This is a genomic window from Klebsiella sp. WOUb02, from assembly GCF_050058015.1.
Classification (GTDB): Bacteria; Pseudomonadota; Gammaproteobacteria; order Enterobacterales; family Enterobacteriaceae; genus Klebsiella.
Map to the genome: position 1 here is coordinate 2,939,242 of NZ_CP170110.1, position 56,166 is coordinate 2,995,407.

Consider the following 56,166-nt stretch of genomic DNA (forward strand, 5'->3'; position numbering starts at 1 on the left):
TGGGCGAGAGTTTCTATTTGCCAGGCGCGGGGCAAATCAGCCGCGTTGAGGGTAGAAATCGTGTTCATGTGCGCAGATTTGTTGCCAGAGCGCCATACGGGCAGGCGCGCTGGTCTGGAGTTCATCAAAAGCGGGCGAGGTTACCTGGGCGCCCGCCAGCAGCAATGGTGCGTCGGTGCCTAACCGCCAGCTGTTGCAGCGGCTATTCTGCGGCAGCATAGCTACGCGGTCTGGCGTCAGCTGCAGCACCTGATCCGGCGTTAGCGCCAGCGCGCGCAGAACGTCGCCGATTAGCGGTTCGCTGAGCGACGGCGGATTTTCCGCCACCATCACCAGACGAATATGCCCGGCAAGTGAGATAGCGATTTCGCCCTGCAACGCCCCGGGGCGACGCAGCGACCACTGGGTAATGCCCAGCTGCTGTAATTGCCAGTCTCGTCGGGATGTCATAGCGAAACACTCCTGTTAATCAAGCGCGCAATATAGCAAATCCGTCGTATTTGCGCCAACAAACTCCGCCCCCGTCGGCGGCAGAATACGGCGATGCTCGCAGGGACAGCCAACAAAGAGGCAGCGCTAAGGATAACGTGTATAATCGGCGCCAGTCTTAATGAAGGAGTGTTTCATGTCTGCTTTTACCCCGGCAAGTGAAGTCTTGCTGCGCCACAGTGATGATTTCGAGTCCGCCCGCGTTCTGTTTGCCGGTGATCTGCAGGATGACCTGCCCGCACGTCTGGAGACCGCCGCCAGCCGCGTCCACACCCAGCAGTTTCACCACTGGCAGGTACTGAGCCGCCAGATGGGCGAGAGCGCCAGCTTTGGCCTGGTGGCGCAGGCCAGCGACGTCGCCGATTGCGATACGCTGATTTACTACTGGCCGAAGAACAAGCCGGAAGCCCAGTTCCAGCTGATGAACCTGCTTTCGCTGCTGCCGGCCGGTATCGATATTTTCGTGGTCGGTGAAAACCGCAGCGGCGTGCGCAGCGCCGAGCAGATGCTGGCCGACTACGCGCCGCTGACCAAAGTTGACAGCGCCCGCCGCTGTGGGCTGTATCACGGTCGCCTGGAAAAACAGCCAACCTTCGACCCCGAGCTGTACTGGGGCGAATATCCGCTCGACAACCTGACGATTAAAACCCTGCCGGGCGTTTTCAGCCGCGACGGGCTGGACGTCGGTAGCCAGCTGCTGCTCTCAACGCTGACGCCGCATACCAAGGGCAAAGTGCTCGACGTCGGCTGCGGCGCGGGCGTGCTGGCGACCGTTCTGGCAAGCCACTCGCCGAAGGTGCGCTTAACCCTCTGTGACGTCAGCGCGCCGGCGGTAGAGGCCAGCCGCGCGACCCTCGCCGCCAACGGCATCGAAGGTGAAGTCTTAGCCAGCAACGTCTTCTCCGAAGTTAACGGCCGCTTTGACATGATCATCTCTAACCCGCCGTTCCATGACGGCCTGCAGACCAGCCAGGAAGCGGCGCAAACTCTGATTCGCGGCGCGGTACGCCACCTCGGCAGCGGCGGCGAGCTACGCATTGTCGCTAACGCCTTCCTGCCTTATCCGGACGTGCTTGACGAAGTCTTCGGCTTCCACGAAGTCCTCGCTCAGACCGGGCGCTTTAAGGTCTACCGCACCGTGATGACCCGCCAGGCGAAGAAATAGTCTCCGCGACCGTCCGGCGACAAGACGCACGTCGCCGGCCTTTCGCGCTTCCCGACGCGTATTTTTGCAACAATCAATTCCGCCGGCACAATTAACTATTGACGAATAGCTGAAAACCACTAGAATGCGCCTCCGTGGTAACGATACTTTCATAGTGTCGATGGTATGCGAAGGTGGCGGAATTGGTAGACGCGCTAGCTTCAGGTGTTAGTGTCCTTAGGATGTGGGGGTTCGAGTCCCCCCCCTCGCACCATAAACCACGCAGATATCGCTCGCACTGTGCGAAGGTGGCGGAATTGGTAGACGCGCTAGCTTCAGGTGTTAGTGTCCTTAGGATGTGGGGGTTCGAGTCCCCCCCTCGCACCAACGAGGCGATATCGAAATTAAGAATACTGTGCGAAGGTGGCGGAATTGGTAGACGCGCTAGCTTCAGGTGTTAGTGTCCTTAGGATGTGGGGGTTCGAGTCCCCCCCCTCGCACCACTATTCTTACCCTCCTCTGAATTACCCCATCAGCCTTAAATTCAACGTCATCAGCATAATACCGCTAACCAACGCCAGGCATGACGGCAGCAAAACGAAATGACGCAGCTGTCGGTGCCAGATCATCACGGCAGACATCAGCAGTCCCAGGGTGACCAATCCGCGCCAGGCTTCCAGCGACAAATCAGCAAACCCGAGAGCAGCAATGACTGCGCCAGGAAGCAGTACGCCCCATCCGCTGCCTAAAGTCCGCTGCAACATGTTTCTACCTCTCACAACGATAATGATAACCAATATCATATGATAGCTTTTATCATTTGTCATGTTAACCAGAGCGGATACTTTATTCTTTACGTTCGCGGTAATGACATACATTCATGAAGGTGATAAATTAAGCGCGAAACGTTTATATATTAAAACATTTGATTATTTCGCAAAAACCTTATATTGCGCATTGCTTTTTATCGTTCATTTTTTGGCAGCCATCATTTTGAAATTTAACGACTAATAATGATATCCCCATATGACTGCACAATCCTGGCAAGCTCATTACGAAAAAAAAATATCAGTATTCCTTACGGCTTTTTTTAGTCCTTAATTTGATTTCAGCCCTCTTATCCATGGCCAGCCCGCTGTTTGCCGTCGTGGGCTTTACCCTGCCCTGCATCCTGATTTTCGCCGGCAGCGCCGGTTTATTGCTATGGCACTGGAGATTCGCCCGGCGTAGAATAAACATTTCCTTTATTTCTCTGATATTTGGCCTGCTATGGGCGTGGCACGTTAGCGAAAAGTCATTAATGATGCCGCCGCCGCATTTTAACTTTCTGGCCATCGCCCTGTTAAGCGTGCTGTTTATTGGCGCAATCGCTTTTTCCAATAATATCATTGCCTTTACCCTGCACTCCTTCCCTACTTTTGCAGCCTGCCTGATCCTTGCGGAAGGCGAGCAGTGGCTGCGCATGCTCTACTGCTTTGTGCTGCCCATTGTGGGCATCACAATACAAAACCTGATTCAGAAACACAGCGATACCTTTACCCAAGGCCTGATGGATAAGCTGTTGAAGGAGCGTAATACGCTGAATGACCTGAGCATGCTCGACCCGCTTACCGGACTGTACAATCGCCGCGGTTTGCAAAATCGGCTGGATACGCTGCTGGCCCTGGATGGCAATAGCCATCACGTGCTGCTGCTGGATATCGATCACTTTAAAGCCTACAACGATCACTACGGGCATATGATGGGCGATCAGGCGCTGATTCAGGTGTCCGCCGCGATCCGTAACGCCGTTCGTTCACGCGATATTGTGGCCCGCTTCGGTGGGGAGGAGTTTATGGTACTGCTGACCAACAGCACGGCGGAAACCGCTCAGCAGGCGGCAGAACGGATCCGCCAGCGGGTCTATGATTTGAAAATCGCCCATATGTTTAATGAGAGCGTCGCCACCAACGTCACCATCAGCATCGGGATGACGCCGCTGATCGATGCCGATATCGACGGTGCCCTGAAGCGGGCCGACAGCGCGCTCTACGAAGCGAAAAACCTCGGCCGTAATATTATTCTCGCCAGCTAATCCCCTCCCCGCGCCGCCAGGGAAGCGCAGCGCGGACAAAGATCTTGCCATCCTCTACGCAAGCAACTAGTATCAGAAATCATTATCATTTAGATTTATATTTGACAATCTGATGGCTTACCGTTCAATTCCATTCAGCAACGACATTATCTGGCAGGCGCCGTTTCAGCCGGCCGGGCATGCGCTGGCGGATGCCATACGAGAAAAAATCACCGCCTTGCGCCCGCATCTGCTGGATTTTCTCCGCCTGGATGAAGAGGCCCCGCCCTGCGCGCTGACGCTTGCCGAGTGGTCATCGCCGGTTACCCTGAACTCCCTGCTGGCTACCTACTCCAATCATATCTATCGCAATCAGCCAACCCGGCCGCGCGAGCAAAAACCGCTGCTCTCGCTGTGGGCGCAATGGTATATCGGCCTGCTGGTACCGCCGCTGATGCTGGCCCTGTTAAGCGAAGAGCAAACCATCAGCCTGGCGCCGGAACATTTCCGCGTCGAGTTTCATGAAACCGGCCGGGCGGCCTGTTTTTGGATCGACGTCCACTCCGCTGCCGCCGGCAGCGCGCAGTCGCCGCAGCGGCGGATAGAAACGCTGGTCAATGACGCTCTGCAGCCGGTCATTCAGGCGCTGGAATCGACCGGCGATATTAACGCGAAGCTTATCTGGAGCAATACCGGCTATTTGATTAACTGGTATCTGGGTGAGATGAAAACGCTGCTGGGAGAGGAACAGGTGGCGGCTCTGCGCCAGCACTGCTTCTTTGAAAAGCAGTTTGCCGATGGCCGGGATAACCCGCTATGGCGTACGGTCGTTATGCGTGAAGGCGCGCTGGTGCGGCGTACCTGCTGCCAGCGCTATCGCCTGCCTGATGTTCAGCAGTGCGGAGACTGTACGCTAAAATAATCCGCTTTTTGACGCGGGCGGCATTAGCGCCGCCCGCCCGTTTTTATGCCGTTTGCTGGCTCTCTTCAGATACGCGCTGGGCCTCTTCCGCCTCCTGCTCTAAAAGCTGTTTCTCATATACCTTGAAGAACGGGAAATAGATGATGGCTGAAACGCAGGCCAGAAGAATCACCAGTACCGCCGCCCGGAAATCCCAGCCCAGCGCCCATGCTGCGCCAATCGGCGCCGGCGCCGTCCAGGGAACAACCGAGATAACCCGGCCAATTAAATCCAGCTTCATGGCCGCCCAGGCGAGCACGGCGTTCACCATCGGTGACAGCAGGAACGGAATAAAGAATACCGGGTTCATAACGATTGGCGTGCCGAAAATAACCGGCTCGTTAATGTTAAACAGGCTCGGCACCACGCTCAGACGACCAATAGACCGCAGATGGGCCGAGCGGCTGCGCAGATAGCAGATAACCAGTCCCATCGTGGCGCCAGACCCGCCGATCACAATGAAGAACGTCCAGAACGCCTCCATAAAGATGTGCGGTAACGGCGCGCCTTGCGCCAGAGCCTGCTGGTTCATGCCCAGGTTGGTCAGCCAGAACATCTGCAGCATGCCGGAGACGATTGCTGCCCCGTGGATCCCTGCGAACCACAGCAGATGGCCAATCAGTACCGCCAGTAAAATTGCCGGCAGTGAATCCGCGGCGGAAACCAGCGGCTTAAAGACGGACATAATGGCCTGCGGAATAAGCATGTCAAACTGATGCTGAATAAACAGGCTGAGCGGATAGAGCGTCACCACCACCACCAGCACCGGGATCAGCAGGTCAAACGAATTTTTAATCATCGGTGGAACCTGATCCGGCAGGCGGATCCCGATGTTATGCGCCTTCAGAAAGCGCATCATCTCAACGCAATAGATCGCTACCAGGATCGCGGTAAAGATCCCCGTCCCGCCCATGCTATCCACCGGTAAAGTCCCGTTAGTTTTCGGCGCCGCCACCAGCAGGAACGCCATAATTGACAGCATGCTGCACATAAAGGGATCGAGCTGATGGGATTTTACGTAATGCTTGCCGAGGTTATAAGAAATCGCGGCGCAGATGTAGATAGACATGATGCCCATCGTCATATCGAACGGCGTCAGAATTCGCCCTTCAAACTCTTTTGCTAAATCCAGCCAGGTGCGCGCAAAACCCCAGGTGGTATCCGGGGAAAACGGCGGATAGGCAAAAACCAGAAGAAATGAACCGACGATCATAAACGGCATGGCCGAGATAAAGCCGTCACGGATAGCCATAACGTGGCGCTGCGACGAGATTCGCCCGGCGACAGGGCTAATATAATTTTCTACAAAGCGGAATATCAGATTAAACGCAGCATGGTTAGCAGACATAGCAGCCCTCCTGACAGGCTATAGAAACAGGCCCAACAACGATTATCCTGCCGTTGTGATGAAACATGTTCTGTGAGCGAAAAAACACATTAGCCATTCGCCCAGCTATACTGCTCAAGTCAGTACGATTCATACACGGCTCTTTGTTATAAGTGACGCAGGGAAGTTACCCATTCAGTATTCATCTGACCGACCGTAACCGCAACCGGTTACAGTAACCGGTTGCGGTGATTGTGAAGAAGATCCAGAAATTAGAAAAATTCTCGATTATCAGCCGGCAATATTTACACTCCGCCAGGCTTATGCCAGATTTAAACGGGCATTAATCAGGAGATCCTAATGAGTCTGCAGTCCGTACGGCAGTTTTTTGCCGAACACGCCCCCGATATCGAAATCATCGAGCTCACGCAAAGTACCGCCACCGTGGCTCTCGCCGCCGCGGCGCATCGCGTTGAGCCGGGACAAATCGCCAGAACCCTGTCGTTAAAGGTCAAAGACCGGGTGATACTCGTCGTCTCTCGTGGCGACGTGCGCCTGGATAATAAAAAGCTGAAGGAAGCGTTTGGGGCGAAGGCCCGCATGCTGAGCAGCGATGAGGTCGTCACGCTAACCGGGCATCCCGTTGGTGGCGTATGCCCTTTCGGCCTGGAAAACCCGCTGACGGTCTATTGCGATATTTCACTGAAGCAGTATCAGGAAGTCCTGCCCGCGGCCGGCGCCATCCACAGCGCGGTGCGCATTTCTCCTGAGCGGATGGCCCAGCTCACCGGCGCCACCTGGGTTGACGTTTGTCTGTAAAAATCTGCAGCAGGGTTAGCCGAGACACTCCTCCGCCGCGTCTTCGTTAAGGGCCGATAAATGCATCAGGATATCGGCCGCGCTCAGCAGGCCGATATCTGAACTGACGCCGAGCTTAGTCATGGCGTTAAATTTATGAGCGCGGATGGTTTTGATATTACGATCCAGCCGGGCCGCTATTTCTGGTAAGGAATAGCCGCAGGTCATATAGCGAAGAATTTGCTGTTCCGTTGGGCTCAGAATTTGGCAGCCGAAGCCCGGCCCCGGGCTAATTAGCGGCGCCTCCGCCAGCAGCGACTGGTTAACCAGCTCAATCAGCTGCTCCTGCAGCCGTATATGGCAGATCGATTTATTCAGCACGCCGTGCAGGCTGGACGGCGTCAGCTGTCTGACTAAGCGCGCTTCAGCGCTATCATGAGCTAAAACGATGCGCCGTATTTCAGGAGTGGCGCAGGCGATTTCATGAAGTAAAAGCAGGCTCTCCATGCGGAACAGGCGATTGCTGAAGAGTGAAAAAATAACGGCAATAGCTTTTTGGGACCGCAGCATCCGGCGCAGCGATTGGGTATCTTTAAAAAACCGCACAATATAGTTACCCGCTCCCGCGCTGGTTAATATATGACGCAGCGCCAGCTCGGTCAGCATGCATTTTTCTACGACAGCGACATATCGCGGTGAGTTGTTTCTTTCCATTGCTTTTGTTCTCCAAAAGCGGCGTAGATATTCAGCTCCTTCATTCCCTGAGCGCTATTAATCCAGGCGTACATTTCCGCATTGCTGCGCAAAGAGAGGCGGCGCATAGCGCTATTTTTCTGCGCGCTAATCGTTTTATTGCTCTTTTTCAACAGCGCGGCAATTTGGTTAATTCCCCAGCCTTTCGCCAGCAAACGTAAAACTTTACGTTCGGATAGCGTCAGAAAAATCGCCGTTGGCCGAATCTCTTCGCTATTTCCTAACGCGGAGGATACTAGCGTCTGGCTGACACTCTCCCGCGCCGTATCGTCCGCGCGAATAACCTCAACCAGGTGTTTTACCGGCTCATGGCTGGAAACGAGCGTGCTTTGCGTACAGACTAGGCTGTGTCCCGTAATCACCTGAGCTATAGTAACTGTCTGTTTCCACAACATATTAAACTATGGCTCGCTACGACATTCCCGATGAAGCATGGACTATCATCCAACCCTTTCTGCCAGCAGCGTCTGCCTCTCCACAGGCCGGGCGTCCGTGGGCGAAGCATCGTATGATCATCAACGGCATGTTCTGGGTGCTGTGTTCAGGTGCACCATGGCGTGATTTACCTGAACGGTACGGCCCATGGAAGACCGTTTATAACCGCTTTAACCGATGGTCAAAATCGGGTGTGATTAACATTATTTTCAACAAGTTACTTTCAGCTCTGGATGCACATGGCCTCGTGGACTGGTCGGCCACTGCACTGGATGGCAGCAATATCCGGGCGCTGAAATGTGCTGCCGGTGCGCAAAAAAACAACCCGATATCACCGGAGATAATGGGCTGGGTCGCTCTCGCGGTGGTTTTGGCACCAAAATTCATCTGGCGACAGACGGAAGTGGTCTGCCGTTAAACATCGTACTGAGTCCCGGTCAGGCTCACGAAAGCCAGTTTGCACAACGTCTTCTGGACGGTATCGGTGTTCAGCGCCAGAACGGAAGTATCAAGCGCCGTGGTCATGCAGTACTGGCTGATAAAGCCTACTCCGGACATGCGTTACGTAACGAACTGAAAAGAAGAGGGATAAAAGTTGTCATCCCGCGTAAATCCAATGAAAAAATGGCCACAGATGGTCGTTCACCACTCGATCGTGAAGCCTACCGCAATCGCAATGTTGTTGAGAGGTGCTTTGGTCGCCTGAAAGAATACCGCCGCATTGCCACACGTTACGACAAAACGGCGAGGAATTATCTGGCGATGGTGAAACTGTGTTGCATCCTATTGTTTTACAAGAGGTTATGTAATTAAGGGACACAGCCTAATATCTCCATGGCGTGGAGATAGCAGGAATGACCAATCATATAGACCCAGTGAATGTCGCTATATTGGGTCATCAATGAGTGATAGCTCTCACACACCTCGCGGGGCTGATGGATTTCGCCCGATAAATCCGCGACCACCAGCGCCGCCTGCCGCAGCTGAAGAAGAGTCAGCTCTTCCAGAGAGCCGCAGGCGCCGAAGGCATATTCGGGGAGGTGCTCCCCGGCAATCGCCTTCAGTCCGCGCTGCATAACCGGTGTTTTACTGATAATAATGCCGTATTTACCCTGTCCCGGTAACATAAACCCTCCGCTTCCCATCGAAGACTCGCGCCTTTAACAATAAAGATGAATAACCCTGCGGTCTTTATATTACCGCGCCAGATAAATCTTTATTGGTCTGGCGAGGAATTGAGTCTGACCTTGCCAACCATCAACGCTAGCACAGGCAATAACGCTCAATAAGTTAGAAAAATTTAAAATCAAAATTAGGGGAAATGATTTATCACGGGAGAGAATAACGCTATTTCATTTGATGCTATTTCTGAATACCTTTGGCGACACGTCGTGAAAGCCATCGCAGCCGGCAATGAAATCGCCGCTGAGGCGGTACGTTTCCCCCGCCGCAGAGCTCCGCCAGGGCGACCGGGCCCCGCAGCCCCTCACACAAAAACTCAACGCCGTGATACATCAGCCCTTCCGCGTCCATCCGCTGCGCCACGGCCGCTTCGCGGAGCAGATCGACGGTGCCGCTTTCGCGGATACCTGCCCGGATCCGCCTGAGGACGTATTCAGGCGTCTGCTGTTCGAGGCAATAACGGCGGCAAGAACTGCACTTTTCGACAGTTTTATAAAATGTGCTGCGGTACAAAACTTATCTATCCGTCCGGGAAGCGGCTTTTTTCATATTGTTTGACCCGCCCCCCTCAGTTAAAGCGGGAGTTCAGGTTAAAGTAGCGACGGACACTACGGCATCGGGCGTTACTGACGGCAGGTATTTATGCAAGCAGATCGGGCAGTTCAGCGCACAATTACGCGATTGTGCATTCAGTGTGGTCTTTTCTTACTGCAACACGGGGCGGAAAGCGCGCTGGTTGAGGAGCTTTCTACTCGCCTGGGGCGGGCGTTAGGCATGGACAGCGTGGAAAGCGCCATTTCATCGAATGCGATTGTCCTCACCACCATCAAAGACGGCGAATGCCTGACCTCCACGCGCAAGAATATCGATCGCGGCATTAATATGCACGTGGTGACCGAAGTGCAGCATATAGTGATCCTAACCGAGCATAAGCTGCTGGATTATAAAGATGTGGAAAAGCGCTTCACCCAGATAAAACCGCTGCGCTACCCGCGCTGGATGCTGGTGCTGATGGTTGGGCTCTCCTGCGCCTGCTTTTGCAAATTAAACAACGGCGGCTGGGACGGCGCGCTGGTCACCTTCTGCGCCAGCACCATCGCAATGTATATCCGCCAGCTGCTGACTCACCGCTCAATGCATCCGCAGATCAACTTCTGCATTACCGCCTTTGTCGCCACCACCATCTCCGGGCTGATGCTACGTTTACCGGCATTTTCCAGCACGCCCACCGTGGCGATGGCCGCCAGCGTGCTGCTGCTGGTACCCGGTTTTCCGCTGATCAACGCCGTGGCGGATATGTTCAAAGGGCATATCAATACCGGCCTTGCGCGCTGGGCGCTGGCCAGCCTGCTGACCCTTGCCACCTGCATTGGCGTGGTGATGGCGATGACCATGTGGGGGCTGCGCGGATGGGCATAATCACGTATCTGTTTGCGCTGGTTCAGGACATGGCGCTGGCGGCTATCCCTGCCGTTGGCTTCGCGATGGTATTTAACGTCCCGCAGCGGGCGCTGCGCTGGTGCGCGCTGCTGGGCGCCATTGGCCATGGTTCACGGATGCTGATGATGACAGCGGGCTTTAATATCGAGTGGGCCACCTTCCTTGCCGCCCTGCTGATTGGCAGTATCGGCATTCAGTGGTCCCGCTGGTACCTGGCCCACCCGAAGATCTTTACCGTTGCCGCGGTGATCCCGATGTTCCCCGGCATCTCCGCCTATACGGCGATGATCTCGGCGGTAAAAATCAGTCATTTTGGTTATTCTGAAGAGATGATGATTATGCTGTTAAGCAACTTTTTAAAGGCATCTTCTATCGTGGGTGCGCTCTCTATCGGCCTTTCTATTCCTGGCCTGTGGCTGTACCGCAAACGTCCGCGGGTATAGCGAGCCGCGCCGCCGGGATCGGTCAGTCGCTCCATCCCGGCCGGGCGCTGTGCTACTATGTGTGCTATTCCCCCACTCTATCGTTGTTCAGAGTTGAGATAGTGTTATGTCTTCGCGAATTTTAACTACCGATTTTAGCGGCCTGGATGATTTCCTTCAGGATCCTACGGCCATTCTCGCAAAATCGGCCAGCGGTGCCGTTGCCGTTTTTGCCAACAACGCTCCCGCCTTCTATGCGCTGACGCCGGAACGCCTGGCCCAGCTGCTTGAACTGGAGAGTAAGCTGGCGCGCCCCGGCAGCGATATCGCGCTTGATACGCAGTTCTTTGACGAGCCGGCCGCCGCGCCGGCCGCGATCCCTATGGGGAAATTCGCCATGTACGCCGACTGGCAGCCGGACGCGGATTTTCAGCGCCTCGCGGCGCTGTGGGGTATCGCCCTGAGCCAGCCGGTGACGCCGGAAGAGCTGGCGGCATTCGTTGCCTACTGGCAGGCGGAAGGCAAAGTTTTTCATCACGTACAGTGGCAGCAGAAGCTGGCGCGTAGCTTGCAAATCGGGCGCGCTGGCAGCGGCGGCCAGCCACGTCGTGATGTGAATACGCTCAGCGAGCCGGATAACCATATTCCACGAGGGTTCAGAGGATGAGCATGAAAAACGTTGGCGAGCTGATGAAGCGCCTGCAAAAGATGATGCCTGCGCATATCGAACCGGCGTTTAAAACCGGTGAAGAGCTGCTGGCGTGGCAGAAAGAGCAGGGCAAGCTGCGCTCTGAGGCCCTTGAGCGGGAGAACCGGGCGATGAAAATGCAGCGCACGTTTAACCGCTCCGGCATCCGCCCGCTGCATCAGAACTGCTCGTTTGAGAACTACCGGGTTGAGTGCGAGGGCCAGATGAACGCGCTGTCCAGAGCCCGCCAGTACGTTGAAGAGTTCGACGGCAACATCGCCAGCTTTATCTTTTCCGGCAAGCCCGGCACCGGTAAAAACCACCTCGCTGCCGCCATTTGCAACGAGCTGCTGCTGCGCGGTAAATCGGTGCTGATCATTACCGTCGCCGACATTATGTCGGCAATGAAGGACACCTTCGGCAACCGGGAGATCAGCGAAGAGCAGCTGCTGAACGATCTCAGCCGGGTCGATCTGCTGGTGATCGATGAGATCGGCATGCAAACCGAATCGCGCTATGAAAAGGTGATCATCAATCAGATCGTCGATCGCCGTTCCTCATCAAAGCGCCCGACAGGCATGTTAACTAACAGCAACATGGACGAGATGAACAAGCTGCTCGGCGAACGCGTGATGGACCGCATGCGCCTCGGCAATAGCCTGTGGGTGATTTTCAACTGGGATAGCTATCGTCACCGGGTCACCGGCAAAGAGTATTAAGACATTTCCGAGCTCTGGCGGGGTTATACTGCGCAAATACTTCCGTAACCACGATGAGTAAACCTATGAAATCTGCACACTCCTTGTTCCGTACTCTGATGATTGCCGGCGCCTTTTTCGCAGCCGGCGCACAGGCCGCCTCCTGGCAGGACTCCCTCTCCAGCGCCGCCAGCGAGCTCAGCGGCAGCAGCCAGAGCGGTTCGCAGCAAAGCGGCGCGCTGTCGCTCTCCTCGCTGACCGGCCTGCTGAACGGCGGGAGCCAGTCGCTAACCTCCAGCAGCATGAATAACGCCGCCGGCATTATGTCGTACTGCGCGAAACAGAAGCTCGCCTCGGTAACCAATACCGAAAACATCAAAAACCAGGTTCTGGATAAGCTCGGCCTCGGCACCGCGGAAAAACAGAAAGAGGATACCGGCTATCTTGAAGGCCTGCAGGGCCTGCTGAACAGCAACAACGGCCAGCAGCTGAACCTGAGCACCCTCGGCAGCAGCCCGCTGGCGGAAAAAGTGAAAACCAAAGCCTGCGATCTGGTCCTCAAGCAGGGCGCGAAATTCCTCTCCTGATCCCCTCCCCCGATGCCGCGTTTGGCGCCTTAGCGTAGCCAACGCGGCCGCAACGCCGTTTTTTAACATTGATGGTCTCATTTTTCCCCGCCGGGAAGGATGAGACGTCGATCAAAAATGGCGACTAATAAACCAATTCTGAACCACAGCACACTTTAATGACTCTACAATTGCAGCAATATGGCGCTGCCATTACAGTGTACCGTGGAAACCGATCCATTCTGCCAGCGGTCAGCTGGCGCTAATGAGGGTAAGCTGTGTCAGAGTTGTTATCCATCGCCCTGTTTTTCACCTCGGTGGTGATTTATGCCTTAAAAGCCGGCCGCAATACCTGGTGGTTTGCCGCTACGCTGACGGTGCTGGGCCTGTTTGTGGTCCTCAACATCACCCTCTACGCCAGCGATTATTTCACCGGCGACGGCATTAATGACGCGGTGCTTTATACCCTGACCAACAGCCTGACCGGCGCGGGCGTCGGCAAATATATTCTTCCCGGCGCCGGAATTATCGTGGCGCTGGTGAGCGTTTTCAGCGCCCTTGGCTGGATTCTCCGCCGACGCCGCCATCATCCTCACCACTTTGGCTACAGCCTGCTGGCGCTGGTTCTCGCGCTGGCCTCCGTTGACGCCAGCCCGGCGTTCCGCCAGATTAGCGAGCTGGTGAAATCCCAGTCCCGCGACGGCGATCCGGATTTTGTCGCCTACTATAAAGAGCCGTCGAAAAGCATCGCCAACCCGCAGCTCAATCTGGTCTATATCTACGGCGAAAGCCTTGAGCGCACCTATTTTGATAACGACGCGTTTCCCGACCTGACGCCCGAGCTCGGCAAACTGAAAAACGAAGGCCTCGACTTCAGCAACACCGTGCAGCTGCCGGGTACCGACTACACTATCGCCGGGATGGTCGCCTCTCAGTGCGGTATTCCGCTGTTTGCGCCGTTTGAAGGCAACGCCTCGGCCTCGGTATCCAGCTTCTTCCCGCAGAACATCTGCCTCGGCGACATACTGAAAAACTCCGGCTACGAAAACTATTTTGTGCAGGGCGCCAACCTGCGTTTCGCCGGGAAGGACGTGTTCCTGAAATCCCACGGCTTCGATCATCTGTACGGCGCTGAAGAGCTGAAAACCACCGTTGCCGACCCCGCCTATCGCAACGACTGGGGCTTCTACGACGATACCGTGCTGGATGAAACCTGGAAAAAATTCGAACAGCTTTCGCAGTCCGGTAAACGCTTCTCGCTCTTTGCGCTGACGGTCGATACCCACCATCCTGACGGCTTTATTTCACGCACCTGCCAGCGAAAAAGCTATGAAATGGACGGTAAAAAGAACCTCTCCTTTAGCGCGGTAAGCTGCAGCCAGGAGCATATCGCGGCGCTTATCGAGAAGATCAAAGCCTCGCCCTATTTCAAAAACACGGTGATCGTGGTCTCTTCCGATCATCTGGCGATGAAAAACACCGCCTGGGAATACCTGAACAAGCAGGATCGCAGCAACCTGTTCTTTGTGCTGCGCGGCGACCAGCCGCAGCAGGATACGCTGGCGGTGAAGCGTAATACCATGGATAACGGCGCCACGGTGCTGGATATCCTCGGCGGCGATAACTACATCGGCCTCGGCCGCAGCAGCCTCTCCGGGCAGTCGCTTTCCGGCATCTTCCTCAATATGAAAGAGAAGGTGCTGGCCTGGAAGCCTGACGTCATCCGCCTGTGGAACTTCCCGAAAGAGATGAAAAACTTCACCGTCGACGCGCAGAAAAGCATGGTCTCCTTCTCCGGCAGCCACTTCCGCCTGCCGCTGCTGCTGCGGGTCTCCGATAAACGCGTCGAGCCGCTGCCGGAGAGTGAATACTCCGCGCCGCTGCGCTACCAGCTGGCCGATTTTGCCCCGCGCGACAACTTTGTCTGGATCGACCGCTGCTACAAGATGGGTCAGCTGTGGTCCAGCGAGCTGGCGCTCTCCACCGACTGGTGCGTATCTCAGGGACAGCTCGGCGGCGAGCAGACCGTCCAGCGCGTTGATAAGGCCCAGTGGCAGGGGAAAACGGCGTTTAAAGACACCCTCATCGATATGGAGCGCTACAAAGGCAACGTCGACACGCTGAAAATTGTCGATAACGATATTCGCTACAAGGCCGACAGCTTCGTGTTTAACGTCGCCGGCGCGCCGGAGGAGGTGCGGCAGTTTAGCGGCATCTCCCGGCCGGAATCCTGGGGCCGCTGGTCCAACGCGCAGCTGGGGAGCGAAGTTAAAATCGAGTTTAAGAACCCGCTGCCGGAGAAATTCGATCTGGTGATCACCGCCAAAGCCTACGGGCCCAACGCCAACAAGCCGATCCCGGTTCGCGTTGGCGATAGCGAACAGACGCTGACGCTGGCGAATGACGTTTCCACCACCACGCTGCATTTCGACAACCCGTCGCGCAGCGATACGCTGATTATCGTTCCGCCGGACCCGCAGTCCACCAACGAAGGCAATATTCTCGGCCACGCGCCGCGCCAGCTGGGAATTGGCATGGTGGATATAAAAATCGTCAAACGCGAAGGCTAACCCCGCCCGTCCGGCTCTCTGCGGGCCGGACGGCGCGACGCAAAACCGCCTGCTCCCCTATCTTATCGCCCGGCAGGAGCCGCGGCGGGGAACTCCACGCTCATTTCATACTGCTGCAGCGCCAGGGCCGCATACCCCGCCGCGCTGAACAGCGGCGTAAACGACTCCGGAACGGTGACCGAGGTGCCAAGACCGGGGAACTGCCGAGCAAGGGCAATAAGCAGCTCGCGCGCCAGGCCGCGGCCGCGGGCGGCAGGTTCGACCCACAGCAGACTGGAGCTGCGGCTTCGCGGTGAGCATCGCCAGCACCGCGAACGCCTGCTGATTAAGCGTCAACGCGCGGCACGGCAGCGTATTGAAGGTCATTGGATCCATCAGCCACGGCAGCCGACCGTTGATTTCCGCCCCTGCCCTGCGCGTCAGCGTCAGCACATCGCACTGCTCCAGCACCGGCGCGCTCTCGCCCTCCGGCCGCGAGCTCAGATAGCCGCAAAGCCCGTGACGAACGCTAAAGCCCAGCGATTGATACAGCGCGACCGCGGCATGATTATTGCGAATCACCTCCAGCCACATCCGCCGCACGCCCTGGGCCTGTAGCGAGGCCATCAGCGATACCATCAGCGAGCGGCCGGATCCTTTTCCCCGCCAGGCCGGCCGCACGGCAAACGCCGCCAGCCTGGCCGCATCGCCGCGACGGGTGATAATAGCGATTGCCGCCGGCGTGTCCCCCGCCAGCCAGACGCAAGAATCCAGCAGGCTCAGCCCTTCCGAGCTAAAGCGCTGCACAAACACCTCTACCGACAGCGCAACGGGCACCAGGTAATCGTCGAAGCAGTCGCTGAGGATCGTCGTCAGCTGTTCGCTGCTAAAGCAGGTGGCGGGGACGGCGGTCAACTCCATACGTTTCTCCCAAAGGTGCTATGCTGAGGCAATGAAAACTAACACTATAACCGCCGAAGTGACATTGCGCCTGACCGGGGAGAGCGATATTCCCCGGCTGCCCGCTATTGAGCGCTCGGCAGCGCAGGCTTTTCGTCAGATCCCCGCGCTCGCCTGGCTGGCAGATAGCGCCGTCATCAGCGCCCGGGAGCATTATCAGTATCTCGAAACGGACCACAGCCTGCTGGCTATCGGCGACGGCGAGCCCGTTGGCTTTCTGCTAAGCGAACCGCTCGATGATGCGCTGTTTATCGTGGAGATCGCCGTCCATCAGCAGTGGCAAGGGCGCGGCATTGGCCGGATGATGCTGGCGCAGATTACCGACACCGCCCGCAGCATGGGCTATCCGGCGCTAACCCTCACCACCTTCCGCGAAGTGCCGTGGAACGCCCCGTTCTACACCCGCCTGGGGTTCTGCATGCTCGATGAACAGCGCCTGCCGTCCGGGCTGGCGGCTAAAAGGGAGCGGGAAACGAGCCATGGCCTGCTGCCGGAGACCCGCTGCGCCATGCGCCTGGCGCTGTAACCCGCATCGCCGCGCCGGCGCTGCTTTTTCCGCCCTGAATATGGTACAAAGTATCATTACACATTTACCGACCGATACCCGTATGGCCTACTCGATTGATATCATCTCCTGCATCACCGATCGCTTCCTCGAGCTGACCGTTACCGAAAAGCGGATAGCCCAGTTTATTCTCGACGATGTCGCCGCCGCGGCCGAGCTGCCGATTGCCGAAATCGCCCGCCTGACCAGCACCAGCCAGGCCTCCGTCACCCGCTTTGCGCGGGCGCTGGGGTGCAAAGACGTCCGCGAGCTGAAAATGAAGCTCGCGCAGTCGCTGGCCGTCGGGCAGCGCTTTATTCTGGATGTCCCGGATCTGGAGGGCGTACAGGGGATCTACGAGTCAATTATTGGCGTCCTCGAGACCAACCGCCGGGCGCTGGACATTAACGCGCTGAAGCGCGCCGTCTCCTGGCTTAGCGATGCCCGGCAAATACTGGCGCTCGGCATGGGCGGCGGCTCGACCATCTGCGCCCAGGAGATCCAGTATCGCCTGTTCCGCCTCGGCCTGCCGGTCGTCAGCCAGAACGACGGCCTGCTGGTGCGCATGATGAGCTCGGCCGTGACGCCGAAAGACGTGGTTATCGTGCTGTCGCTGGGGGGCTATACCAAAGAGATCATTGAAAGCGCGGCGATCTCCAGGCAGTACGGGGCGAAGGTGATTGCCATCGCTCCGGCGGGTACGCCGCTGGCGGAGCAGGCGGATCTGCTGCTGCCGCTGCTGGTGCGCGAAAACGACTATATTTTCAAACCCAGCACCTCGCGTTACGCCATGCTGGCGATGGTCGACGTGCTGGCCACCGAACTGGCGATGGCCAACAAGCCGCAGGCGAAAGACCGCCTGCGGCGCATCAAGCTGGCGCTCGACAGCCACCGCGGCGGCGTCGACCGCCAGCCGCTAGGCGACTAGCTCCCGGCCGGCGGCAATAAAGCGATCCGCCTGCTCGCGGGTGCGCGCCGGCGTTTGCCCGGCACGGTACAGATCGCTCCCCAGCCCCGCGCCGGCGCATCCGGCCCGCACCCAGACGGCGAGGTTATCCGGCGTGACGCCCCCCACCGCCAGCACCGGCGCCTCCGGGGGCAGCACCGCCTTCAGCGCCCGAATGTAGTCCGGGCCAAAAGCGGAGGAGGGAAAGATTTTCAGCCACTGCGCGCCGGCCTCCAGGGCGTTAAACGCCTCCGTCGCGGTGGCGCATCCGGCGCAGACCAGCATCCCCTGCGCTACCGCCCGGCGGATCACCGCCGGCTGGGTATTGGGCGTCACCACCAGCTTCGCCCCCGCCGCGGCAAGAAAATCCACCTGTCCGACGTTAAGTACCGTCCCTGCGCCAATCACCGCCCGATCGGCAAAACGGCTGACCATCTGCGGAATACTGTGCTGCCAGTCCGGTGAATTAAGCGGGATTTCAATATAGCGAAAACCGGCGTCAATCAGCGTCTCAACGTGTTCCGCCGCCTCTGCGGGGCCAATACCGCGCAAAATCGCGACCAGCTTAACTGCGTTCATTCATTATCCTCGTCATACCGCTCAAAAATGCCTCATCGCCGCTACAGCTCTGCACCGCCCGGCCTTGTGCCACCATGGCGCATCGGTAGCGGGCAGTCAGCGCCGGATCGCCTACCAGGGTGACGGCGGCGCTGCGGTAGCGATCGCTAAAGGCCGCCACCTCGGCGCCAATCAGCAGCCCGGAGAGGTAGTCGCTGACCGAAGCCGGCGCCAGCGCCCCCAGCAGCCGCGCGGCGCGGGCGGTGAACAGCTCGCCCGCCAGCGGCGACGCCATACCTTTTTCCAGCCCCAGTTCAAAAGCGGCGTCGTCCGGCCGCTGCTCGGGGAGCTGCCTGCCAATCAGCGACTGGCTCAGCAGCAGGTGATGCAGCTCGCCGGTCATGGCGGTAGAGAAATGGCGTACGACTCCGCGCTCTACCTGCACCCACTTACTGTGGGTGCCCGGCATAATGTAGCAATCGGCCGGAGCAATGTGCCCGGCGCCCAGCAGCTGGGTCTCTTCACCGCGCATTACGCCGTAGTCCCCGGCCAGCTCGACCTTGAGACCGGGCACAATCCACACCTTTTCGGCGACGCAGAACAGCCGGCGGCCCGGCGCGTCGATGGCGGCGGGACAGGCCAGATACGGCACCGGACACCAGCCGGCGTCGCTGCCAACCATTCCGGCCATCACCACCGGCAGCGCCCGTTCGCCGCGCCAGGGCGCCAGATGCTGGCGGAAGATCTCCGCCGGCGCCTGCCCGTTAAGCCGGGAGATCCCCAACGGCAGCAGTTTCGTTTCAACGCACTCCCCGTCGCGTATCAGCCAGCCGCGCAGCTGCGTGGAGCCCCAGTCGACGGCAATATAGTCCTGCATCTGCGTCTCCTTAGCCCTGCGACGTATTGCGTTTGCCAATGGCCAGCGGCGGTGCCGCCGGGCGGCTTTCACGTTCGCGGGTAATCATCTCCAGCGCCTCTTCGCGGCTCATGCTGCTCGCCGGAGTCAGCAGCGTGACGACCACCGAGGCCGCCAGGCTGGTGAGCACCGACGGGATACACGGATTGCCCCAAAACGCCAGCCAATCGCTGTCCATCAGCACGGCGATCGACGCGCCGCCGCCGCCGGCCAGCGCGGCCACCGCCCCCTGCCAGTTAAAGCGCGTCCAGAAGCGGCCGAGTATGGTGCAGATAAACATCCCGGACATGATCATCGAGATCATTTTGGTGATGTAGCTAATGATGTCGTTGGAGGTCAGGGCAAATAGCAGCGCCAGGGCGATAACCAGCACGAGGAACATTCGCGACAGGCGAATCGCCCTCTCCGGCGCGGGCATATGGCCGGTCACCAGGGTATAAAGGTCGCGCAGCATAATCGAGACGGCGGCGATGGCGTCAGAGCTGCCGGAGGACATATTGGCCGACATCCCGGCGATCAGAATCGCCATCGCCAGCACCGGCGGCAGGACCTGGGTGGCAAACAGGAAGGCAAAGCCGCTATTTTCGAGATTGGCGTTCATCGTCCACACCGCCATGCCGATAATCGCCGGCAGAAACGAAAAGCCGAGATAGAGCAGGCCGGTGATGGTGAACGACTGGCGTACGGAGGAGACGGTTTTTGCCGAGTAGATGCGCTGGCGGTAAGACGGCGTTGCCAGAACGCCTACGCCAATCACCACCGCCAGAGAGAGCGCGGGCAGCACGCCGAGCTTATCGACGGCAAACAGGCTCTGGGCCGCCGGGTCAACCGCCTGCTGAATATGGCTCCAGCCGCCGACGTGATGGACCGCGAGGATCGCCATTAAAATAAAGCCGACGAACAGGACAATCGATTGAATGGTGTCGATCCACACCACCGCCGAGTAGCCGCCGATGCCGACGTAAACCACAAACGCCAGCGCAATAATAATTTTGGCGACGTTGATATCAATTCCGCTGGCCCACGCCAGATAGAGACCGCCGCCTAATATATGGGCGCCGAGCCAGCCGATCGAGGCAATAAAAATAAGGATCGCGACCAGGTTTTTAATAATTTTACTGCCGCCGGTATAATACGACATCTCTTCGCTCATGGTCATAAAGCGAAATTTACGCACTGGGGCGAAGAGCCACGCCACCAGTAAAATACCGACCGCGCCGCCGAGGCCGTACAGCATCCCCGCCCAGCCGTTGCTGTAGCCAAAGCCCACGGCGCCTACGCTGGAGCCGGTGCCAACCATGGTGCCGACCGTCGAACCCAGCGTCAGGAACATCGGCAGGGAGCGGCCGCCCAGCAGGAAGTCGTCGCCGTTCTTTTGCTTGCGCGAAACGTACCAGCCTAAGGCGATCATCGCGCAGGCATAAACGGAAAACCAAATCAGGAATGACATATTATTCATTGCTCACATCCAGGCGTAATAAATAATATTCGTACCGCTGAATATTATGAGTTAATAGTAACGATGCCGAAAAAAGGCACAGCAATCCTGGTCGCGCCGGCCGACTTATTCGGCCTGGCGCTACTTGTACATTGTTATGGGTCGCTCCCCGGCCCGCGGCGGGGAGCTATTATTTAGACACGGGCGGCGTTATAGCAGGTCACATCCACTTCAACTTTGCAGTCCACCACCAGATCGGCCACGCAGCAGATCCGCGCCGGCGGATGATCGCCAAAGAACTCGCGGAATACTTTGTTGAAAGACTGGAAATAGCGCGAGTCGGTGAGGATCACCTTCACGTGCACCACATCGGCAAGGGTATAGCCTGCTTCATTCATGATATCGACGCAGTTCTGAATCGCCAGTCGCGACTGCTCAACGATGCCGCCCTCCACCACTTCGCCATTTTTCATCGGCGTCTGGCCGGAAACATACAGCCAGCCGCCCGCTTCCACCGCGCGGGCAAACGGCAGATGCTGTCCGCCGGTGCCGGTTCCACCTTCCACGCCGTAACGTTTAATACTCATACTCACTCCTTAGTCCATCCGGCGGCGCAGGAAACGCCCCGCGCGCCCGGTAATTTTTTTATCGCTGCCGTAGCTCATGACGCCGTTGACCATCACCGCCTCAATGCCGTCCGCCGGCCGCTTCGGGTCGGAGAAGCTGGCAACGTCGCGCACCGTCTGTGGGTCAAACAGCACCAGATCGGCAAAGTAGCCGATTTTCACCAGCCCACGTTCCGGCAGCTGGAAGCGCGCCGCCGACAGCCCGGTCATTTTGTGAATAGCGGTGGTCAGCGGAAAAAGCTGCTCGTCGCGGCTGTAGTGCCCCAACACCCGCGGGAAAGCGCCCCACAGCCGCGGATGAGGCATCGGATCGTTCGGCAGGCCGTCGGAGCCGATCATGGTGACCGGATAGCGCATCACCCGCCGCACGTCCTGCTCGTCCATGTTGTAGTAGATAGCGCCGGCCGGCATCAGCTGCGCCGCGGCGTCGTGCAGGCTCACCAGCCACTCGTCGGCGATCTGCCGCAGCGTTTTTCCCGCCTGCTCCGGCCGGGACTCGGACCAGGTGATCACGATGTCGAACTCGTCGGTCACCTGCTTCATATCCAGCGTCGAGGAGCTGGCGGAATAGGGATAGCAGTCGCAGGCGATATCCTGGCGCTGGCGCATCTCGTCGAAGAAGGCCAGCGTCTCGCGCGTGCGCCCCCAGTTCTTCGCCCCGGCGCACTTATGATGAGAAACCACCACCGGGACGTTGCCGTGGCGGCCGATGCGAAACGCTTCGTCGAGGGCCTCCAGGATAGGCTCAAATTCAGACCGCAGATGGGTGGTGTAGATCCCCTGTTCCGCCGCCAGCTCTTCCGCCAGCGCCATCACCTCTTCGGTGGTGGAGTGGAACGCGCTGGCGTAGGCCAGGCCGGTGCTCAGGCCCAGCGCTCCTTCACGTAGCGCATCGCGCAGCTGGACGCGCATGCCGGCAATCTCCGTCTCCGTCGCCGGGCGGAACAGATCCTCCATATGGTTATTACGCAGCGCGGTATGACCAATCAGGGTGCCGACGTTGAGCGACGGCCGGGCCGCTTCCACCGCGTGGGCATAGGCCTGCACGGTGGGATAGATAAAGTGCTCCTGCTCGCCCAGCAGATTCATCGGATCGGGCACCGCGCCGCGCATGGTCGCCATTGCCGCGCTGATCCCGCAGTTGCCGACGATCACCGTCGTCACGCCCTGGCTGAGCTTGGGTAAATATTCCGGCATCCGGATGACGTTAATATCGTCATGGGTATGCACATCGATAAAGCCTGGCGCCAGCACGCGCCCCTGGCCTTCAATTTCGCGCTCTGCCGTCACCTGCAGCGCCGGAGCGATAGCCACAATGCGATCGCCCTTCACCGCCACGTCGCCGCGATACTGCGGCCCGCCGCTGCCGTCAATAACCGTGACGTTCTTAAAAAGCCAGTCAACCTTCATAGCAATTACTCCCTTTCGACTATGCCGACAAGTTAACCATTTACAAGGCGGAAAAACAGTGGAAAACTACGCAAAACCCAGATCGTTTTGTGATACTTTTATTCACAATGAATAATATTTAAGTATTAAAATAATATTTATCAAATAGTTATAACTGATACCCATTTAAAATCCGAAAGTAAGACCCGAAAGGATAGTGTTATGAAATACCACCATACAGCGCTTGTCCCGCATAAATCAGCGCCGATGAAATCGCCGGCGAACCTGCTGGCGGAAGAGGTCTGCCTTCCCGCCGCGCTGCTGAAAAAAAACGCGCTGGAAAACAATATCGCCTGGATGCAGCGCTACGCTGACGCCCGCGGCGTCTCGCTGGCGCCGCACGGCAAAACGACGATGACGCCGTGGATTTTTCAGGCCCAGCAGCGGGCCGGCGCCTGGGGGATCGGGGTCGGCAGCGCCTGGCAGGCGGCTGCGGCGATGGCCAGCGGCGTCCAGCGCGTATTGATGGTCAATCAGCTGGTGGGCAAGGCCAACATGCAGGCCGTTTCTCAGGCTGAAAAACCACTACCGCGGCGTCGATTTCATCTGCTGCATCGATAGCCTCGCTAACGCCCGCGCGCTGTCGGCTTTTTTTGCCGAACGCCGGCAAACCCTGGACGTGCTGATTGAACTGGGGGTGCCCGGCGGACGCTGCGGCTGCCGCAGCGTAGAGGATGCGCTGGCGCTGGCACAGACCACGGCGGAGCTACCGGGCCTGACGCTACGCGGGCTGGAGCTGTACGAAGGGGTGCTGCACGGCGACGATCCGCAGCCGCAGGTCGAAGCGCTGCTGCATCAGGCCGCAGACCTCGCCTGCCGAATGGAGCCGCTGGTCGACGGCGAGTTTATCCTCACCGGCGCCGGCACCGTCTGGTATGACGTGGTGTGTAACGTCTGGCTGGCGGCCGAAAAGCCGGCGCGCTGCCGGATAGCCATCCGCCCCGGCTGCTACATCACGCACGATATGGGGATCTACGATGTTGCTCAGCAGGAGCTGCTCGCCCGGGATCCGATCGCCTGCGATCTGGCCGGCGATCTGACTTCGGCCCTCGAGCTGATGGCGATGGTGCAGTCGGTTCCGGAAGCGGATCGCGCGGTGGTCAACTTCGGCAAGCGCGACTGCGCTTTCGATGCCGGACTACCGCAGCCCATCGCCCACTATCGCGGCGGAGAGCCGCTGCCGCTGCGCGCGGAGGAGATCGTCAGCGTCGGGATCATGGATCAGCACTGCATGCTGCGCCTTGCGCCGGGCAGCGATGTGCAGGTCGGCGATATCCTGGTCTTTGGCACCTCGCACCCCTGTCTGACCTTCGACAAATGGAAAACGCTGCTGCTGGTCGACGACGAGTACAACCTGCTGGAAGAACTGGATACGCTGTTCTGATTCATCCCGCACGACGGCCCACGCCGTCTCCGGGCTCCGCGTCCGGCTCGCTAAGCGCCGGATCGCCGGAGAAATCGCCTAACGCCGCGGGGCGACAATCTCCTCATACAGCGAACGCCCGATCGTCACCCCCTGGCGTTCGCTGACCTGACGACAATCGAAGCGCCGCTCGCCGGGAAGCCGGGCCCCCTGCGCGCGTATAGCGCTAAACAGCGTCTCCGCCCGCGCCAGATGCTCGTCCGCCTGCGGCCCGAGAAAGCGCTGCGGATCGAGCGCCAGAATCAGCTCGCCGCCGTACGGCAGCCCACCAGCGCCGTCGTCCCACGCCAGCGACTCCGCGCTGGTCATATCGCCGATCAGCGGCCCGGCGAGCAGCTCCACCATCGCCGCCAGCGCCGAACCCTTATGGCCACCAAAGGTCAGCATCGCCCCGTCGAGAACGGCGGCGGCGTCGGTGGAGGGCTCTCCTTCGGCGTCGATTCCCCAGCCCTCCGGCAAGGCCTTCCCGGCGCGCTGATGCAGCTGGATCTCGCCGCGCGCCGCCACGCTGGTTGCCATATCAAAAATAAACGGCGGCCTGTCGCCGCGCGGCCAGCCAAAGGCGATAGGGTTGGTGCCAAAGAGCGGACGGCTACCGCCCGCCGGCGCGACCCACGCGTGGCCCGGCGTGCAGGCCAGCCCCACCAGCCCCGCCTCGGTGAGCGGCTCAACGTCGGCAAACAGGGCCGAAAAGTGCACGCAGCGGTTAATCGCCAGCGCGGCAATACCGCTATGGCGCGCCTTAGCGCACAGCAGCGGCAGCGCGCGCTCAAAGGCCAGCAGCGAAAAGGCGCCGTTGGCGTCCGCCCGCACCACCGCCGGCGCGCGGTCGTCAATCTGCGGCTCAGCGTCGGGCGAAACCTTCCCCTTGCGCAGGGTATCGACGATCCCCGGCAGGCGCCACAGGCCGTGGGAAGCGCAGCCGTCGCGCTCCCCGGCGGTCACGTTACGCGCCACGGCCGCCGCGTGGCTCTCGCTGAAACCATTGTCGCTGAGCACCTCGCGGGAAAGCGCTTCAGCCTCGGGCAACGTCAGCGTTACCGTCTCCATACTCTTCTCCTTTGCTCTTCTACTCTTCTTCATCGCCATTAAAGTTAGCCTGAGGAAGACAGCTGCGCGCGCCCCAGTAATAAATACCGAGCGACATCGCCGCCACTATTATCGTATCCCAGGGGTGAGGTAGCACGTTAATGCCGCCAAAACTCCCCAGCCACGAGCAGAGCATAATCAGGGCATAGAAGACAATCAGCCACAGCGAAGATTTCACCTGCTGCGCAAAGTTCACCGCATGGACCGGCACCTTGCTTTTGCACAGCACGTACACCGCAAACATAACGATTTGCAACCCCAGCAGCCAGGAGAGGGTCGTCCAGCCGGACCAGTAGACGATCAGCGCCGAAACCATAAACGACACCGGGCCAATGATATGGAACGCGCGCACGCGGAACGGGCGCGGCATATCCGGCGCATTGCGGCGCAGCCCGGCGGCGGTCACCGGGGCGATAGCGTAGCTCAGCACCAGCGCCGCCGACACCACGCTAATTAACTGCTCCCATGACGGGAACGGCAGGGTCCAGAAAATAGAGAGGCCGAAGGTCAGCCACAACGCCGGGCGCGGAATACCGGACTCTTTATCGATATGGGTAAAAGCTTTAAAAAAGGTCCCGCTTTTCGCCCAACCGTAAATCACCCGCGGCGTGGCGTTCATATAGATATTGCCGGTTCCGCTCGGGGAAACAATCGCATCGCTAATCACCATAAACGCCAGCCAGCCCATGCCGAGGGTAATGGCGATATCGCGATACGGCAGCGAGAACTGCTTGCTGACCTCAGCCCAGCCGCCGCTCAGCATATCGGTCGGGATGCTGCCGAGAAACGCCACCTGCAGAAGCACGTAAATAATCGTCGACAGCACCACCGAGAGGATCAGCGCCACCGGGATCGTGCGCTGGGGGTTTTTCACCTCGCTGGCCACCGAGATAATCGGCGTCAGCCCCAGGTAGGCAAAAATAATGCCGCCGGCGCTGATGGCCGCCTCCACCCCCGACATGCCGAACGGCGCGAATCCCTGGGTATGCAAGTTTTCCGGCTTGAAGAAGGCGAACAGGGTAATGACCACCAGTAGCGGCACCAGAAACTTCAGCACGCTGATCACGTTATTCGAACGGGCGAAGGTTTTGACGCTGTAGTAGTTGAGGCCGAAGAAAAAGCACAGCAGCAGGAACTGCACGATCCAGCCGAGCAGCGTCGGCGAGCCGGATCCTGGCCGGGTCAGCATCGGGAACCACGCCGCGGCGTACTGGCGCGCGGCGACAATTTCAATCGAGATCAGGCTGGAAAAGGCGATAAGGGTGATAAATCCCAGCAGATAGCCCATCAGCTCGCCGTGGGAAAAGACCGGATAGCGGATAATCCCGCCGGCGCGCGGCAGCGCCGCCCCCAGCTCGCAGTAGACGATCCCCAGCAGCAGCACCGCAAACCCGCCGATCGTCCAGGAGGCGATCCCCGCCGGCCCGGCAATCGACGCCACGTGGCTGGCGGCGAACAGCCAGCCGGAGCCAAAAATCGCCCCCAGACCGATAAACGTCAGGTCCGTTAAGGTCAGCTGCTTTTTAAACTTACCCGACTCAGCAACGCGGGTTTGACTGCTATGCGTAGTGTGAATGGTCATGGTGTTGCCCTTTCATCAATCAGAGTGGGGAAATCGCTTCCCGGGTCCACTGCCCGTTCACCAGGCGCAGCAGGTTTAAAGGGTTCGCATCCTGCAGGGCCGGCGGCAGCAGCGCGGCGGGCGCGTTCTGCAGGCAAACCGGGCGCAGAAAGCGCTCTATCGCCCGGGTGCCGACCGAGGTGCCGCGCGCGTCGGTGGTGGCCGGCCAGGGCCCGCCGTGGACCATCGCATCGCACACCTCCACCCCGGTGGGATAGCCGTTGAACAGCACCCGCCCCGCTTTCTCGCTCAGCAGCGGCAGCAGGCGCGACGCCAGCGGACGATCGCCGGCCTCCGCGTGCAGCGTGGCGGTGAGCTGCCCCTGCAGGCTCTGAAGCAGGGCCTGCAGTTGGGCCTCATCGTCCGCCTCCACCAGCACCGACAGCGGGCCAAAAACCTCACGCTGGAGCAGAGAATCGGCGGCCATCACCTGCTCCGCCGTCGCCTGATACAGCAGGGTCTGCGCCTGGGCGCCCTCTGCAGCCTGGCCGGCGGCCAGACGCTGCACGCCGGGGCAGGCGTCGAGCGCCGCGACGCCCGCGTGATAGTGCTCGCGCGTCGGCGCATTCAGCAGCACCTGCGCGGCGGCGGCGCGCACCTGCTCGCAGAGGGCCGCCCTGAAGCGCTCGCTGTCCGCCCCTTTGAGCACCAGGATCAGGCCGGGACGGGTGCAAAACTGGCCGCCGCCGAGGGTAAATGACGCCACCAGCTCTTTTGCCAGCAGCGGCGCCCGGGAGGCCAACGCCTGCGGCAGGATAATCAGTGGATTGATGGCCGACATTTCGGCAAACATCGGAATCGGCTGGTGGCGCTGCTGCACCCGCTGGTATAGCGCTCGTCCCCCCTCCAGCGAACCGGTAAAACCCACCGCCTGAATCGCCGGATGGCTCACCAGCTCCGCGCCAATGTCGGTGCCAAAGATCAGGTTAAACACGCCGCCGGGCAGGCCGCAGGCCTCCACCGCGCGGACCACGGCCTGCGCCGTCTGCTCGGCGGTCGCCATATGTCCGGGATGCGCCTTGACCACGACCGGACAGCCGGCCGCCAGCGCCGACGCGGTGTCGCCGCCGGCGGTGGAGAACGCCAGCGGGAAGTTGCTGGCGCCGAACACCGCCACCGGGCCGAGCGCGGTCTGGTACTGGCGCAGGTCGGGCCGCGGGGCGGGCTTGCGTTCCGCCAGCGCGGTATCGATGCGCGCTCCGAAAAGATCGCCACGGGCCAGCAGATCGGCAAACATCCGCAACTGGCTGCTGGTGCGCGCCCGCTCCCCCTGCAGCCGCGCCAGCGGCAGCGCGGTCTCCTCGTGGGCAATCGCAAAAAAATCCTCCCCGAGGGCGTCCAGCTCGTCGGCAACGCGCTGCAGAAAGCGCCCCCGTAGCTCGGGCGAAGTCTGAGAAAAGGCGCTGAACGCCTGCTGTGCCGCCTGCGCCGCCTGCGCCGCCTCCTCGCAGGAGGCCGGATAGAAACGGTGGCCGGTGGCTTCGCCATCCGCCGCCCGCAGGCTTAGCAGCGTGGCTTCACCGCTGGCTACGCGGCAGCCGGCGATAAACTGGCGGCCCGCCGGGATCTGTTTTTCGCTCATCATCGCTCCTCGGCCTAAAGGCCCACGTCCGGCAGCTCGGGACGCGTCGCCATCGCCTGCTCGACTATCGCGATCACCTGCCGGCGGGTCTCCCCTTCCAGCGCCAGGCGCGGCGGACGGGTCACCTCGCTCCCGCGGCCCAGAAGCTCTTCGCAGAGCTTGATGCACTGCACCAGATCCGGGCGCGCGTCGAGATGCAGCAGCGGCATAAACCAGCGGTAGAGCGCCATCGCTTCGTCATAGCGTTTCTGAATAGCCAGGCGGAACAGCGTCTCGCCTTCGCGCGGGAAGGCGTTCGACATCCCCGAAATCCACCCCTCGGCGCCGACGGCAATGCTCTCGACCACCACGTCATCAAGGCCGGCAAACAGCACAAAGCGATCGCCCACCGTGTTGCGCAGGTCGGTAAAGCGGCGAGTATCGCCCGATGAATCCTTAAAGCAGACGATGTTGTCGCAGTCGGTCAGCGTCGCGAGGATCTCCGGCGTGACGTCGTTTTTGTAAATCGGCGGGTTGTTATAAACCATAATCGGCAGGTCAGTGGCGGCGGCCACGCTGCGGAAATGGGCGGCGGTTTCATGCGGTTTTGATGAGTAGACCAGTGCGGGCATGACCATAATCCCGTCGACGCCCACGCGCTCCGCCTCTTTCGCCATCGTCCGGGCGAAGGCGGTGGTGAATTCGGCAACGCCGGCAAGGACCGGGATTTTGCCGCCGGCGGCGTCCTTCGCCGCCTCGATAATTTGCAGCTTTTCCTGGGTGCTCAGGGAGGTGTTTTCCCCGACGCTGCCGCACACCACCAGCCCGGAAACGCCATCTTTCACCAGGTTTTTCATCACCGCGTGGGTGGCGTCTAAATCGAGAGAATAGTCGCGATGAAACTGCGTGCTGACTGCCGGAAATACGCCGCTCCAGTGAATCGCTTTTTTGCTCATGCTCGGTTCCTTGTCGTCATTTTGTTAAGTCAAAGTGAATGATTGGTGAATATTCACTGACAGATTGACGCGTCATGGTTCCGGCGGCTTGTGGGTTTTCCTCCAATACGATGACGAAATTAGCACAGTCGCAAAAGCGTGAAACGGCGGTTACCCCGACAGGGTTATGCGGAAATCGCGGGGAGTTGAGCCAGTCATCGCCTTAAACTGGCGGCTGAAGGCGCTGTGATCGGTATAGCCGCACTGCAGCGCAATGTCGGTAATCGGCGTATCTCCCGCCAGCAGCTCGGTGGCTTTTTCGAGCCGGACCTTATGGATCATCTGCCGCGGAGTCAGGTGAAAGATCCGCTTACAGTAGCGTTCGATCTGCGCCACCGACATGCCGCTGAGTGCAGTCAGCTCATCCATGGCGATCGGCCGATGATAGTGGCGCCGGATATGATCGTCGACGATCGCCAGCCGCTGCCACGCCGGGTGGCGGGCGTGGGCCTCCTGCAGATCGTGCGAGATCCCGGCCATCCCGATCACCTGCCCGTGAATATCGCGCAGCGCCAGCTTCTGCGTCAGGCACCAGCCGCGCTCGCGGCCGTTGTAGAGGTGCATCTCCAGCTGGTCGCGCAGCATCACCCCTTCACGCAGAACCCGCAGATCCTGCTCGATATAGCCCTGGCCGAGCGTCGAGGGAAAGACGTCGGCCGAGGTTTTGCCCAACAGCATCGAGACGGTTTTAAATCCGCAGCGGCGGGCAAGCGTCAGGTTGGCCAGCAGATAGCGCGCCTGGTGGTCTTTAATAAAAAACACGACGTTGGGAATGGCGTTCAGCAAGGGGGCGATCAGCGCCAGCGCGTTGAGCAGCGCCGGCATATTCTCCGGACGCTGGCGCGCCAGCCCTTCGCAAATCTGGCTCAGTTCGTCCACGGCCAGGCTCGTTTCATCCACCGGCTCGCATGCCGGAGCAGCCTCGGTAACACACAACATAACGCTTCCTCATGGCGGGTAACGGGAGGATATTTATTCACCTTTTATTAACACATCAAGCGGCAGCAGCGCGTTTTGCGATCCTGGCGGCGGTTTAAATTTTCTGCCGAATAGCCGGCTGGCGTTATTGCGCCTTTCGGTTTACCACATCGTTAATGGAATGATTAATAAGAAATAATTATGAATTTCAACGGATAGTCCCGCCGCCGACTGTGCTGATTTCGTCACTTCGCCTGATGAAAGCGCTCAAGCGGGAGGCGGCCTCTTGCGCCAGCATTGTGAAACATCTTATTAACCACCGGAGAGATTCATGACCGCGCCACGCCGGCCCGCTGAACTGAGGGCCATTGATTCACATACCGGCGGCGAGCCAACCCGCCTGATCGTTGACGGTTTTCCGGATCTCGGCCGGGGCAGCATGGCGGAGCGTCGCGAACGCTTTGCCGCTGAATTCGACCGCTGGCGTCAGGCGATTATCCTCGAACCGCGCGGCAACGACGTGCTGGTAGGCGCGCTGCTGTGCGAACCGGTTTCGCCGGCCGCCACCGCCGGGGTGATCTTCTTCAACAACGCCGGCTTCCTGAATATGTGCGGCCACGGCACGATCGGCCTTATCGCCTCGCTGGCGTGGCTGGGCCGCATTCGGCCTGGCAGGCATCTGATTGAGACCCCGGTCGGCGACGTGAGCGCGACGCTGCATGAAGACGGCAGCGTGTCGGTGGAGAACGTTCCGGCCCGGCGCTGGAAAAAGAGGATCGGCGTGGAAACCGCCTTCGGCACCGTGACCGGCGACATCGCCTGGGGCGGCAACTGGTTCTTTCTCATTAACGATCACCCCTTCAGCATTGAGCCCGCGCAGATCCCCCAGCTCACTGAATACGCCTGGGCGGTACGCGAAGGGCTGGAGGCCGCAGGGATCCGCGGCGATGACGGCGGCGCGATCGACCACGTTGAGCTGTTTGCCGACGATGAGACCGCCGACAGCCGCAGCTTCGTGCTGTGCCCCGGCAAGGCCTGGGATCGCTCGCCGTGCGGGACTGGAACCAGCGCCAAACTGGCCTGCCTGGCGGAAGATGGCAAGCTGCGGCCCGGCGAGACCTGGCTACAGGCCAGCATCATCGGCAGCCGCTTTACCGCCAGCTACGCGCGCGTGTCCGCCGGCATTATCCCGACTATTCGCGGCGAAGCCTGGGTATGCGGCGATAACCGCCTGATCCTCAATCCTGAGGATCCCTTCTGCTGGGGGATCGTGCCGTGAGCGGCAGCGACGTCATCGTCATCGGCGCGGGGATCGTCGGCGCCGTCTGCGCCTGGCAGCTGGCAAAGCGTGGGCAAAAGGTCACCCTGATCGACGGCGGCCAGCCGGGGGCGACCGCCGCCGGAATGGGCCATCTGGTATGCATGGACGATAACCCCGCCGAGCTAGCCCTCTCCACCTGGTCGCTCGAACTCTGGCGCGCAATCACGCCGCGCATGCCAGAGAGCTGCGCCTGGCGCGGCTGCGGCACCCTGTGGCTGGCGGAAACGACGCAGGAGCTGGAGGTCGCCCGGGAAAAGCAGCTGCGGATGGCGGAGTATCAGGTCGCCACGCAGATGCAAAGCGCGGAGCAGCTGGCGCAGCGCGAGCCACTGCTGCGCGCCGGCCTGCCGGGTGGGCTGTGGGTTCCCGGCGACGGGATTATCTATGCCCCTAACGCCGCCCGCTGGTTTATCGCCGACGCGGGCGCCGGGCTGACCCACCTGCGGGAAGCCGCCCAAACGCTGGAGGAGCCGACGGTGACCCTGACCAGCGGCAGACGGCTGCAGGCGCCGGCCATCGTGGTCGCCTGCGGCCTTGATGCCAACACGCTGCTGGGGGAGAGCTGGCTGCGGGCGAAAAAGGGCCAGTTGGCGATTACCGACCGCTACGGCCCGCTGCTCCGGCATCAGTTGGTCGAGCTCGGCTACGGCGCCAGCGCCCACGGCAGCGGCACCTCGGTGGCCTTTAACGTCCAGCCGAGGCCGACCGGCCAGCTGCTGATCGGCTCTTCCCGCCAGTTTGATACCACCGATCGCCAGTCTGAATTTACCCCTGCTGGCGCAAATGCTGGGCCGCGCGCGGCAGTTTCTGCCGACGCTCGGCGGGCTGAATATCATCCGCTGCTGGAGTGGTTTTCGCGCCGCGTCGCAGGACGGCAATCCGCTGATTGGCCCTCATCCGTCGCGCCGCGGCTTGTGGCTGGCGCTGGGCCACGAGGGGCTCGGCGTGACCACCGCCCCCGCCAGCGCGGGAGCTCCTCTGCGCCCAACTGATGGGCGAGCGCGGGCCGCTGACTCCCGACGCCTGGCTCCCCGCTCGCCTGCAGAAACAGGAGGCAATCGCCTGATGCCCACCATCCAGATAATCATCGAAGGCGCCAGCCTAGAGGTGCCGGCGGGGATCAGCATCGCCGCCGCGCTGGCGCTCACCGCCGACCCCACGACGCGAATTGCCGTCGGCGGCGATCCGCGCGCGCCATTTTGCGGTATGGGCGTCTGCCAGGAGTGCCGGGTGACCGCCAACGGCCGTCGGGTGCTGGCCTGCCAGACGCTGTGCCTGCCGGGAATGAACATTGAAAGGAGCCGCCATGCAAACGCTACGCTGTGAGGTACTGATCCTCGGGGCGGGCCCTGCCGGCCTCGCCGCCGCGCTGGCCGCCGCCTCTTGCGGTAAGCGAACGATCGTGCTTGATGATAACCCGCGCCCCGGCGGGCAGATCTGGCGTGACGGGCCGCAGGTCAAGCTCCCGGCCCTGGCGCGGCGCTATCGCGAAGCCGTCGCTGCGGCTGAAAATATCACCCTGCTCAGCGGCGCGCGCCTCATCGCCCGGCCGACCGCCCGCAGCGTGATGTTTGAAACCGCCGAGGCGTGCGGGATCGTGGAGTGGCAGAAGCTGATTCTGTGCTGCGGGGCGCGCGAGCTCTCGCTGCCGTTTCCCGGCTGGACGCTACCCGGCGTGACCGCAGCGGGCGGTCTGCAGGCGCAAATCAAGCACGGCCTGGCGCTGAAAGGCGGCGAGCGGGTCGTGGTGGCCGGCAGCGGTCCACTGCTGCTGGCGGTGGCCGACACGGTGAAAAAAAGCGGCGGCGAGATAGTGCAGATTGTCGAGCAGGCGCCGCTCTCCGCCCTGATACGCTTTGGCAGCCGGCTGTGGTGCTGGCCGGAAAAGCTGCGCCAGCTCGCCAGCCTCGCCCCGCGGCGCTACCTGAGCGGCAGCCATGTTATTCGCGCCCACGGCAAAACGCATCTTGAGGCGGTGACGATCCGCCGGCGTGGCGTCGAGCGTACGCTGGCGTGCGATCGGCTGGCAGTTGGCTATGGCCTGGTGCCGAACCTCGAAAGCGCGCTGTTTTTCGGCTGCGCCGTTGCGGATGAGGCGGTGCAGGTGGACTGCTGGCAGCAAACCAGCGTCGCGGACGTGTATGCCGCCGGAGAGTGCACCGGCTTCGGCGGCAGCGAGCTGGCGCTGGCCGAAGGAGAGATTGCCGGCTTTGCGGCGGCGGATACCGGCGACCGGGCGCAGGCCCTCTTTGCCCGTCGCGCGCGCTGGCAGGGTTTTGCCGACGCCGTCAGGCGGGCGTTTATCCTGTCGGAAAGCCTGAAAACCCTCGCCACGCCAGAGAGCCTGCTGTGCCGCTGCGAGGACGTCCGCTGCGGTGACGCGGCGAACACCGAGGGCTGGAAGCAGGCAAAGCTGGCGTTGCGCTGCGGCATGGGCGCCTGCCAGGGGAAAACCTGCGCGACCACAGCCCGCTGGCTGTACGGCTGGCCGCTGGTGGCGCCGCGCGAGCCGCTCTCCCCTGCGCGGGCGGAAACGCTTATCGCCCTCGCCCAGGAGAGCGGCGAGCGCTGACCTACTCCTCCTGCCGATCGTCGCGCGCGGCGCCGTTACGGTTGCCGAGCGCGATAAACTCCTCCAGCAGCGCGGTCAGCTGGCGCATTTTTTCACTGGTAAACTCTTCTTCGATCAGGCGATAGGCCTCTTCAACCTGCGCCTGGGCGCTTTGATACAGCTTTGTTCCTTCCGCCGTCAGCGAAACGTACAGCTTGCGCTGATCGCTGACCGGCTTTAAGCGCAGCACCAGGCCGTCGCGTTCCATGCGGGTCAAAATACCGGTCAGGCTCGGGCGCAAAATGCAGGCGCGGAAGGCGAGGTCGTGAAAATCCATCGACGGACTTTCGGCAAGGATGCGCACAATACGCCACTGCTGCTCGGTGAGATTATGGCGTTTGACGATCGGCCGAAAGTGGCCCATCGCCGCTTCCCGCGCCTGCAACAGCGCAATGGTTAACGAATCATGCATCACATACCCTCTACATCGCATTTCAGAATCTATTAACAAGTTAATAACTAGCGCTTATTTGCCGATGACGCAACCTGTTTCTGCTGCTGAAAAGTACCAGCCCTTGCAGAATTTAAAGTTAACATAATGATTATAAACAATTAAATTTCACTCATGTAAATTTAATGTTAATCCGATCACAAAACATTCACTTCTGTTTGCCAAACCCGCCCGCAAGGAATAAAAGGTAATCATTAACATATTAATGAAATCCCTTAAGCTTCCGAAATCAGTACCAGAGGAGTGGTGAATGAAAGGTACCATCTTCGCCGTTGCGCTTAACCACGGCAGCCAGCTCGCCGCCTGGCGCGAAGCGTTCCAACAGGCCCCGTACAAAACGCCGCCGCAAACCGCGGTCTGGTTTATCAAACCGCGCAATACCGTTATCGGCAGCGGCGATGCTATCCCTTACCCGCAGGGGGAAACCGTGCACAGCGGCGCCACCGTGGCGCTGATCGTCGGCAAAACCGCCCGCGGCGTCTCCGTCGAAGAGGCCGCCTCCTGCATCGCCGGCTACGCGCTGGCCAACGACGTCAGCCTGCCGGAAGAGAGCTTTTACCGCCCGGCGATTAAGGCCAAATGCCGCGACGGTTTTTGTCCGCTGGGCGCCCTCGCCCCGGTTCGGAGCGTCGATAACCTGACTATCATCACCGAGATCAACGGCCGCGAAGCGGATAGCTGGAACACCGCCGACCTACAGCGCGGCGCCGCCGAGCTGCTAAGCGCCCTGAGCGAGTTCGCCACCCTCACTCCCGGCGACGCCATTCTGATCGGCACTCCGCACGCCCGCGTCACGCTGCGCCCCGGCGATCGCGTACGCATTCTCGCCGAGGGTTTCCCGGCGCTGGAAAACCCGGTCGTCGCAGAAGGAGAGCCGGCATGAAACAGGCACGTATTGAGTGGCAGGGCCAGGTACGCAGCGCGCAGGTCGACGATCGCGAGCAGGTCATTCTCGACGACGGCACGCGGCTGCAGGAGGGGGAGTTCCGCTGGCTGCCGCCCGCCGACGGAACGCTGTTCGCGCTGGGTCTGAACTACGCCGATCACGCCAGCGAGCTGGAATTCAAGCCGCCGGAAGAGCCGCTGGTGTTTATCAAAGCGCCGAACACCTTTCTCGGCCACCGCCAGGAGTCGGTGCGTCCGGATAACGTCGAATATATGCATTACGAAGCCGAACTGGTGGTGGTGATTGGCAAAACCGCGCGCAGGGTCAGCGAGGCCGACGCCCTCGACTACGTCGCCGGCTATACCGTCTGCAATGACTACGCCATTCGCGACTATCTGGAAAACTACTACCGGCCGAATCTGCGGGTCAAAAGCCGCGACACCCTGACCCCCATCGGCCCGTGGATCGTGAGCAAAGAGGCGATCCCGGACCCGCACAACCTGACCCTGCGCACTTGGGTCAACGGCGAACTGCGCCAGCAGGGCACCACCGCCGATCTGATCTTCAGCATCCCGTTCCTGATCGCGTACCTGAGCGAGTTTATGACCCTGCAGCCGGGAGACATGATCGCCACCGGCACGCCGAAGGGGCTGTCCGACGTGGTGCCGGGTGACGAAGTGATCGTCGAAGTCGAAGGCGTGGGCCGCCTGGTCAACCGCATCATCAGCCAGCAAGCGTATGAGGAGAAGCTGTCATGAAAAAAATTAACCACTGGATCAACGGCGAAAGCGTGGCAAGCGCGGAGTATTTCCACACCACCAACCCGGCCACCGGCGAAGTGCTGGCGGAAGTCGCCTCCGGCGGCGAAGCCGAAGTGAATCAGGCGGTAGCGGCAGCCAAAGCGGCGTTCCCGAAATGGGCCAACCTACCGATGAAGGAGCGCGCGCGCCTGATGCGCCGGCTGGGCGATCTTATCGATCAGAACGTCCCGCAGATCGCGGCGATGGAGACCGCCGATACCGGCCTGCCGATCCACCAGACCAAAAATGTGCTGATCCCGCGCGCTTCGCACAACTTCGAATTCTTCGCCGAAGTGTGCCAGCAGATGAACGGCAAAACCTATCCGGTTGACGACAAGATGCTCAACTATACCCTCGTGCAGCCGGTCGGCGTCTGCGCGCTGGTGTCGCCGTGGAACGTGCCGTTTATGACCGCTACCTGGAAGGTGGCGCCGTGCCTGGCGCTGGGCAACACCGCGGTGCTGAAAATGTCCGAGCTGTCGCCGCTCACCGCCGACCATCTCGGCGAGCTGGCGCTGGAAGCCGGTATTCCGCCGGGCGTGCTCAACGTCGTGCAGGGCTACGGCGCCAGCGCCGGCGACGCGCTGGTGCGCCATCATGACGTGCGCGCGGTGTCGTTTACCGGCGGCACCGCCACCGGACGTAACATCATGAAAAATGCCGGACTGAAAAAGTACTCGATGGAGCTGGGCGGCAAATCGCCGGTGCTGATTTTTGAAGATGCCGATATCGAGCGCGCGCTGGATGCCGCCCTGTTCACCATCTTCTCAATCAACGGCGAACGCTGCACAGCCGGCTCGCGCATCTTCATTCAGCAGAGCATTTACCCGGAGTTCGTCAAGCGCTTTGCCGAACGCGCCAGCCGCCTGCGCGTCGGTGACCCGACCGATCCCAACACCCAGGTCGGGGCGCTGATAAGCCAGCAGCACTGGGAAAAAGTCTCCGGCTATATCCGCCTCGGCATCGAGGAAGGCGCCACGCTGCTGGCCGGCGGCCCGGATAAACCCACCGACCTGCCGGCGCATCTTCGCGGCGGCAACTTCCTGCGCCCGACGGTGCTGGCGGACGTCGATAACCGCATGCGGGTTGCCCAGGAAGAAATCTTTGGCCCGGTCGCCTGCCTGTTGCCGTTTAAAGATGAAGCCGAAGGTTTGCGCCTCGCCAACGATATCGAATACGGCCTCGCTTCCTATATCTGGACCCAGGACGTCAGCAAGGTCCTGCGCCTCGCGCGCGGTATTGAAGCCGGCATGGTCTTCGTCAATACCCAGAACGTACGCGATCTGCGCCAGCCGTTCGGCGGCGTGAAAGCCTCCGGCACCGGCCGCGAAGGCGGCGAGTACAGCTTCGAAGTATTCGCCGAAATGAAAAACGTCTGTATTTCCATGGGTGATCATCCGATCCCGAAATGGGGTTTATAAGGAGCACAAGATGGGCAAATTAGCGTTAGCCGCCAAGATTACTCACGTACCGTCCATGTATCTCTCCGAGCTGCCGGGGAAAAACCACGGCTGCCGCCAGTCGGCAATCGACGGTCATAAGGAGATCGGTAAACGGTGCCGGGAGATGGGCGTCGATACGATTATCGTCTTTGATACCCACTGGCTGGTGAACAGCGCCTACCACATTAACTGCGCCGAACATTTTAAGGGGATCTATACCAGCAACGAGCTGCCGCACTTTATTCGCGACATGACCTACGACTACGACGGCAACCCGGAGCTGGGCCAGCTGATTGCCGACGAAGCGGTGAAGCTGGGCGTCCGCGCCAAGGCGCACAATATCCCGAGCCTCAAGCTGGAGTACGGCACCCTGGTGCCGATGCGCTATATGAACAGCGATAAGCATTTCAAAGTGGTGTCGATCTCCGCTTTTTGCACCGTTCACGACTTCGCCGACAGCCGCAAGCTGGGGGAAGCTATCGTCAAGGCCATTGAGAAATATGACGGTACCGTGGCGGTCCTCGCCAGCGGCTCGCTGTCGCACCGCTTTATCGACGACCAGCGCGCCGAAGAGGGGATGAACAGCTACACCCGCGAGTTTGACCATCAGATGGATGAGCGGGTGGTGAAGCTGTGGCGCGAAGGCAAGTTCAAAGAATTCTGCACCATGCTGCCGGAGTACGCCGACTACTGCTACGGCGAAGGCAATATGCACGACACGGTGATGCTGCTCGGGGTGCTCGGCTGGGATAAATATGACGGCAAGGTCGAGTTTATCACCGACCTGTTCGCCAGCTCCGGTACCGGCCAGGTTAACGCCGTCTTCCCGCTGCCGGCTCAGGCGTAAGGGGTCCACGATGCCACATTTTATCGCCGAGTGTACCAACAACATCCGCGAACAGGCCGATCTGCCCGGCCTGTTCGCCGAGGTCAATCAGGCGCTGGCCGCCACCGGTATTTTCCCGATCGGCGGCATCCGCAGCCGCGCCATCTGGCTGGATACCTGGCAGATGGCCGACGGCAGGCACGATTATGCCTTCGTGCATATGACGCTGAAAATCGGCAGCGGGCGCAGCCTGGAGAGCCGTGAAGAGGTCGGCGAAATGCTGTTTGGGCTGATAAAAAGCCACTTCGCCGCTCTGATGGAGAGCCGCTATCTGGCGCTGTCGTTCGAGATTGCGGAGCTGCACCCGACCCTGAATTACAAACAGAACAACGTCCACGCGCTGTTTAAATAGTCGACGTTATCCGGCGGGCGCAGCGCCGACGACCCGATAGTACACATTCGCAGGCAATGTCACAGGAATCCCTATGCTCGATAAACAGACCCGCACCCTCATCGCCCGGCGGCTGAACCAGGCCGAAAAGCAGCGTGAACAGATCCGCGCCATCTCGCTCGACTATCCCTCGATCACCATCGAGGACGCCTACGCCGTCCAGCGCGAGTGGGTCGAGCTGAAAATTGCCGAAGGCCGGGTGCTGAAGGGCCACAAGATCGGCCTGACCTCGAAGGCGATGCAGGCCAGCTCGCAGATTAGCGAACCGGACTACGGCGCGCTGCTCGACGATATGTTTTTTCACGACGGCGGCGATATTCCCACCGACCGCTTTATCGTTCCGCGCATCGAGGTCGAGCTGGCATTCGTGCTGGCCAAACCGCTGCGCGGCCCGAACTGTACGCTGTTCGACGTCTATAACGCCACCGACTACGTGATCCCGGCGCTGGAGCTGATCGACGCCCGCTGCCACAACGTCGATCCTGAAACCCAGCGCCCGCGTAAGGTGTTCGACACCATCTCCGATAATGCCGCCAACGCCGGGGTGATCCTCGGCGGCCGGCCGGTTAAGCCCGATGAACTGGATCTGCGCTGGATCTCCGCCCTGCTATATCGCAACGGGGTCATCGAAGAGACCGGCGTCGCCGCCGGCGTGCTGAATCACCCGGCCAACGGCGTGGCCTGGCTGGCGAACAAGCTGGCGGCGCACGACGTGCAGCTGGAGGCCGGGCAAATTATCCTCGGCGGCTCGTTTACCCGTCCGGTCGCGGCGCGCAAAGGCGATACCTTCCACGTCGATTACGGCAACATGGGCGCGATCAGCTGCCGCTTTGTCTAGGGGAAAGAAGAAGATGAATAATGCCTTTAAAGATGCGCTGCAGGCCGGGCGCCCGCAAATCGGCCTGTGGCTGGGACTCTGCAGCAGCTACAGCGCCGAGCTGCTGGCCGGCGCCGGATTCGACTGGCTGCTGATTGACGGTGAGCACGCGCCGAATAACGTGCAGACGGTGCTGACCCAGCTGCAGGCGGTGGCGCCTTACGCCAGCCAGCCGGTCGTCCGCCCTTCGTGGAACGACCCGGTGCAGATTAAACAACTGCTGGACGTCGGGGCGCAAACCCTACTGGTGCCGATGGTGCAAAACGCCGACGAAGCGCGGCTGGCGGTGAAAGCCACCCGCTATCCACCGGCCGGCATTCGCGGAGTCGGCAGCGCCCTGGCCCGCGCTTCGCGCTGGAACCGCATCCCGGATTATCTCCACCAGGCCAACGACGCCATGTGCGTGCTGGTGCAGATTGAGACCCGCGAGGCGCTGAAAAACCTGCCGCAGATCCTCGAGGTTGAGGGGGTGGACGGCGTGTTTATCGGCCCGGCGGATCTCAGCGCCGATATGGGCTTCGGCGGCAATCCGCAGCATCCGCAAGTGCAGGCGGCGATCGAAAGCGCCATCGTGCAAATCCGCCGGGCGGGCAAAGCGCCGGGCATTCTGATGGCCAATGAGCAGCTGGCAAAACGCTATCTTGAGCTCGGCGCGCTGTTTGTCGCCGTCGGCGTCGACACCACCCTGCTCGCCCGCGCCGCCGAAGCCTTAGCCGGGCGCTTTGGCGCCGGCGAAACCGCAGCCCAGTCCGGCGTCTATTAACGCCACATCGCGACCCTACAAAAATTCCCATTAGAGGAAAGACCATGAGCGACACATCATCAGCCATTCCGGAGACGCGCGATCCCGCCAATCAGCACAAGCAGCTGACGGCGCAGCAGCAGTCGGTTATCAATAAGCTGTTTCGCCGCCTGATCGTATTTTTGTTCGTGCTGTTTATCTTTTCATTCCTCGACCGCATCAATATCGGCTTTGCCGGACTGACGATGGGCCAGGATCTCGGGCTGAACGCCACCATGTTCGGCCTGGCCACCACGCTGTTTTACGCCACCTACGTTATCTTTGGTATTCCGAGCAATATCATGCTCAGCATCGTCGGCGCCCGCCGCTGGATAGCCACCATCATGGTGCTGTGGGGGATCGCCTCCACCGCCACGATGTTCGCCACCGGCCCCAAAAGCCTGTACGTGCTGCGTATGCTGGTCGGGATCACCGAGGCCGGCTTTCTGCCCGGCATTCTGCTCTATTTAACCTACTGGTTTCCGGCATTTTTCCGCGCCCGCGCCAACGCCCTGTTTATGATTGCCATGCCGGTGACCACCGCCATCGGTTCGATTGTTTCCGGCTATATTCTGTCGCTGGACGGCCTCTTCAACCTGCACGGCTGGCAGTGGCTGTTTTTGCTCGAAGGGTTCCCGTCGGTGCTGCTGGGCATCATGGTGTGGTACTGGCTGGATGACTCCCCGGCAAAAGCCAGATGGCTGACCGCGGAGGACAAAAAGTGCCTGCAGGAGATGATGGATAACGACCGGCTGACGCTGGTACAGCCGGAAGGCGCCGTCAGCCACCGCGCGATGCAGCAGCGCAGCCTGTGGCGCGAAGTCTTCACGCCGATCGTGCTGATGTACACCCTGGCCTATTTTTGCCTGACCAATACCCTCAGCGCGATCAGCATCTGGACGCCGCAGATCCTCAAAAGCTTTAACGAGGGAAGCAGCAATATCACCATCGGTCTGCTGGCGGCGATCCCGCAGATCTGCACCATCCTGGGGATGATTTACTGGAGCCGCCATTCGGATAAATGCCAGGAGCGCAGGCACCATACCGCCCTGCCGTTTCTGTTTGCCGCCGCCGGCTGGCTGCTGGCCTCGGCGACCGATCACAGCCTGATCCAGATGCTGGGGATCGTCATGGCCTCCACCGGATCGTTCAGCGCAATGGCCATTTTCTGGACCACGCCGGATCAGTCGATCAGCCTGCGCGCCAGGGCGATCGGCATCGCCGTGATCAACGCCACCGGCAATATTGGATCGGCGCTGAGCCCGCTGATGATCGGCTGGCTGAAGGATCTGACCGGCAGCTTTAACAGCGGCCTGTGGTTCGTCGCCAGCCTGCTGGTGATTGGCGCCGTGATTATCTGGGCTATTCCGATGAAAGCCTCGCGCCCGCGCGCCACGCCTTAAGGAGCGGCTATGTCCCAGCGTTCGATCGCCAATATCGATATCAATAAAGAGTACGATGAAAGCCTGGGCACGGAAGATGTGCACTACCAGTCGTTTGCCCGTATGGCGGCCTTTTTTGGCCGCGACATGCAGGCCCATCGCCACGACCAGTATTTTCAGATGCACTTTCTCGATACCGGGCAGATTGAGCTGCAGCTCGACGATCACCGCTACTCGGTGCAGGCGCCGCTGTTCGTCCTGACGCCGCCGTCGGTGCCGCACGCGTTTATCACCGGCGCCGACAGCGATGGCCACGTGCTGACCGTGCGCGAGGATCTGATCTGGCCGCTGCTGGAGGTGCTCTATCCCGGCACCCGCGAGGCCTTTGGCCTGCCGGGGATGTGCCTGTCGCTGGCCGATAAGCCGGACGAGCTCGCGGCGCTGGCCCACTACTGGCGGCTGATTGAGCGCGAATCGACCGCGCAGCTGGCGGGGCGCGAGCATACGCTGATGCTGCTGGCGCAGGCGGTGTTCACCCTGCTGTTGCGTAACGCCAGGCTCGACGACCACGCCGCCAGCGGCATCCGCGGCGAGCTCAAGCTGTTCCAGCGCTTTAACCAGGCCATAGACGGCCACTACCACCAGCACTGGACGGTGCCGGATTATGCCAATGAGCTGCACATTACCGAATCAAGGCTGACCGATATCTGCCGGCGTTTTGCCAACCGGCCGCCGAAGCGCCTGATTTTCGACCGGCAGCTGCGCGAGGCCAAGCGGCTGCTGCTGTTCTCCGATATCGCGGTCAATGAGATCGCCTGGCAGCTGGGGTTTAAAGATCCGGCCTATTTTGCCCGTTTTTTTCATCGCCTGGTCGGCTGCTCGCCCAGCGCCTTCAGAACGCAAAAAGTACCGGTCTCCTGAGTTTTTCCCGGCAGCGGCGCGCGGGCGCCAGGCGCGGCCGGGGAAATCCGCTGCCGCGATGCCCGGCGCGCGGCGGCAAAAAACGAAAAACCGACCCGGATCACAGAACGCCATCCTGCCTGAAAAGTACCCGCCGTTGACCTAAAAGTCTCTTCACGGAACCCGCCTGAACCGCTTCAATTAAACAACAAAAAGAAAACATAAATTTAACCTTTGTACCCTGAATGCTTCGAGCCGCAGCCGAAAAGGCGCCTCCCGCAGCATGACGGGATATGCCGCTTAATACTGAGAGGTCCCGATGAAACCTGAAGATTTCCGCGCAGACGCTAAACGCCCGTTAACCGGGGAAGAGTACCTGAAGAGCCTGCAGGACGGCCGCGAAATTTATATCTACGGCGAGCGCGTCAAAGACGTCACCACCCACCCGGCGTTCCGCAACGCCGCCGCCTCCGTCGGCCAGCTGTACGATGCGCTGCACAAACCGGCGCTGCAGGACTCCCTGTGCTGGAACACCGATACCGGCAGCGGCGGCTATACGCATAAATTCTTCCGCGTGGCGAAAAGCGCCGACGATCTGCGCCAGCAGCGCGACGCCATCGCCGAGTGGTCGCGCCTGAGCTACGGCTGGATGGGCCGCACCCCGGACTACAAAGCCGCCTTCGGCTGCGCGCTGGGCGCCAATCCGGCATTTTACGGTCAGTTCGAACAGAACGCCCGCAGCTGGTACACCCGCATTCAGGAAACCGGCCTGTACTTTAACCACGCCATCGTCAACCCGCCGATCGACCGCCATAAGCCGGCCGATGAGGTGAAAGACGTCTACATCAAGCTGGAAAAAGAGACCGACGCCGGGATCGTCGTCAGCGGGGCGAAAGTCGTCGCCACCAACTCGGCGCTGACCCACTACAACATGATTGGCTTCGGCTCCGCGCAGGTGATGGGGGAAAACCCGGACTTCGCGCTGATGTTCGTGGCCCCGATGGATGCCGAAGGGGTGAAGCTTATCTCCCGCGCCTCCTATGAAATGGTCGCCGGCGCTACCGGATCGCCATATGACTACCCGCTCTCCAGCCGCTTCGACGAGAACGACGCGATCCTGGTGATGGATAAAGTGCTGATCCCGTGGGAAAACGTGCTGATCTATCGCGATTTCGATCGCTGTCGCCGCTGGACGATGGAGGGCGGCTTCGCCCGCATGTACCCGCTGCAGGCCTGCGTGCGTCTGGCGGTTAAGCTCGACTTTATCACCGCCCTGCTCAAGCGCTCGCTGGAGTGTACCGGCACCCTGGAGTTCCGCGGCGTGCAGGCGGATCTCGGCGAGGTGGTGGCCTGGCGCAATATGTTCTGGGCGCTGAGCGATTCGATGTGCTCCGAGGCGACGCCGTGGGTCAACGGCGCGTACCTGCCGGATCACGCCGCGCTGCAAACCTACCGCGTAATGGCGCCGATGGCCTACGCCAAAATCAAAAATATCATCGAGCGCAACGTCACCAGCGGCCTGATCTACCTGCCGTCCAGCGCCCACGATCTCAATAATCCGCAGATCGACCAGTATCTGGCGAAATACGTGCGCGGATCGAACGGCATGGATCACGTCGAACGCATCAAGGTCCTCAAGCTGATGTGGGACGCGATCGGCAGCGAATTCGGCGGCCGCCACGAGCTATATGAGATCAACTACTCCGGTAGCCAGGATGAGATTCGCCTGCAGTGCCTGCGCCAGGCGCAGAGCTCCGGCAACATGGACAAAATGATGGCGATGGTCGACCGCTGCCTTTCCGAGTACGACCAGCACGGCTGGACGGTGCCGCACCTGCACAATAACTCTGATATCAACATCCTGGATAAGCTGCTGAAGTAATTCACAGCGGGAGGTCACAATGCAATTAGATGAACAACGCCTGCGTTTTCGCGATGCCATGTCCAGCCTGTCGGCCGCGGTGAATGTTATCACCACCGAAGGCGATGCAGGCCGCTGCGGCATCACCGCCACCGCGGTGTGCTCGGTAACCGATACGCCGCCGTCGGTGATGGTGTGCATCAACGCCAACAGCGCCATGAACCCGGTGTTCCAGGGCAACGGCAGGCTGTGCATCAACGTCCTGAACCATGAGCAGGAGGTGATGGCGCGCCACTTCGCCGGGATGACCGGGGTGACGATGGAGGAGCGCTTCAGCCTCTCGTGCTGGCAAAAAGGCGCGCTGGGGCAGCCGGTGCTGAAGGATTCGCTAGCCAGCCTCGAAGGCGATATCAGTCAGGTGCAGGCCATCGGCAGCCACCTGGTCTATCTGGTCGAAATTAAGCACATCACCCTAAGCCAGGACGGCCACGGGCTGATCTACTTCAAACGCCGTTTCCATCCGGTGATGATGGCGATGGAAGCCGCGGTCTAGCCCGGCGCATTCTCCCCCCTGCCGCCGGGGGGAGAAATTCTTGTGATCTCAATCACATATTACCCCACTGTTCATTTCCTGCCCAACCGCTTACTGCCGCAAGTGACCGCTTAACCCGCCATACAACCACTCATAGATTTACCCAACTTTACGCGCGCAAAGTTCTGGCAAGATCGTCCCCAGCATAGTGACTCAATACCTCCGCAAAATTACGTTCAGACGGCTTCGGCCAATTATTCATCTCATAACGCCAGGTTTTACTATGGATACTAAAAAACTATTCAAGCACATACCCTGGGTGATTCTTGGAATCATCGGGGCATTTTGCCTCTCGGTCGTCGCCCTGCGTCGCGGGGAGCACGTTAGCGCCCTGTGGATTGTCGTCGCATCGGTATCGGTCTATCTGGTGGCCTACCGCTACTACAGCCTGTACATCGCCCAAAAGGTGATGAAGCTCGACCCAACCCGCGCGACGCCGGCGGTCATTAACAACGATGGCCTCAACTACGTGCCGACCAACCGCTACGTGCTGTTCGGCCACCACTTCGCCGCGATTGCCGGCGCCGGCCCGCTGGTCGGCCCGGTGCTGGCCGCGCAGATGGGCTACCTGCCCGGCACGCTGTGGCTGCTGGCCGGCGTGGTTCTGGCGGGGGCGGTACAGGACTTTATGGTGCTGTTTATCTCCTCGCGCCGTAACGGCTCATCGCTGGGGGAAATGATCAAAGAAGAGATGGGCCCGATTCCGGGATCGATTGCCCTGTTCGGCTGCTTCCTGATTATGATCATCATCCTTGCGGTGCTGGCGCTGATCGTCGTGAAGGCGCTGGCGGAAAGCCCGTGGGGCGTCTTCACCGTCTGCTCAACCGTGCCGATCGCGCTGTTTATGGGGATCTACATGCGCTTCCTGCGCCCGGGCCGCGTGGGCGAAGTGTCGGTGATTGGCATCGTGCTGCTGGTCGCCGCCATTTACTTCGGCGGCGTGATTGCCCACGACCCGTACTGGGGACCGGCGCTAACCTTTAAAGACACCACCATCACCTTCACCCTGATCGGCTACGCGTTTATCTCCGCCCTGCTGCCGGTGTGGCTGATTCTGGCGCCGCGCGACTACCTGGCGACGTTCCTGAAAATCGGCGTTATCGTCGGTCTGGCGCTGGGTATCGTTATCCTGAACCCGGACCTGAAAATGCCGGCGGTCACCCAGTACATCGACGGTACCGGCCCGCTGTGGAAAGGCGCCCTGTTCCCGTTCCTGTTTATCACCATCGCCTGCGGCGCGGTCTCCGGCTTCCATGCGCTGATCGCTTCCGGCACCACGCCGAAGCTGCTGGCGAACGAAACCGACGCGCGCTTTATCGGCTATGGGGCGATGCTGATGGAGTCCTTCGTGGCGGTCATGGCGCTGGTAGCGGCGTCGATCATCGAGCCGGGCCTCTATTTCGCGATGAACACCCCGCCGGCAGGCCTCGGTATCGTGATGCCGAACCTGCATGAAATGGGCGGCGAAAACGCCGCGATGATTGCCGCGCAGGCTGAAAGACGTGACCGTACACGCGGCGGCCACCGTCAGCTCCTGGGGCTTTGTGATTTCGCCCGAGCAGATCCTGCAAACGGCAAAAGACATCGGTGAACCGTCGGTGCTGAACCGCGCGGGCGGCGCGCCAACCCTGGCCGTCGGTATCGCCCACGTGTTCCACAAAATCATCCCGATGGCGGATATGGGCTTCTGGTACCACTTCGGTATTCTGTTCGAGGCGCTGTTTATCCTGACCGCCCTCGATGCCGGTACCCGCGCAGGCCGCTTTATGCTCCAGGATCTGCTGGGCAACTTCGTGCCGTTCCTGAAGAAAACCGATTCGCTGGTTGCCGGCGTCGTGGGGACCGCGGGCTGCGTCGGCCTGTGGGGCTACCTGCTGTATCAGGGCGTAGTCGACCCGCTGGGCGGCGTGAAGAGCCTGTGGCCGCTGTTCGGTATCTCTAACCAGATGCTGGCCGCCGTGGCGCTGGTTCTTGGCACCGTGGTGCTGGTCAAAATGCAGCGCACCAAATACATCTGGGTCACCGTGGTTCCTGCCCTGTGGCTGCTGCTGTGCACCACCTGGGCGCTGGGTCTGAAACTGTTCAGCACCAATCCGCAGATGGAAGGCTTCTTCTTTATGGCCCGGCAGTACAAAGAGAAGATTGCCGCCGGCGGCGAGCTTAGCGCGCAGCAGATTGCCAACATGAACCATATTGTGGTCAACAACTACACCAACGCCGGTTTAAGCATCCTGTTCCTGGTGGTGGTCTACAGCATCATCTTCTACGGCATCAAAACGTGGATCAACGTGCGTAACAATAAGGTACGCACCGACAAAGAGACCCCGTACGTGCCGGTGCCGGAAGGCGGCGTGAAGACCTCTTCACACCACTAATCCAGCCCCGTTTAGCCCCGCTTCGGCGGGGCTTTTCCACAGGTGGCGCAACCCGGCATGAAAATAGCCCGCTCGACGGGCGCAACACATATCTGGAACGAGCAATGTTTGGTAACTTAGGTCAGGCTAAAAAGTACCTCGGTCAGGCGGCGAAGATGCTGATCGGCATTCCGGACTACGACAATTACGTCGAACATATGCAGACCAACCATCCGGATAAACCGTATATGACCTACAACGAATTCTTCCGCGAGCGCCAGCAAGCGCGCTACGGCGGGAGCGGCGAAGGCGGCGTACGCTGCTGTTAATGGAGGCACGCATGACACCGATTGCAGTTACCCTGCTGACCGGATTTCTCGGCGCAGGCAAAACCACCCTGCTGCGGCACATTCTCAACGCTCAGCACGGCTTTAAAATCGCGGTGATCGAAAACGAATTTGGTGAAGTCTCCGTTGATGACCAGCTGATTGGCGATCGCGCCACCCAGATCAAAACCCTGACCAACGGCTGCATCTGCTGCACCCGTTCCAACGAGCTGGAAGACGCCCTGCTCGACCTGCTCGACAGCCGCGATCGCGGTGAGATTGCCTTCGACCGGCTGGTGATTGAGTGCACCGGCATGGCCGATCCCGGCCCGATTATTCAGACCTTTTTCTCCCATGAGATCCTCTGTGAACGCTACCTGCTGGATGGGGTGATTGCGCTGGTTGATGCGGTCCACGCCGACCAGCAGATGAACCAGTTCACCATCGCCCAGTCGCAGGTGGGCTACGCCGACCGTATTCTGCTGACCAAAACCGACGTCGCCGGCGGCAGCGAAGCGCTGCGCGAACGGCTGGCGCGCATCAACGCCCGAGCGCCGATTTACGCCGTCACCCACGGCGATATCGACCTGAGCCAGCTGTTTAATACCGGCGGCTTTATGCTGGAAGAGCGGGTAGTAAGCGCTAAGCCGCGCTTCCACTTTATTGCCGACCAGCAAAACGACGTTTCGTCGATTGTGGTGGAGCTGGACTACCCGGTCGATATCAGCGAGGTGTCGCGGGTTATGGAAAACCTGCTGCTCTCATTCGCCGAGCAGCTGATGCGCTACAAGGGGATGCTGTGGATTGACGGCGAGCCTAACCGCCTGCTGTTCCAGGGAGTCCAGCGCCTGTATAGTGCCGACTGGGACCGCCCGTGGGGCGACGACCAGCCGCACAGCACGCTGGTGTTTATCGGCATTAACCTGCCGGAAGAGGAGATTCGGGCGGCGTTTGCCGGATTGCGGAAGTAACGGTTCGCGCAACCCTCTTCCTGCGGAAGAGGGTTGCGCGAAGGCTTCAGGAGGCGCAGAACTCATTCCAGGTATCACGATAGACCACGTTTCCTTCGGTGTACTTTCAGGTTATGGTCTCATAACGCAGCTCGAGCGTTTCTCTTAAGGTATTAGAGTCATTTTTAATCACAAAAATGTAAATTTAAGTTTTTACTTGTAACTATAGAAACATTTTTGGAAATTATTAGAAAGCAAATTAGTTCAGCGCCAATCAATATCTCCCGCCTCGTTCAGTGAATGTTTAGGCAAAAAATTAAACTTACCCTCAACGGCAAAACGTTAATCATTGACGCTGCGGCAAAGTAACCCATCAACAACATCAATAGAGGGTTTTAATAACAGTTTCGGCATAAAACCTCGACCGCCATCAAATTTGCAGTTGTAAATATCACCTGTTAGGGTGTCCGCAGATTAATTTGATGACGAGGCATAAACCATGAAAAAGCTCAATATCCTTATCCTTTCTGCGCTGACCGCGGTTTCCGGCTCCGCAATGGCGATGGGCTTTACCGTCGAGCAGGGGAAAAACTTTACCAACCTCAATATGGAACTGGGTAAATCCTCCTCCGGTCTTTATGCCGAAAGCAACTGGCTCAAAAATACCGACGACGGTACCCAGACCGGCGGCGTTGGCGCGGGTTATAACCTGGAAGTTGGCCCGGTGATGCTGAATGCAGGCGCGAAAGCCATCTATCTTGGGCCGAAAAAAGGCGATAACGGCGTGGCGTTCCCCATCGGCGGCGGCGTTAACGTTGCGCTGACCGACAGCATCCACGTATTCGGCGAAGGTTATGCCGCGCCCGAAGGCCTGAACAACAGCGTGAAAAACTACGTTGAAGCCAACGGCGGCGTGAGCTGGACTCCGATTACTCCGGTGACGCTGAAAGTAGGTTACCGTCACGTGAGCGTCGACGGGAAAGACGGTCGTCCGAACCACACCCTGATTGACGGCGCGTATATTGGCGGTGGAGTTACCTTTTAATAACCCCCGATAAAAGCGCAAAAAAACCTGCCGGATGGCAGGTTTTTTTTTTAGTGTCCCAGGCTTACCGGCGAATCACCACCAGCTTCTGGTTCACAAACTCTCTAATCCCCAGATCCGCCAGCTCGCGGCCAAAACCGGAACGCTTCACGCCGCCAAACGGCAGCTCCGGCGCGGTATCGGTCAGCCCGTTAATATAGACCATCCCGGTCTCAATTCTTGATGCCATCCGTTTCGCCCGCTCGGTATCCTGGCTGAATATCGCCCCGCCGAGCCCATAGTGCGAATCGTTCGCCAGGCTGACAGCCTCATCGTCGTCCTTGACCACATAAATTTGCGCCACCGGGCCGAAGAACTCTTCAAAGTACGCCGGGTTATCACGGGTGATGCCGGTCAGAATGGTCGGGGCAAAATAGTTGCCCTCGCACTGCGCCGGCTTGCCGCCAAGATGCAGCCTGGCGCCATGTTTCACCGCCTCATCGACCTGTTTGGCCAGCGTCCCGAGCGCATCTTTGGAGGAGAGCGGCCCCAGCGTAGTGCTCTCATCCAGCGGATCGCCGATCTTCACCTGACGGAACGCCTCGGTAAACTGACTCAGGAAGCGCTCGGCGATTTTTTCATGCAGGATAAAACGCTTCGCCGCGGTACAAACCTGACCGGCGTTGTTGAGCCGCGCCTGTACGCCAGTCTTCACCGCCTTGTCGAGGTTGGCATCATCCAGCACCACAAAGACATCGTTACCGCCCAGCTCGAGGGTTGATTTCTTGATGTGCTTCGCCGCCTGCGCCGCGACGACGCCCCCCGCTTTTTCCGAGCCGGTCAGCGCCGCTCCCCGCACGCGATCGTCGGCAATAATCTTCGCTACCTGATCCTGGGAGATAAACAGATTGGTCCACGCCCCCTCCGGCGCGCCGGCCTCACGCACCAGATGGGCAAAGGTTTCCGCGCAGTGCGGAACGATGCTGGCATGCTTGGCAAGCACCGGATTCCCCGCCGCCAGGTTTGGCGCCAGAACGCGCATCAGCTGGTAATAGGGGAAGTTCCACGGCTCCACCGCCATCAGCACGCCGATCGGATGGTGTTCAACCCACGCCTCGCCGAGCTCGGACGGATACTTCACCGGAGCCAGGAACCGCTCGGCGTTATCGGCGTAATAGCGGGCGATCTGCGCGCAGAGCTTCACCTCACCGCGGCTTTGCGCGATAAGCTTACCCATCTCCTGGCTGGCAATTTTCGCCAGCTCCTCAACCCGGCTATCGATGAGGTCCGCCAGCCGGAGCAGGATCGGTAAGCGCCGGGCAATATCGCCCTTCGACCACGCGGATTGGTAGAGCGCATCCGCTTTCTGCAGCGCCGCCTCCACGTCGGCATCGCTGTGCGGGGCATACTCTTTAATAAGCCGATTATTTGCAGGATTCACCGTCTGATAGGCCATGTCGTATGTCTCCTTAGTATCGTCATTTATGCAGTTATTAATACCGCTCAGGACATTAAGGTTAGTAGAGATAGCTGGTCATAAAGGTAAAGTTAGGTATTTACGGAGGATTCCGGCCGGAGATCGTCAGACGATATCCGGCGGAGAACAGGCTTAATGAGGAAGTAAATAATAGCGGCCAGGCCGCCTGATAAGGCCATGTCGCGACACAATCAACGCTTAGCGGCGGTAATCTCCTCTTCTGACAGGCCGGTGATGCGCAGCACCGTCTCCATAGCGATGCCATTCGCCAGCATCATACGGGCAATACGCAGCCCTTCAATTCTCTGGCCCGCAAGCCGGCCTTCAATCTTACCTTTTCTACGCCCAACTTCCTGGAGTCTTTCCGCAATAGTCATCAGCCCCTCCTTATGATGCTGCGGCGCCCGCCGGGCAAGCTCACGAATAAACCTGCCAAAACGGGGGGCATCGCCGGAATATACCAGGTAATTAAACAGCGTTTTTAGCTGGCTGTCATTAGTATATTCCTTAACCAAAATAACAATTATCTGCTCGACCAGCGCCGTCAAATCACGCTGGCGGACATGCTTTTGCATGAATTCCAGCAACGCTACGCGCCGGTGCTGGACGATCTCGTCATCCGGGATCACCGTAATATCCACCAGCGGAAAAGCGGTCGCATATAATCCGCGAGCATGGGCCGGGTGGGTAAAGCCATCCAGCCAGCACAGAGAATATGGGTAAGGCGTGGCGATACCGTGATAGAACAGCATGGGTACCACCAGCGGCAGGCGTTTATGTCCGGCATCCAGATGACGCTGCATCGCCGCAATGGCATAGCGCATCAGCCTGAAGGCCATATGGGTATCCGGCGAGCTTTGGTGCTCAATAACGACGTAAATATAGCCCTCGCCGGCGGTGGTTTTTAGCGACCAAAGCACATCTGAGTAGCAGGCGCGCAGGTCCTCCTCAATAAAACTTGCGGATTCAAGCCGCAGCGTCTCCAGGTCGCAAAGCTGGCGTAGCGAGGACGGCAGATGGATATCCAAGAAATCTCGCGCGGTATCCGTATGCCGGAGAAACTTTTTGAAAACCGCATCATGCGGCGTCGACGTTGAGCCTTTTTGCATGGTAAATGGCCTGCACGGAGGGACACTAAAACGACTCTACCCGCCGGTAGCCCAGCGCACACGCCGCCGCTTATCTCTTTGCGCGCCGGGACGGAAGATATTTTTATCCGGCGGTAATAACGATAACTTTTTGCCTGCCCGCTCGCAGAACGCCCCCGGAGACAGGCGTCAGCGGGCGTGCTATAAATTCTTAATTCCTTCGCCGCAGGAGCTTTCGTGAACCACACGCGCGATATCCCACAAACCTTCTGGCGCAACGCAACGCTCCCCTGGCTAGAACTGCGCAGCACCTGGCGCAGCCGCCAGGCGTATAAGCGCCACAGCCACCCGCAGCTTTCTCTGGGGGCAATTATTGCTGGTGAAACGCGCTGCATCTGCAACGGACGGGAGTACCTGCTGCGCCCCGGCGACCTGATAGCAATCCCGCCCGGCGCGCCGCATAGCTGTAATCCCCTCTCGGGACGGCCGCGCAGCTATCATATGCTCTATCTCGACGTTGACTGGTGCCTGGCGCAGCTTCCTGCCCTTTCCGGCGCCGTGCGGCTTGCCGCGCCGCAGCCGATGCTTCGCAGCGCCGATCTTTTCCTTCAATATCAGCATATTGTTCAGCTTACGCAGCAGCAGCGGATCGCCGAGCTGCCCACGGCAATCGCGCGGCTGCTGCGGGAGCTGCCGCTATGCCCGACGCCGCCGGAAATCCTTCATAGCAGCAGCGCACGGCTGCTCGACAGAGTGACGGCAAGCCTGCCGGTACCGCTTTCTCTGGATACGCTGGCCGACGAATTTGCGCTGCGCAAAGAGACCCTGATTCGCACCTTTAAGCAGGACACCGGCCTGACGCCGGCCAGCTTTATCAACATGGCGCGGATCGAGTACGCCAGACGCCGCCTGCGCGCCGGAGATGAGATAGCCGACGTCGGCTATCAGGCCGGGTTTGCCGATCAGAGCCACTTCCATAAAACCTTCGTCAGCTACACCGCCGCCACGCCGCGCCAGTACGCCCTTGGCCGATCAATATCAGACAATAATTAGCGCCTGGCCTGACGTAGGGTGATCTCAGATTTATTCCGAGGTCACTATGGACATGTTTACTGCGCTTTTCCCGGCCGCGTTTCCCGCGCTGGCGCTCTCCCACTTCGTTGCCCTGCTCAGTCCCGGGCCAGACTTCTTTCTCCTGATGGGTTACGCCATTCGCTATCGCCTGCGCGGTAGCGCCGGCCTGTGCGTTGGCATTGCGCTGGGCAACGGGCTGTATATTGCGATCGCCATCGTCGGCTGGAGCATGGTGCGCCACGCCCCGCTGCTGTTTAGCGCGATCGCGCTGCTGGGAGCGGCCTGGCTGCTGTGGCTCGGCAGCCAGCTGTGGCGGAGCCGGCCCGGCACGTTCACCCTGGAGGCGGCGGCAGCCCGGCGGCCTTCGCTTGCCAGACAGACTGCTGCCAGGGCTGGCTTCGGCGCTGCTTAATCCCAAAAATGCCCTGTTTTATCTCGCGCTGATGACCACCCTGCTTGGCCCGCAGGTGACTCTCACCCAGCAGATAACCTGCGGAGTCTGGATGACCAGCGTCGTTCTGTTGTGGGATTTACTGCTGGTATCGCTGATCGCCCTGCCGCAGGTGCAGCGCCGCCTCGGCGCCGTCATCTGGCGGGTTGAACGGGCGGCGGGCGCGATACTGATGGGCTTTGGCGGCTGGATTATCTGGCAGTTTTTGCACGAGTTAGCCGTCAGGTTATATGCTTAAGGCTATGGAAAAACTTGCTGAACTGAAACGTGCCAAACTTCTGGCCCTGTCGCTGCTGCTCGTGGCGGCCGCGATTTTTGTCACTACCCTGCTGCTGCCGCCGACGCCGTGGGTCAGCGCGCTGAAGGCTATCTCCGAAGCGGCGATGGTCGGCGCGCTGGCGGACTGGTTTGCGGTGGTGGCGCTGTTTCGCCGCATACCGCTGCCGTTTGTCTCCCGACATACGGCGATTATCCCGCGCAATAAGGACAGAATTGCCGACAATCTCGGCTATTTCGTGCAGGAAAAATTTCTCGATACCCCTTCGCTGGTCGCGCTGATCCGCCGCTACGAACCGGCGCTGATGCTCGGCAACTGGTTTAGCCAGCCGGCGAACGCCCGGCGGGTGGGCCAGCACCTGCTGCAGGTGATGAGCGGCTTCCTCGAGCTCACCGACGATGCGCGCATTCAGCGCCTGCTGCGCCGCGCGGTGCACAAAGCCATCGACAAGGTCGACCTGACGCAAACCAGCGCCATGATGCTCGAAGGATTAACCCGCGATAATCGGCACCAAAAGCTGCTGGATTCGCTTATCAGCCAGCTTATCGCCCTGTTGCAGCGCGACAGTTCCCGCGCCTTTGTTGCCCGCGGCATCATCCGCTGGCTGGAGACCGAGCATCCGCTCAAGGCCAAAATTCTCCCCACCGAATGGCTGGGCGAACACAGCGCCGAAATGGTCACCGATGCGGTCAATACGCTGCTTGACGAAGTGAGCCAGGATCGCACCCATCAGATCCGCCAGACCTTCGATCGCGCGGCGCAAAAGCTGATCGATAGCCTGAAAACCGATCCGCTGATGGCGGAAAAAGCAGACAACATAAAGGCCTATCTGAAAAATGACGAGACGTTTAACCGCTATCTTGGCGAAGTGTGGGCCGATCTGCGCGGATGGATTAAAAATGACGTCAGCAGCGACGATTCGCGGATCAAACAGCGGATCGCCGAGGCCGGACAGTGGTTTGGCGAAACGCTGCTCCACGACGACGCCCTTCGCGAGTCGCTGAATGAGCATCTGGAGCAGGCGGCGCACCGGGTGGCGCCGGAGTTTGCCACCTTCCTGACCCGTCATATTAGCGATACGGTGAAGAGCTGGGACTCCCGCGATATGTCGCGGCAAATCGAGCTGAATATCGGTAAGGATCTGCAGTTTATCCGCATTAACGGTACGCTGGTCGGGGGCACTATCGGCCTGCTGCTGTGGCTGCTCTCGCAGATCCCAGCACTGTTTTTACGCTAAGCAGCCCCGCTCGTCCGGCGGGGCCCTGCGGTTAGCCTATCCGGGTAAAGCCGGCAGCGCGAATACTGCTTGAGACGAATCGCCAGTGAAACGCATGCGCTCTATTTTCCCAGCAAATACAGCAATCCTAAGGTACGATCGTTTATCAACTTTCTGGTGGCAGAGTTAGGCCCGTTAC

49 protein-coding genes, 3 tRNA genes and 10 pseudogenes (1 of these 62 only partly in view) are annotated in these 56,166 nt (G+C 59.9%); 40 read left to right on the plus strand and 22 right to left on the minus strand.

Going from position 1 to position 56,166, the window contains the following annotated elements:
* Together rimI and ABOC21_RS21130 are read right to left on the minus strand one after the other, a co-directional pair.
* On the minus strand, nt 1-68 hold the beginning of the coding sequence (gene rimI, locus ABOC21_RS21125; protein WP_426813159.1) for a ribosomal protein S18-alanine N-acetyltransferase. The gene continues 379 nt to the left of window position 1, outside the view; only the first 68 of its 447 coding nucleotides appear in the window; the start codon lies at nt 66-68; its stop codon lies off the left edge, out of view.
* Nucleotides 37-450 carry a DNA polymerase III subunit psi gene (locus ABOC21_RS21130; protein ID WP_426813160.1) on the minus strand — a complete coding sequence of 138 codons (414 nt, stop codon included), beginning with the start codon at nt 448-450 and terminating at the stop codon, nt 37-39. Before ABOC21_RS21130 ends, rimI begins: the two co-directional genes overlap by 32 nt.
* Nucleotides 451-625: 175 nt before the next feature.
* Here ABOC21_RS21130 and rsmC point away from each other — a divergent pair, with 175 nt between their 5' ends.
* From rsmC to ABOC21_RS21150, 4 genes are all read left to right on the plus strand, one after another.
* Nucleotides 626-1,654, plus strand: a complete 1,029-nt coding sequence (gene rsmC / locus ABOC21_RS21135) for a 16S rRNA (guanine(1207)-N(2))-methyltransferase RsmC (RefSeq protein WP_426813161.1) — start codon at nt 626-628, stop codon at nt 1,652-1,654.
* 167 nt (nt 1,655-1,821) lie between these two features.
* Nucleotides 1,822-1,907: transfer RNA gene (locus ABOC21_RS21140), tRNA-Leu, on the plus strand.
* A 28-nt stretch (nt 1,908-1,935) separates the two neighbouring features.
* Nucleotides 1,936-2,020 (plus strand) — tRNA-Leu (locus tag ABOC21_RS21145).
* A 30-nt stretch (nt 2,021-2,050) separates the two neighbouring features.
* Nucleotides 2,051-2,136 (plus strand) — tRNA-Leu (locus tag ABOC21_RS21150).
* Between the two features lie 21 nt (nt 2,137-2,157).
* On the opposite strand, the gene ABOC21_RS21155 is transcribed toward ABOC21_RS21150, so the two are convergent.
* Nucleotides 2,158-2,397 (minus strand): DUF1435 domain-containing protein, encoded by a 240-nt coding sequence (locus ABOC21_RS21155; RefSeq protein WP_426815552.1) that lies wholly within the window; start codon nt 2,395-2,397, stop codon nt 2,158-2,160.
* A 262-nt stretch (nt 2,398-2,659) separates the two neighbouring features.
* Between ABOC21_RS21155 and ABOC21_RS21160 the strand changes: the two are divergent.
* Nucleotides 2,660-3,707, plus strand: a pseudogene (locus ABOC21_RS21160) (GGDEF domain-containing protein).
* A gap of 112 nt (nt 3,708-3,819) precedes the next feature.
* Entirely contained in the window at nt 3,820-4,608 is a 789-nt protein-coding gene (gene fhuF / locus ABOC21_RS21165; protein WP_426813162.1) for a siderophore-iron reductase FhuF, read from the plus strand.
* Nucleotides 4,609-4,651: 43 nt separating this feature from the next.
* On the opposite strand, the gene ABOC21_RS21170 is transcribed toward fhuF, so the two are convergent.
* Nucleotides 4,652-5,995, minus strand: a complete 1,344-nt coding sequence (locus tag ABOC21_RS21170) for a PTS sugar transporter subunit IIC (RefSeq protein ID WP_426813163.1) — start codon at nt 5,993-5,995, stop codon at nt 4,652-4,654.
* A 339-nt stretch (nt 5,996-6,334) separates the two neighbouring features.
* On the opposite strand from ABOC21_RS21170, the gene ABOC21_RS21175 reads away from it, so the two are divergent.
* On the plus strand, nt 6,335-6,793 hold the full coding sequence (locus ABOC21_RS21175) for a YbaK/EbsC family protein (protein WP_426813164.1): 459 nt from the start codon (nt 6,335-6,337) through the stop codon (nt 6,791-6,793).
* A 15-nt stretch (nt 6,794-6,808) separates the two neighbouring features.
* On the opposite strand, the gene bglJ is transcribed toward ABOC21_RS21175, so the two are convergent.
* Together bglJ and ABOC21_RS21185 are read right to left on the minus strand one after the other, a co-directional pair.
* Nucleotides 6,809-7,486: a DNA-binding transcriptional activator BglJ gene (bglJ, locus tag ABOC21_RS21180; protein WP_426813165.1), complete on the minus strand. Its 678-nt coding sequence runs from the start codon at nt 7,484-7,486 to the stop codon at nt 6,809-6,811.
* Nucleotides 7,447-7,869, minus strand: a pseudogene (locus tag ABOC21_RS21185) (helix-turn-helix domain-containing protein); the annotation flags it as partial. The gene bglJ and the pseudogene ABOC21_RS21185, both read right to left, overlap by 40 nt.
* Nucleotides 7,870-7,928: 59 nt before the next feature.
* Here ABOC21_RS21185 and ABOC21_RS21190 point away from each other — a divergent pair.
* Nucleotides 7,929-8,773, plus strand: a protein-coding gene (locus ABOC21_RS21190; RefSeq protein WP_426813166.1) for an IS5 family transposase whose coding sequence is annotated in 2 segments (ribosomal slippage) — nt 7,929-8,274 and nt 8,274-8,773 — 846 coding nt in all. Because the reading frame shifts where the segments join, the coding sequence is not laid out codon by codon here.
* 11 nt (nt 8,774-8,784) lie between these two features.
* Here ABOC21_RS21190 and ABOC21_RS21195 read toward each other — a convergent pair.
* Nucleotides 8,785-9,087 (minus strand): annotated as a pseudogene (locus ABOC21_RS21195) (DNA-binding response regulator); the annotation flags it as partial.
* A gap of 315 nt (nt 9,088-9,402) precedes the next feature.
* A pseudogene (locus ABOC21_RS21200) lies at nt 9,403-9,655 on the minus strand (hypothetical protein); the annotation flags it as partial.
* 129 nt (nt 9,656-9,784) lie between these two features.
* On the opposite strand from ABOC21_RS21200, the gene ABOC21_RS21205 reads away from it, so the two are divergent.
* The 6 genes from ABOC21_RS21205 (at nt 9,785) to opgB (ending at nt 15,526) form a co-directional block, all read left to right on the plus strand.
* Nucleotides 9,785-10,561, plus strand: coding sequence for a threonine/serine ThrE exporter family protein (locus tag ABOC21_RS21205; RefSeq protein WP_426813167.1), 777 nt, complete (start codon nt 9,785-9,787; stop codon nt 10,559-10,561).
* Nucleotides 10,552-11,025: a threonine/serine exporter gene (locus ABOC21_RS21210; protein WP_426813168.1), complete on the plus strand. Its 474-nt coding sequence runs from the start codon at nt 10,552-10,554 to the stop codon at nt 11,023-11,025. Before ABOC21_RS21205 ends, ABOC21_RS21210 begins: the two co-directional genes overlap by 10 nt.
* 106 nt (nt 11,026-11,131) lie before the next feature.
* Nucleotides 11,132-11,671 (plus strand): primosomal protein DnaT, encoded by a 540-nt coding sequence (gene dnaT, locus ABOC21_RS21215; protein ID WP_426813169.1) that lies wholly within the window; start codon nt 11,132-11,134, stop codon nt 11,669-11,671.
* Between the two features lie 2 nt (nt 11,672-11,673).
* A complete protein-coding gene (gene dnaC, locus ABOC21_RS21220) occupies nt 11,674-12,411 on the plus strand; it encodes a DNA replication protein DnaC (RefSeq protein WP_095103971.1) in 738 nt (245 codons plus the stop codon).
* A 65-nt stretch (nt 12,412-12,476) separates the two neighbouring features.
* Nucleotides 12,477-12,977 (plus strand): DUF2501 domain-containing protein, encoded by a 501-nt coding sequence (locus ABOC21_RS21225; protein WP_426813170.1) that lies wholly within the window; start codon nt 12,477-12,479, stop codon nt 12,975-12,977.
* Nucleotides 12,978-13,234: 257 nt separating this feature from the next.
* Complete coding sequence (opgB, locus tag ABOC21_RS21230) at nt 13,235-15,526, plus strand: phosphatidylglycerol--membrane-oligosaccharide glycerophosphotransferase (RefSeq protein ID WP_426813171.1); 2,292 nt, start codon at nt 13,235-13,237, stop codon at nt 15,524-15,526.
* A 62-nt stretch (nt 15,527-15,588) separates the two neighbouring features.
* Here opgB and ABOC21_RS21235 read toward each other — a convergent pair.
* A pseudogene (locus ABOC21_RS21235) lies at nt 15,589-16,426 on the minus strand (GNAT family N-acetyltransferase).
* 31 nt (nt 16,427-16,457) lie between these two features.
* Between ABOC21_RS21235 and ABOC21_RS21240 the strand changes: the two are divergent.
* Both ABOC21_RS21240 and ABOC21_RS21245 read left to right on the plus strand, forming a co-directional pair.
* Nucleotides 16,458-16,991 carry a GNAT family N-acetyltransferase gene (locus ABOC21_RS21240; protein ID WP_426813172.1) on the plus strand — a complete coding sequence of 178 codons (534 nt, stop codon included), beginning with the start codon at nt 16,458-16,460 and terminating at the stop codon, nt 16,989-16,991.
* Between the two features lie 82 nt (nt 16,992-17,073).
* Complete coding sequence (locus tag ABOC21_RS21245; protein ID WP_426813173.1) at nt 17,074-17,937, plus strand: MurR/RpiR family transcriptional regulator; 864 nt, start codon at nt 17,074-17,076, stop codon at nt 17,935-17,937.
* On the opposite strand, the gene ABOC21_RS21250 is transcribed toward ABOC21_RS21245, so the two are convergent.
* The 5 genes from ABOC21_RS21250 to ABOC21_RS21270 all read right to left on the minus strand — a co-directional run bounded on the left by ABOC21_RS21250 (nt 17,926) and on the right by ABOC21_RS21270 (nt 22,903).
* Nucleotides 17,926-18,534 carry a 2-dehydro-3-deoxy-6-phosphogalactonate aldolase gene (locus ABOC21_RS21250; protein WP_426813174.1) on the minus strand — a complete coding sequence of 203 codons (609 nt, stop codon included), beginning with the start codon at nt 18,532-18,534 and terminating at the stop codon, nt 17,926-17,928. The genes ABOC21_RS21245 and ABOC21_RS21250 overlap by 12 nt on opposite strands.
* A complete protein-coding gene (locus tag ABOC21_RS21255) occupies nt 18,521-19,390 on the minus strand; it encodes a 2-dehydro-3-deoxygalactonokinase (RefSeq protein ID WP_426813175.1) in 870 nt (289 codons plus the stop codon). The genes ABOC21_RS21250 and ABOC21_RS21255 overlap by 14 nt, the downstream gene beginning before the upstream one ends.
* A 10-nt stretch (nt 19,391-19,400) precedes the next feature.
* Nucleotides 19,401-20,888, minus strand: a complete 1,488-nt coding sequence (locus ABOC21_RS21260; protein ID WP_426813176.1) for a sodium:solute symporter family protein — start codon at nt 20,886-20,888, stop codon at nt 19,401-19,403.
* A gap of 173 nt (nt 20,889-21,061) precedes the next feature.
* On the minus strand, nt 21,062-21,454 hold the full coding sequence (locus tag ABOC21_RS21265; protein ID WP_426813177.1) for a RidA family protein: 393 nt from the start codon (nt 21,452-21,454) through the stop codon (nt 21,062-21,064).
* A 9-nt stretch (nt 21,455-21,463) separates the two neighbouring features.
* Nucleotides 21,464-22,903, minus strand: coding sequence for an N-acyl-D-amino-acid deacylase family protein (locus tag ABOC21_RS21270; RefSeq protein ID WP_426813178.1), 1,440 nt, complete (start codon nt 22,901-22,903; stop codon nt 21,464-21,466).
* On the opposite strand from ABOC21_RS21270, the pseudogene ABOC21_RS21275 reads away from it, so the two are divergent.
* Together ABOC21_RS21275 and ABOC21_RS21280 are read left to right on the plus strand one after the other, a co-directional pair.
* A pseudogene (locus ABOC21_RS21275) lies at nt 22,872-23,025 on the plus strand (hypothetical protein). The gene ABOC21_RS21270 and the pseudogene ABOC21_RS21275 sit on opposite strands and share 32 nt — an antisense overlap.
* Nucleotides 23,026-23,104: 79 nt before the next feature.
* Nucleotides 23,105-24,326 (plus strand): annotated as a pseudogene (locus ABOC21_RS21280) (amino acid deaminase).
* A gap of 78 nt (nt 24,327-24,404) precedes the next feature.
* Here the strand turns inward: ABOC21_RS21280 and ABOC21_RS21285 are convergent.
* The 5 genes from ABOC21_RS21285 to ABOC21_RS21305 all read right to left on the minus strand — a co-directional run bounded on the left by ABOC21_RS21285 (nt 24,405) and on the right by ABOC21_RS21305 (nt 30,570).
* Entirely contained in the window at nt 24,405-25,415 is a 1,011-nt protein-coding gene (locus ABOC21_RS21285) for an Ldh family oxidoreductase (protein ID WP_426813179.1), read from the minus strand.
* 19 nt (nt 25,416-25,434) lie between these two features.
* A complete protein-coding gene (locus ABOC21_RS21290; RefSeq protein WP_426813180.1) occupies nt 25,435-27,036 on the minus strand; it encodes an APC family permease in 1,602 nt (533 codons plus the stop codon).
* A gap of 19 nt (nt 27,037-27,055) precedes the next feature.
* On the minus strand, nt 27,056-28,657 hold the full coding sequence (locus ABOC21_RS21295; protein ID WP_426815553.1) for an aldehyde dehydrogenase (NADP(+)): 1,602 nt from the start codon (nt 28,655-28,657) through the stop codon (nt 27,056-27,058).
* Between the two features lie 14 nt (nt 28,658-28,671).
* A complete protein-coding gene (locus tag ABOC21_RS21300; RefSeq protein ID WP_426813181.1) occupies nt 28,672-29,592 on the minus strand; it encodes a dihydrodipicolinate synthase family protein in 921 nt (306 codons plus the stop codon).
* 150 nt (nt 29,593-29,742) lie between these two features.
* Nucleotides 29,743-30,570, minus strand: a complete 828-nt coding sequence (locus ABOC21_RS21305) for a helix-turn-helix domain-containing protein (RefSeq protein WP_426813182.1) — start codon at nt 30,568-30,570, stop codon at nt 29,743-29,745.
* A 310-nt stretch (nt 30,571-30,880) separates the two neighbouring features.
* Between ABOC21_RS21305 and ABOC21_RS21310 the strand changes: the two genes are divergently transcribed.
* From ABOC21_RS21310 to ABOC21_RS21325, 4 genes and pseudogenes are all read left to right on the plus strand, one after another.
* Nucleotides 30,881-31,828 carry a 4-hydroxyproline epimerase gene (locus ABOC21_RS21310; protein WP_426813183.1) on the plus strand — a complete coding sequence of 316 codons (948 nt, stop codon included), beginning with the start codon at nt 30,881-30,883 and terminating at the stop codon, nt 31,826-31,828.
* Nucleotides 31,825-32,936, plus strand: a pseudogene (locus tag ABOC21_RS21315) (NAD(P)/FAD-dependent oxidoreductase). Before ABOC21_RS21310 ends, ABOC21_RS21315 begins: the two are co-directional and overlap by 4 nt.
* Nucleotides 32,936-33,196, plus strand: coding sequence for a (2Fe-2S)-binding protein (locus tag ABOC21_RS21320; protein ID WP_045860148.1), 261 nt, complete (start codon nt 32,936-32,938; stop codon nt 33,194-33,196). The pseudogene ABOC21_RS21315 and the gene ABOC21_RS21320 overlap by 1 nt, the downstream one beginning before the upstream one ends.
* Nucleotides 33,177-34,442, plus strand: a complete 1,266-nt coding sequence (locus tag ABOC21_RS21325; protein WP_426813184.1) for an FAD-dependent oxidoreductase — start codon at nt 33,177-33,179, stop codon at nt 34,440-34,442. Before ABOC21_RS21320 ends, ABOC21_RS21325 begins: the two co-directional genes overlap by 20 nt.
* 1 nt (nt 34,443) lies before the next feature.
* Here the strand turns inward: ABOC21_RS21325 and hpaR are convergent, their stop codons facing one another.
* A complete protein-coding gene (gene hpaR / locus ABOC21_RS21330; RefSeq protein ID WP_045860152.1) occupies nt 34,444-34,893 on the minus strand; it encodes a homoprotocatechuate degradation operon regulator HpaR in 450 nt (149 codons plus the stop codon).
* Between the two features lie 289 nt (nt 34,894-35,182).
* On the opposite strand from hpaR, the gene ABOC21_RS21335 reads away from it, so the two are divergent.
* The 15 genes and pseudogenes from ABOC21_RS21335 (at nt 35,183) to ABOC21_RS21405 (ending at nt 50,405) form a co-directional block, all read left to right on the plus strand.
* A complete protein-coding gene (locus ABOC21_RS21335) occupies nt 35,183-35,815 on the plus strand; it encodes a fumarylacetoacetate hydrolase family protein (RefSeq protein ID WP_426813185.1) in 633 nt (210 codons plus the stop codon).
* The gene (locus tag ABOC21_RS21340) at nt 35,812-36,576 is read left to right on the plus strand and encodes a fumarylacetoacetate hydrolase family protein (protein WP_426813186.1); all 765 of its coding nucleotides are present in this window, start codon (nt 35,812-35,814) and stop codon (nt 36,574-36,576) included. The genes ABOC21_RS21335 and ABOC21_RS21340 overlap by 4 nt, the downstream gene beginning before the upstream one ends.
* On the plus strand, nt 36,573-38,039 hold the full coding sequence (gene hpaE / locus ABOC21_RS21345; protein ID WP_426813187.1) for a 5-carboxymethyl-2-hydroxymuconate semialdehyde dehydrogenase: 1,467 nt from the start codon (nt 36,573-36,575) through the stop codon (nt 38,037-38,039). Before ABOC21_RS21340 ends, hpaE begins: the two co-directional genes overlap by 4 nt.
* 10 nt (nt 38,040-38,049) lie before the next feature.
* Entirely contained in the window at nt 38,050-38,907 is an 858-nt protein-coding gene (gene hpaD / locus ABOC21_RS21350) for a 3,4-dihydroxyphenylacetate 2,3-dioxygenase (RefSeq protein ID WP_426813188.1), read from the plus strand.
* Between the two features lie 10 nt (nt 38,908-38,917).
* Complete coding sequence (locus ABOC21_RS21355) at nt 38,918-39,298, plus strand: 5-carboxymethyl-2-hydroxymuconate Delta-isomerase (protein ID WP_426813189.1); 381 nt, start codon at nt 38,918-38,920, stop codon at nt 39,296-39,298.
* A gap of 73 nt (nt 39,299-39,371) precedes the next feature.
* Complete coding sequence (gene hpaH, locus ABOC21_RS21360) at nt 39,372-40,175, plus strand: 2-oxo-hept-4-ene-1,7-dioate hydratase (protein ID WP_045860163.1); 804 nt, start codon at nt 39,372-39,374, stop codon at nt 40,173-40,175.
* A gap of 13 nt (nt 40,176-40,188) precedes the next feature.
* The gene (gene hpaI / locus ABOC21_RS21365; RefSeq protein ID WP_426813190.1) at nt 40,189-40,977 is read left to right on the plus strand and encodes a 4-hydroxy-2-oxoheptanedioate aldolase; all 789 of its coding nucleotides are present in this window, start codon (nt 40,189-40,191) and stop codon (nt 40,975-40,977) included.
* A 44-nt stretch (nt 40,978-41,021) separates the two neighbouring features.
* Nucleotides 41,022-42,398: a 4-hydroxyphenylacetate permease gene (hpaX, locus tag ABOC21_RS21370; protein ID WP_426813191.1), complete on the plus strand. Its 1,377-nt coding sequence runs from the start codon at nt 41,022-41,024 to the stop codon at nt 42,396-42,398.
* 9 nt (nt 42,399-42,407) lie between these two features.
* Nucleotides 42,408-43,298, plus strand: a complete 891-nt coding sequence (gene hpaA, locus ABOC21_RS21375; protein WP_426813192.1) for a 4-hydroxyphenylacetate catabolism regulatory protein HpaA — start codon at nt 42,408-42,410, stop codon at nt 43,296-43,298.
* Between the two features lie 298 nt (nt 43,299-43,596).
* Complete coding sequence (gene hpaB, locus ABOC21_RS21380; RefSeq protein WP_426813193.1) at nt 43,597-45,159, plus strand: 4-hydroxyphenylacetate 3-monooxygenase, oxygenase component; 1,563 nt, start codon at nt 43,597-43,599, stop codon at nt 45,157-45,159.
* Nucleotides 45,160-45,178: 19 nt separating this feature from the next.
* Complete coding sequence (locus tag ABOC21_RS21385) at nt 45,179-45,691, plus strand: 4-hydroxyphenylacetate 3-monooxygenase reductase subunit (protein WP_426813194.1); 513 nt, start codon at nt 45,179-45,181, stop codon at nt 45,689-45,691.
* Nucleotides 45,692-45,953: 262 nt separating this feature from the next.
* Nucleotides 45,954-48,105, plus strand: a pseudogene (locus ABOC21_RS21390) (carbon starvation CstA family protein).
* A 104-nt stretch (nt 48,106-48,209) separates the two neighbouring features.
* Nucleotides 48,210-48,413 (plus strand): YbdD/YjiX family protein, encoded by a 204-nt coding sequence (locus ABOC21_RS21395; protein WP_426813195.1) that lies wholly within the window; start codon nt 48,210-48,212, stop codon nt 48,411-48,413.
* A gap of 11 nt (nt 48,414-48,424) precedes the next feature.
* Nucleotides 48,425-49,381, plus strand: coding sequence for a GTPase (gene yjiA / locus ABOC21_RS21400; protein ID WP_426813196.1), 957 nt, complete (start codon nt 48,425-48,427; stop codon nt 49,379-49,381).
* A gap of 478 nt (nt 49,382-49,859) precedes the next feature.
* Nucleotides 49,860-50,405 (plus strand): YfaZ family outer membrane protein, encoded by a 546-nt coding sequence (locus ABOC21_RS21405; RefSeq protein WP_032689621.1) that lies wholly within the window; start codon nt 49,860-49,862, stop codon nt 50,403-50,405.
* Nucleotides 50,406-50,469: 64 nt separating this feature from the next.
* Here the strand turns inward: ABOC21_RS21405 and ABOC21_RS21410 are convergent, their stop codons facing one another.
* On the minus strand, nt 50,470-51,840 hold the full coding sequence (locus ABOC21_RS21410) for an NAD-dependent succinate-semialdehyde dehydrogenase (RefSeq protein WP_426813197.1): 1,371 nt from the start codon (nt 51,838-51,840) through the stop codon (nt 50,470-50,472).
* A 212-nt stretch (nt 51,841-52,052) separates the two neighbouring features.
* On the minus strand, nt 52,053-52,970 hold the full coding sequence (locus tag ABOC21_RS21415) for an Rpn family recombination-promoting nuclease/putative transposase (RefSeq protein WP_426813198.1): 918 nt from the start codon (nt 52,968-52,970) through the stop codon (nt 52,053-52,055).
* A gap of 216 nt (nt 52,971-53,186) precedes the next feature.
* Between ABOC21_RS21415 and ABOC21_RS21420 the strand changes: the two genes are divergently transcribed.
* From ABOC21_RS21420 to ABOC21_RS21430, 3 genes and pseudogenes are all read left to right on the plus strand, one after another.
* Nucleotides 53,187-54,002 carry an AraC family transcriptional regulator gene (locus ABOC21_RS21420; protein ID WP_426813199.1) on the plus strand — a complete coding sequence of 272 codons (816 nt, stop codon included), beginning with the start codon at nt 53,187-53,189 and terminating at the stop codon, nt 54,000-54,002.
* A gap of 46 nt (nt 54,003-54,048) precedes the next feature.
* Nucleotides 54,049-54,712: pseudogene (locus ABOC21_RS21425) on the plus strand (LysE family translocator).
* Nucleotides 54,705-55,988, plus strand: a complete 1,284-nt coding sequence (locus ABOC21_RS21430; RefSeq protein ID WP_426813200.1) for a DUF445 domain-containing protein — start codon at nt 54,705-54,707, stop codon at nt 55,986-55,988. Before ABOC21_RS21425 ends, ABOC21_RS21430 begins: the two are co-directional and overlap by 8 nt.
* Nucleotides 55,989-56,166: the final 178 nt, after the last annotated feature.

Bases quoted from the DNA above. Each gene is read 5' to 3' on its own strand.
- ABOC21_RS21130 (WP_426813160.1), bottom strand. From the start codon at position 450: ATGACATCCCGACGAGACTGGCAATTACAGCAGCTGGGCATTACCCAG.
- rsmC (WP_426813161.1), top strand. From the start codon at position 626: ATGTCTGCTTTTACCCCGGCAAGTGAAGTCTTGCTGCGCCACAGTGAT.
- ABOC21_RS21155 (WP_426815552.1), bottom strand. From the start codon at position 2,397: ATGTTGCAGCGGACTTTAGGCAGCGGATGGGGCGTACTGCTTCCTGGC.
- fhuF (WP_426813162.1), top strand. From the start codon at position 3,820: ATGGCTTACCGTTCAATTCCATTCAGCAACGACATTATCTGGCAGGCG.
- ABOC21_RS21170 (WP_426813163.1), bottom strand. From the start codon at position 5,995: ATGTCTGCTAACCATGCTGCGTTTAATCTGATATTCCGCTTTGTAGAA.
- ABOC21_RS21175 (WP_426813164.1), top strand. From the start codon at position 6,335: ATGAGTCTGCAGTCCGTACGGCAGTTTTTTGCCGAACACGCCCCCGAT.
- bglJ (WP_426813165.1), bottom strand. From the start codon at position 7,486: ATGGAAAGAAACAACTCACCGCGATATGTCGCTGTCGTAGAAAAATGC.
- ABOC21_RS21205 (WP_426813167.1), top strand. From the start codon at position 9,785: ATGCAAGCAGATCGGGCAGTTCAGCGCACAATTACGCGATTGTGCATT.
- ABOC21_RS21210 (WP_426813168.1), top strand. From the start codon at position 10,552: ATGGGCATAATCACGTATCTGTTTGCGCTGGTTCAGGACATGGCGCTG.
- dnaT (WP_426813169.1), top strand. From the start codon at position 11,132: ATGTCTTCGCGAATTTTAACTACCGATTTTAGCGGCCTGGATGATTTC.
- dnaC (WP_095103971.1), top strand. From the start codon at position 11,674: ATGAAAAACGTTGGCGAGCTGATGAAGCGCCTGCAAAAGATGATGCCT.
- ABOC21_RS21225 (WP_426813170.1), top strand. From the start codon at position 12,477: ATGAAATCTGCACACTCCTTGTTCCGTACTCTGATGATTGCCGGCGCC.
- ABOC21_RS21240 (WP_426813172.1), top strand. From the start codon at position 16,458: ATGAAAACTAACACTATAACCGCCGAAGTGACATTGCGCCTGACCGGG.
- ABOC21_RS21245 (WP_426813173.1), top strand. From the start codon at position 17,074: ATGGCCTACTCGATTGATATCATCTCCTGCATCACCGATCGCTTCCTC.
- ABOC21_RS21250 (WP_426813174.1), bottom strand. From the start codon at position 18,534: ATGAACGCAGTTAAGCTGGTCGCGATTTTGCGCGGTATTGGCCCCGCA.
- ABOC21_RS21255 (WP_426813175.1), bottom strand. From the start codon at position 19,390: ATGCAGGACTATATTGCCGTCGACTGGGGCTCCACGCAGCTGCGCGGC.
- ABOC21_RS21260 (WP_426813176.1), bottom strand. From the start codon at position 20,888: ATGAATAATATGTCATTCCTGATTTGGTTTTCCGTTTATGCCTGCGCG.
- ABOC21_RS21265 (WP_426813177.1), bottom strand. From the start codon at position 21,454: ATGAGTATTAAACGTTACGGCGTGGAAGGTGGAACCGGCACCGGCGGA.
- ABOC21_RS21270 (WP_426813178.1), bottom strand. From the start codon at position 22,903: ATGAAGGTTGACTGGCTTTTTAAGAACGTCACGGTTATTGACGGCAGC.
- ABOC21_RS21285 (WP_426813179.1), bottom strand. From the start codon at position 25,415: ATGGAGACGGTAACGCTGACGTTGCCCGAGGCTGAAGCGCTTTCCCGC.
- ABOC21_RS21290 (WP_426813180.1), bottom strand. From the start codon at position 27,036: ATGACCATTCACACTACGCATAGCAGTCAAACCCGCGTTGCTGAGTCG.
- ABOC21_RS21295 (WP_426815553.1), bottom strand. From the start codon at position 28,657: ATGAGCGAAAAACAGATCCCGGCGGGCCGCCAGTTTATCGCCGGCTGC.
- ABOC21_RS21300 (WP_426813181.1), bottom strand. From the start codon at position 29,592: ATGAGCAAAAAAGCGATTCACTGGAGCGGCGTATTTCCGGCAGTCAGC.
- ABOC21_RS21305 (WP_426813182.1), bottom strand. From the start codon at position 30,570: ATGTTGTGTGTTACCGAGGCTGCTCCGGCATGCGAGCCGGTGGATGAA.
- ABOC21_RS21310 (WP_426813183.1), top strand. From the start codon at position 30,881: ATGACCGCGCCACGCCGGCCCGCTGAACTGAGGGCCATTGATTCACAT.
- ABOC21_RS21320 (WP_045860148.1), top strand. From the start codon at position 32,936: ATGCCCACCATCCAGATAATCATCGAAGGCGCCAGCCTAGAGGTGCCG.
- ABOC21_RS21325 (WP_426813184.1), top strand. From the start codon at position 33,177: ATGCAAACGCTACGCTGTGAGGTACTGATCCTCGGGGCGGGCCCTGCC.
- hpaR (WP_045860152.1), bottom strand. From the start codon at position 34,893: ATGCATGATTCGTTAACCATTGCGCTGTTGCAGGCGCGGGAAGCGGCG.
- ABOC21_RS21335 (WP_426813185.1), top strand. From the start codon at position 35,183: ATGAAAGGTACCATCTTCGCCGTTGCGCTTAACCACGGCAGCCAGCTC.
- ABOC21_RS21340 (WP_426813186.1), top strand. From the start codon at position 35,812: ATGAAACAGGCACGTATTGAGTGGCAGGGCCAGGTACGCAGCGCGCAG.
- hpaE (WP_426813187.1), top strand. From the start codon at position 36,573: ATGAAAAAAATTAACCACTGGATCAACGGCGAAAGCGTGGCAAGCGCG.
- hpaD (WP_426813188.1), top strand. From the start codon at position 38,050: ATGGGCAAATTAGCGTTAGCCGCCAAGATTACTCACGTACCGTCCATG.
- ABOC21_RS21355 (WP_426813189.1), top strand. From the start codon at position 38,918: ATGCCACATTTTATCGCCGAGTGTACCAACAACATCCGCGAACAGGCC.
- hpaH (WP_045860163.1), top strand. From the start codon at position 39,372: ATGCTCGATAAACAGACCCGCACCCTCATCGCCCGGCGGCTGAACCAG.
- hpaI (WP_426813190.1), top strand. From the start codon at position 40,189: ATGAATAATGCCTTTAAAGATGCGCTGCAGGCCGGGCGCCCGCAAATC.
- hpaX (WP_426813191.1), top strand. From the start codon at position 41,022: ATGAGCGACACATCATCAGCCATTCCGGAGACGCGCGATCCCGCCAAT.
- hpaA (WP_426813192.1), top strand. From the start codon at position 42,408: ATGTCCCAGCGTTCGATCGCCAATATCGATATCAATAAAGAGTACGAT.
- hpaB (WP_426813193.1), top strand. From the start codon at position 43,597: ATGAAACCTGAAGATTTCCGCGCAGACGCTAAACGCCCGTTAACCGGG.
- ABOC21_RS21385 (WP_426813194.1), top strand. From the start codon at position 45,179: ATGCAATTAGATGAACAACGCCTGCGTTTTCGCGATGCCATGTCCAGC.
- ABOC21_RS21395 (WP_426813195.1), top strand. From the start codon at position 48,210: ATGTTTGGTAACTTAGGTCAGGCTAAAAAGTACCTCGGTCAGGCGGCG.
- yjiA (WP_426813196.1), top strand. From the start codon at position 48,425: ATGACACCGATTGCAGTTACCCTGCTGACCGGATTTCTCGGCGCAGGC.
- ABOC21_RS21405 (WP_032689621.1), top strand. From the start codon at position 49,860: ATGAAAAAGCTCAATATCCTTATCCTTTCTGCGCTGACCGCGGTTTCC.
- ABOC21_RS21410 (WP_426813197.1), bottom strand. From the start codon at position 51,840: ATGGCCTATCAGACGGTGAATCCTGCAAATAATCGGCTTATTAAAGAG.
- ABOC21_RS21415 (WP_426813198.1), bottom strand. From the start codon at position 52,970: ATGCAAAAAGGCTCAACGTCGACGCCGCATGATGCGGTTTTCAAAAAG.
- ABOC21_RS21430 (WP_426813200.1), top strand. From the start codon at position 54,705: ATGCTTAAGGCTATGGAAAAACTTGCTGAACTGAAACGTGCCAAACTT.